Annotated in this window: 43 protein-coding genes and 1 pseudogene (1 of these 44 running past the window's edge); 24 read left to right on the plus strand and 20 right to left on the minus strand. The window is 63.8% G+C overall.

All coding sequences use genetic code 11. The features are described from left to right. Nucleotides 1-265: 265 nt before the first annotated feature. Complete coding sequence (locus tag NVS83_RS22290; RefSeq protein WP_258741417.1) at nt 266-2,137, minus strand: hypothetical protein; 1,872 nt, start codon at nt 2,135-2,137, stop codon at nt 266-268. After that, entirely contained in the window at nt 2,130-4,538 is a 2,409-nt protein-coding gene (locus tag NVS83_RS22295) for an ATP-binding protein (protein ID WP_258741418.1), read from the minus strand. The genes NVS83_RS22290 and NVS83_RS22295 overlap by 8 nt, the downstream gene beginning before the upstream one ends. Before the next feature lie 122 nt (nt 4,539-4,660). Between NVS83_RS22295 and NVS83_RS22300 the strand changes: the two genes are divergently transcribed. Genes NVS83_RS22300 through NVS83_RS22315 form a run of 4 tightly spaced genes read left to right on the plus strand, consistent with a single transcriptional unit; the run spans nt 4,661 to nt 11,349 of the window. Continuing rightward, nucleotides 4,661-6,118: an aminotransferase class V-fold PLP-dependent enzyme gene (locus NVS83_RS22300; protein WP_258741420.1), complete on the plus strand. Its 1,458-nt coding sequence runs from the start codon at nt 4,661-4,663 to the stop codon at nt 6,116-6,118. 10 nt (nt 6,119-6,128) lie between these two features. Next, the gene (locus NVS83_RS22305) at nt 6,129-7,085 is read left to right on the plus strand and encodes a DUF4007 family protein (protein WP_258741421.1); all 957 of its coding nucleotides are present in this window, start codon (nt 6,129-6,131) and stop codon (nt 7,083-7,085) included. Then, nucleotides 7,082-10,528, plus strand: a complete 3,447-nt coding sequence (locus NVS83_RS22310; RefSeq protein ID WP_258741422.1) for a hypothetical protein — start codon at nt 7,082-7,084, stop codon at nt 10,526-10,528. The genes NVS83_RS22305 and NVS83_RS22310 overlap by 4 nt, the downstream gene beginning before the upstream one ends. Then, entirely contained in the window at nt 10,525-11,349 is an 825-nt protein-coding gene (locus tag NVS83_RS22315; RefSeq protein WP_258741424.1) for a phosphoadenosine phosphosulfate reductase domain-containing protein, read from the plus strand. Before NVS83_RS22310 ends, NVS83_RS22315 begins: the two co-directional genes overlap by 4 nt. On the opposite strand, the gene NVS83_RS22320 is transcribed toward NVS83_RS22315, so the two are convergent. Both NVS83_RS22320 and NVS83_RS22325 read right to left on the minus strand, forming a co-directional pair. Continuing rightward, nucleotides 11,332-12,135 (minus strand): hypothetical protein, encoded by an 804-nt coding sequence (locus NVS83_RS22320; RefSeq protein WP_258741425.1) that lies wholly within the window; start codon nt 12,133-12,135, stop codon nt 11,332-11,334. The two genes, NVS83_RS22315 and NVS83_RS22320, sit on opposite strands and share 18 nt — an antisense overlap. Nucleotides 12,136-12,227: 92 nt before the next feature. After that, nucleotides 12,228-14,666: a hypothetical protein gene (locus tag NVS83_RS22325; RefSeq protein ID WP_258741426.1), complete on the minus strand. Its 2,439-nt coding sequence runs from the start codon at nt 14,664-14,666 to the stop codon at nt 12,228-12,230. Between the two features lie 372 nt (nt 14,667-15,038). Here NVS83_RS22325 and NVS83_RS22330 point away from each other — a divergent pair, with 372 nt between their 5' ends. Both NVS83_RS22330 and NVS83_RS22335 read left to right on the plus strand, forming a co-directional pair. Beyond that, a complete protein-coding gene (locus NVS83_RS22330) occupies nt 15,039-20,321 on the plus strand; it encodes a sacsin N-terminal ATP-binding-like domain-containing protein (RefSeq protein ID WP_258741429.1) in 5,283 nt (1,760 codons plus the stop codon). Between the two features lie 302 nt (nt 20,322-20,623). Then, nucleotides 20,624-21,250 carry a tyrosine-type recombinase/integrase gene (locus NVS83_RS22335; RefSeq protein ID WP_258732750.1) on the plus strand — a complete coding sequence of 209 codons (627 nt, stop codon included), beginning with the start codon at nt 20,624-20,626 and terminating at the stop codon, nt 21,248-21,250. Nucleotides 21,251-21,325: 75 nt separating this feature from the next. Here the strand turns inward: NVS83_RS22335 and NVS83_RS22340 are convergent, their stop codons facing one another. Beyond that, complete coding sequence (locus tag NVS83_RS22340; protein ID WP_258741431.1) at nt 21,326-22,447, minus strand: Fic family protein; 1,122 nt, start codon at nt 22,445-22,447, stop codon at nt 21,326-21,328. 171 nt (nt 22,448-22,618) lie between these two features. Here NVS83_RS22340 and NVS83_RS22345 point away from each other — a divergent pair, with 171 nt between their 5' ends. Beyond that, complete coding sequence (locus NVS83_RS22345; protein WP_258741434.1) at nt 22,619-23,518, plus strand: HNH endonuclease; 900 nt, start codon at nt 22,619-22,621, stop codon at nt 23,516-23,518. A 10-nt stretch (nt 23,519-23,528) separates the two neighbouring features. On the opposite strand, the gene NVS83_RS22350 is transcribed toward NVS83_RS22345, so the two are convergent. Then, on the minus strand, nt 23,529-25,841 hold the full coding sequence (locus NVS83_RS22350; RefSeq protein WP_258741437.1) for a hypothetical protein: 2,313 nt from the start codon (nt 25,839-25,841) through the stop codon (nt 23,529-23,531). A gap of 332 nt (nt 25,842-26,173) precedes the next feature. Then, nucleotides 26,174-27,052: a BrxR family transcriptional regulator gene (locus NVS83_RS22355; RefSeq protein WP_258741440.1), complete on the minus strand. Its 879-nt coding sequence runs from the start codon at nt 27,050-27,052 to the stop codon at nt 26,174-26,176. Nucleotides 27,053-27,136: 84 nt separating this feature from the next. Between NVS83_RS22355 and NVS83_RS22360 the strand changes: the two genes are divergently transcribed. The 4 genes from NVS83_RS22360 (at nt 27,137) to NVS83_RS22375 (ending at nt 30,323) form a co-directional block, all read left to right on the plus strand. Continuing rightward, entirely contained in the window at nt 27,137-27,424 is a 288-nt protein-coding gene (locus NVS83_RS22360) for a hypothetical protein (protein WP_258741441.1), read from the plus strand. A 221-nt stretch (nt 27,425-27,645) separates the two neighbouring features. After that, the gene (locus NVS83_RS22365; RefSeq protein ID WP_374115104.1) at nt 27,646-28,662 is read left to right on the plus strand and encodes a CBASS cGAMP-activated phospholipase; all 1,017 of its coding nucleotides are present in this window, start codon (nt 27,646-27,648) and stop codon (nt 28,660-28,662) included. Nucleotides 28,663-28,667: 5 nt separating this feature from the next. Further along, nucleotides 28,668-29,858, plus strand: coding sequence for a nucleotidyltransferase domain-containing protein (locus NVS83_RS22370; protein WP_258741515.1), 1,191 nt, complete (start codon nt 28,668-28,670; stop codon nt 29,856-29,858). After that, complete coding sequence (locus NVS83_RS22375) at nt 29,859-30,323, plus strand: type II CBASS E2 protein (protein ID WP_258741445.1); 465 nt, start codon at nt 29,859-29,861, stop codon at nt 30,321-30,323. Between the two features lie 225 nt (nt 30,324-30,548). Here the strand turns inward: NVS83_RS22375 and NVS83_RS22380 are convergent, their stop codons facing one another. From NVS83_RS22380 to NVS83_RS23580, 6 genes are all read right to left on the minus strand, one after another. After that, entirely contained in the window at nt 30,549-31,388 is an 840-nt protein-coding gene (locus NVS83_RS22380) for a hypothetical protein (RefSeq protein WP_258741446.1), read from the minus strand. Then, nucleotides 31,385-33,106 (minus strand): AAA family ATPase, encoded by a 1,722-nt coding sequence (locus tag NVS83_RS22385; protein ID WP_258741448.1) that lies wholly within the window; start codon nt 33,104-33,106, stop codon nt 31,385-31,387. Before NVS83_RS22385 ends, NVS83_RS22380 begins: the two co-directional genes overlap by 4 nt. 378 nt (nt 33,107-33,484) lie before the next feature. Next, a complete protein-coding gene (locus NVS83_RS22390; protein WP_258741449.1) occupies nt 33,485-34,831 on the minus strand; it encodes an RNA-binding domain-containing protein in 1,347 nt (448 codons plus the stop codon). Nucleotides 34,832-35,419: 588 nt separating this feature from the next. Further along, nucleotides 35,420-35,647, minus strand: coding sequence for a DUF1127 domain-containing protein (locus NVS83_RS22395; RefSeq protein WP_258741450.1), 228 nt, complete (start codon nt 35,645-35,647; stop codon nt 35,420-35,422). Between the two features lie 329 nt (nt 35,648-35,976). Continuing rightward, on the minus strand, nt 35,977-36,483 hold the full coding sequence (locus tag NVS83_RS22400) for a Spy/CpxP family protein refolding chaperone (protein WP_258741455.1): 507 nt from the start codon (nt 36,481-36,483) through the stop codon (nt 35,977-35,979). Between the two features lie 28 nt (nt 36,484-36,511). Further along, nucleotides 36,512-36,844: a GCG_CRPN prefix-to-repeats domain-containing protein gene (locus tag NVS83_RS23580; protein ID WP_374115105.1), complete on the minus strand. Its 333-nt coding sequence runs from the start codon at nt 36,842-36,844 to the stop codon at nt 36,512-36,514. Between the two features lie 32 nt (nt 36,845-36,876). On the opposite strand from NVS83_RS23580, the gene NVS83_RS22410 reads away from it, so the two are divergent. After that, nucleotides 36,877-37,752, plus strand: coding sequence for a response regulator (locus NVS83_RS22410; protein WP_258741457.1), 876 nt, complete (start codon nt 36,877-36,879; stop codon nt 37,750-37,752). Then, nucleotides 37,749-39,089 (plus strand): sensor histidine kinase, encoded by a 1,341-nt coding sequence (locus tag NVS83_RS22415; RefSeq protein ID WP_258741458.1) that lies wholly within the window; start codon nt 37,749-37,751, stop codon nt 39,087-39,089. The genes NVS83_RS22410 and NVS83_RS22415 overlap by 4 nt, the downstream gene beginning before the upstream one ends. Nucleotides 39,090-39,530: 441 nt before the next feature. Here the strand turns inward: NVS83_RS22415 and NVS83_RS22420 are convergent, their stop codons facing one another. The 5 genes from NVS83_RS22420 to NVS83_RS22440 all read right to left on the minus strand — a co-directional run bounded on the left by NVS83_RS22420 (nt 39,531) and on the right by NVS83_RS22440 (nt 44,455). Beyond that, on the minus strand, nt 39,531-40,727 hold the full coding sequence (locus NVS83_RS22420) for an NAD(P)/FAD-dependent oxidoreductase (RefSeq protein WP_258741459.1): 1,197 nt from the start codon (nt 40,725-40,727) through the stop codon (nt 39,531-39,533). Further along, on the minus strand, nt 40,724-42,097 hold the full coding sequence (locus NVS83_RS22425) for an FAD/NAD(P)-dependent oxidoreductase (protein WP_258741460.1): 1,374 nt from the start codon (nt 42,095-42,097) through the stop codon (nt 40,724-40,726). The genes NVS83_RS22420 and NVS83_RS22425 overlap by 4 nt, the downstream gene beginning before the upstream one ends. Next, nucleotides 42,094-42,402 carry a (2Fe-2S)-binding protein gene (locus NVS83_RS22430; RefSeq protein WP_258741462.1) on the minus strand — a complete coding sequence of 103 codons (309 nt, stop codon included), beginning with the start codon at nt 42,400-42,402 and terminating at the stop codon, nt 42,094-42,096. Before NVS83_RS22430 ends, NVS83_RS22425 begins: the two co-directional genes overlap by 4 nt. A 20-nt stretch (nt 42,403-42,422) precedes the next feature. Continuing rightward, nucleotides 42,423-43,505, minus strand: a complete 1,083-nt coding sequence (locus NVS83_RS22435) for a hypothetical protein (protein WP_258741463.1) — start codon at nt 43,503-43,505, stop codon at nt 42,423-42,425. A gap of 134 nt (nt 43,506-43,639) precedes the next feature. Next, nucleotides 43,640-44,455, minus strand: a complete 816-nt coding sequence (locus tag NVS83_RS22440) for an IclR family transcriptional regulator (protein WP_258741466.1) — start codon at nt 44,453-44,455, stop codon at nt 43,640-43,642. On the opposite strand from NVS83_RS22440, the pseudogene NVS83_RS22445 reads away from it, so the two are divergent. The 11 genes and pseudogenes from NVS83_RS22445 to proC all read left to right on the plus strand — a co-directional run. Then, nucleotides 44,345-45,673 (plus strand): annotated as a pseudogene (locus tag NVS83_RS22445) (class I adenylate-forming enzyme family protein); the annotation flags it as partial. The gene NVS83_RS22440 and the pseudogene NVS83_RS22445 overlap by 111 nt on opposite strands. 135 nt (nt 45,674-45,808) lie before the next feature. Beyond that, a complete protein-coding gene (locus NVS83_RS23585; protein ID WP_374115106.1) occupies nt 45,809-46,135 on the plus strand; it encodes an AMP-binding enzyme in 327 nt (108 codons plus the stop codon). 47 nt (nt 46,136-46,182) lie between these two features. Further along, complete coding sequence (locus tag NVS83_RS22450) at nt 46,183-47,256, plus strand: ABC transporter substrate-binding protein (RefSeq protein WP_258741468.1); 1,074 nt, start codon at nt 46,183-46,185, stop codon at nt 47,254-47,256. A 32-nt stretch (nt 47,257-47,288) separates the two neighbouring features. Beyond that, nucleotides 47,289-48,413 carry an ABC transporter ATP-binding protein gene (locus tag NVS83_RS22455; RefSeq protein WP_258741470.1) on the plus strand — a complete coding sequence of 375 codons (1,125 nt, stop codon included), beginning with the start codon at nt 47,289-47,291 and terminating at the stop codon, nt 48,411-48,413. Beyond that, a complete protein-coding gene (locus NVS83_RS22460; RefSeq protein WP_258741472.1) occupies nt 48,410-50,257 on the plus strand; it encodes an ABC transporter permease subunit in 1,848 nt (615 codons plus the stop codon). The genes NVS83_RS22455 and NVS83_RS22460 overlap by 4 nt, the downstream gene beginning before the upstream one ends. Before the next feature lie 12 nt (nt 50,258-50,269). Next, complete coding sequence (locus tag NVS83_RS22465; protein ID WP_258741474.1) at nt 50,270-51,055, plus strand: enoyl-CoA hydratase/isomerase family protein; 786 nt, start codon at nt 50,270-50,272, stop codon at nt 51,053-51,055. A gap of 15 nt (nt 51,056-51,070) precedes the next feature. Further along, complete coding sequence (locus tag NVS83_RS22470; RefSeq protein ID WP_258741475.1) at nt 51,071-51,949, plus strand: enoyl-CoA hydratase/isomerase family protein; 879 nt, start codon at nt 51,071-51,073, stop codon at nt 51,947-51,949. A gap of 6 nt (nt 51,950-51,955) precedes the next feature. Next, a complete protein-coding gene (locus NVS83_RS22475) occupies nt 51,956-53,074 on the plus strand; it encodes an ATP-grasp domain-containing protein (RefSeq protein ID WP_258741479.1) in 1,119 nt (372 codons plus the stop codon). 2 nt (nt 53,075-53,076) lie between these two features. Then, on the plus strand, nt 53,077-53,952 hold the full coding sequence (locus NVS83_RS22480) for a succinate--CoA ligase subunit alpha (protein WP_258741480.1): 876 nt from the start codon (nt 53,077-53,079) through the stop codon (nt 53,950-53,952). An 8-nt stretch (nt 53,953-53,960) separates the two neighbouring features. Then, on the plus strand, nt 53,961-54,782 hold the full coding sequence (locus NVS83_RS22485) for an enoyl-CoA hydratase/isomerase family protein (RefSeq protein ID WP_258741481.1): 822 nt from the start codon (nt 53,961-53,963) through the stop codon (nt 54,780-54,782). A 58-nt stretch (nt 54,783-54,840) separates the two neighbouring features. Continuing rightward, entirely contained in the window at nt 54,841-55,659 is an 819-nt protein-coding gene (proC, locus tag NVS83_RS22490; RefSeq protein ID WP_258741520.1) for a pyrroline-5-carboxylate reductase, read from the plus strand. Nucleotides 55,660-55,689: 30 nt separating this feature from the next. Here the strand turns inward: proC and NVS83_RS22495 are convergent, their stop codons facing one another. Continuing rightward, nucleotides 55,690-57,012, minus strand: coding sequence for an NAD(P)/FAD-dependent oxidoreductase (locus tag NVS83_RS22495; RefSeq protein ID WP_258741483.1), 1,323 nt, complete (start codon nt 57,010-57,012; stop codon nt 55,690-55,692). A 54-nt stretch (nt 57,013-57,066) separates the two neighbouring features. Continuing rightward, a protein-coding gene (locus NVS83_RS22500; RefSeq protein ID WP_258741484.1) for an NAD(P)/FAD-dependent oxidoreductase crosses the window boundary here: on the minus strand, nt 57,067-57,671 show its end. Its footprint extends 688 nt past the window's final position; 605 of the gene's 1,293 nt are visible here — the last part of the coding sequence; its start codon lies beyond the right edge, outside the window — the gene reads right to left on this strand; the stop codon is at nt 57,067-57,069.

Consider the following 57,671-nt stretch of genomic DNA (forward strand, 5'->3'; position numbering starts at 1 on the left):
TAAACTCGTAGAACAGCGCCTCCTGCGCCCCCATTCGCTCGCCCATCATCGGCCTGTCCTCCATCCCTGAGGACAACTGAATCAGGACTTCGAGCCCGCAGCAACATCGACTTTTTCAACGGAATCGACCCATAGGCGACCTTCAGAAGGTCAGCTCTACGGCTCCAAGGAACGGGCGAACGCAATCCATTTTCATTGCAGTTAAGGAAGACGGAGCATCTGACGGACGCTGCCCTACTGTACGTGAGTAAGCCTGTCGGCCAAACTAATCCCATTCGGTTTCCACAATGATGGACCGCATACCGCGGTCAATCTTGCCGTCGACTACCGCGCTCGGTGTCGCGAACACCTGCACGACGTCGAACGGGGTGCCCTCAAGGGGCTTCGTGGAGCGGGCTTCCCGCTTGTAAGAAAGCCCGCGCTTCATCAGGCGATAGAACTCAGGATCGCTACGCACATCAGCGACCTTCGGCGCGCCGGGCGGCAAATCACCAATAGGAATAGCCTTTAGGCTCTCTGCGAAATCATTGCGCACTTGTTCCGAGAGGAGGAGCCAAGCCTTCGCGCCATTTTCGTCACGACCGATCAGGCACACGGCACCCTCTTGATCTGCGCTTGCCTGGGCCAAGAGCTTCGCCGTCTCGTCCTTTTGTCGAAGGTAGATTTTCACGCCGACAGCGTAGCGACCTGGCATCGCCGCCATGGTGCCGACGCGTGTGAGGTTGCCGGCGAAGCGCTGCTGAATTTGCAGGGCGTAGGGTGTTCGGAACCGTCGCACCAGTCGAAATCCGGCCTTGATCTTCTGTGGCACGTCCGCCAACAGCCACGTTTCCGCGCCCAACACATCCCAGTCCACGACGTAGACCTCGGCTTGGTCTCGCATGATGGGTGTGCGGAGACCGGACAGCTTGGAGGCGGGCGCCCGATAGGATTTGGTGCGCCCCTTCAGAAGTAGGATGCGGTCGGTATTACCGTGCTGAAGATCGCATGCCTGTGAGAGGACCATGTACACATCGCGGTCGGCGCCGGCGGCGACCTGCTCCTGTGCGAGCGGCGCCATGAGGACGTCCCCGAGCCGGACTTCGGTCGGAGCTGCTTCGACTTCGACCTCCGTCCGCCGCTGATTGTGGAAGATGGCGGCGTCCATCATAGTCAAGGCTTGGTCGCTTGGCATGAACTGGGCGGGCGGGTAGGTGTCCCACGCAACGTCGTTCAGACGCTTTGCGGCGCGGACGAGGTCCCGGTTGCCTTCCAACACGCCGTGCAGATGCAGATCGAAGAGGTCTAGAACGTAGTCGCCGAGTGGCTCGCCTTCACCCTCGAGCGAAAGGGCGTGGGTATTTGCATAGTCGGAGAGATCCAGCGTCCGTACGCTACGCAGAAAACTGTTCTTAGCTGTATCGATGGCTGCATCCCACGCGTTGATGAAGCCATTCAGCGTGAGGGAGTCGGGCCGTGACGTCACGAGATCATGGATCTGTTCCATCGTGTTGGTAGGGTCTCGCAAGCTTACCTTGCTCATCATCCGGAACTGACAGCCCAGCAACTGGCCGTCGTCGCGCACTAGAGGCCCCAGCTCCGCAAGGCGCGGACTGTGCGACAGCAAAACCACGATTGGCGGATTGTCTCGCCGAGATTCCACCACGCCGCGGAGGCGTGTCATGGCTTCCCGGACGGCTTGATCGTCTTCGACCCGCCCCATGAAGAGATCGAGGAATAGGAGCTGCGCCTGGCTAATGTCTTCCGTGGGGGCGCGGCCAGCAGTTCGGCAGGTGAGGCCCAGTTCCTCTTCGAGAAGTTTCTGGAGGGGCCGTAGCACTTCACGCTTACCCTGCTGATCGAGCTCATACTCTCTGAAGAGTTCAGCCGCGGCGGCGCTCTCTCCACGCAAGTTCCATGCGGCAGCCAAGAACCCGGCGTCCTGCTTCAATTCGCTCGGGTCAGCGTCATCGAAGTTGTCGCGACCGAGCGCCTGCGCAAGCCGAGCTTCATCGTCTTCCGACCAGTCATCGAAGAACTGGTTCCACTCGACGGGTTCCAGATCCTCGACGTGTGGCGTGGGGTCGAACGCATCATCAACGATGACGACGAGTTCCAACCCTTGAGCCTGTAGGAGCGCCTTCACCTGTTCAAGCATCGCCTGCCTCGTCCCGTTCGAGGATGAACGTGTTCAGACGATCGGGCTGAATACGACGCTCGTCGGAAAGATAGATGCGAAGGCCGTTGTTCTTCGCGCAGTCGCGGGCGATGAAGAGGCCTAGGCCCTGCCGACGCGTCTTACCCTTCGTAGAGTAGAAGGCGGTAAAGACGTCCTCGCGGTGGGTCGGTTGCACCCCCGGCCCATTGTCAGTGTACTCCATGAGCGTAGCGCCGCTCCCCAACGTGACATCAATTACAGGTTTGTAGGTATCTTGTTCGTCGCGTTTGAGATCCATCCAGTAGACGGAGTTCTGCACGAGGTTCTCGACGATCTGCACGAACATCCCGCGGATGCCCTTCACGATCACCTGTTTGGCGTCTCCCTGGATCCGAATGCGCATATCCACGCGGTGGCGTCGGAACTGGGCTGAGTGTCCATCGGCAATCTCACGCACCAACTGCGCAAGGTCGAACGATTCTGTCCTCTGTCGACCTGAGACACTCAACGGATCTAGCACACGCAGGCGACGATTCATGGTCTTCATCTCGTCGCGCAACGTGCTGAACAATGCCGCTACGTCATCGGGCAGTTCGTCCTTTTCCGCCTCAGTTAAGAGGTCGAGCGTTGTTTCGGTCGACCGCGCCAGCTCATGCGCCACCATCTCGAGCATCAGGCCGATCCCGGCCAGCTGCAGCATTCGGTCGCGCTCATCCTCGACCTCATTGGCGCGCGTCCGTGCGGCGGCGAAGTACTGCTGCATTTCCTCGAAGAACTTCAGTAGCTCTCGAACGACAGGAGATTCCGAGGCGTGGCGCTTTTCCAGTCCCTTCAAGGCCGATCGGGTACGGGATTGAAGTGTGTTGACGCGTCGCTCTGCCGCCTCAAAGTCAAGCGTTGGAGGCGCATGCCGCCGCTCGACGTCTTCCAGGAACCACTTCAGCCGGTCCTGGATAACGTAGCGGAGGAGTTCGACGAGTACGGTCTTCTCATCGCAGTCCTTGAGACCTTCCCGGCTCGTCTGGTCGACGAGGCGTGGGTTAGCCGTGCGAGAGATGTTGGCCCGGCCGATGAACTGGCTCTTGTTGAGCTTGTAACCGCCGGCCGCCAGGGCACGCCGATCGAGACCGAGCCAATCGTCGGTATCGTCGCCATAGGGGAAGACACGATAGCCGTCCCGGAAGAGCATGATGCCCGCCCACTGCTGCTGCAGCTTCACTAGGCGCCGCCCTTCTGCGCCAATGAGTTCGGTGCGGAGCTGTTGGCGGTTGAACCAGTAGAACTCGAAGGTGAATTGCCCGACCGTCCGCAACGCGGATGCCGCGATGTCCGTCAGCGGATCCTTAAGGAGAGACCGAATATCTGGTCGCTCGAAGATCAGCTGCTTGTCGTCCGGCGGATTTCCCTTCCCGAGATCGCGACAATGGAGATCGACGGTAAGCCGCGGTTTCCCCTGGTTGATCTCATAGCGACCGATGGCGGAGGCGTGCGCTCGACCGAGCACATCTCGGTCGAGGCGGGGAATGTCTATGCGGCCGCCGTTGAAGAGGACCACGACCCGATATCGCCGCAGGCTCCCGCTGAAGGGGTCCGAGAGACGCGCCAGTTCGAAGGTGGCAATCTCCTTGATGCGCTCCGGCGACCAACTGCCGTTCAAGCCATTGATGCGGATTGTCGTGCCGCTCCATTCCCCCTCGCTTTTGGGTTTGGGAGGGCCTTTCGCGGGGACGATCTTCACGTCCTCGATCATCTTTTCCAGATCTTCGAAGTCTCGCCAATTCACCTCGACAATGTTCAAGCGCTTGTCGCTTGCCGTCGCTGTTGCCACGTGAAGTTGGCTTCCGAGCCGCATCGCCGAAAGGCGTCCTACGCCTTTCTCGCCTAAGTATTCGACGTTGCCACCCTCCCTGAGCTTTTTCTCTAGACCACGTCGTCGCGAGGGCGTTCCGATGACGAGATAGGATTCCGTGAGGTCGTCTTCCGACATCCCTCGACCGTGATCACGAAACTCGATCCAGTTGTGAGCCACATAGGCTTTCTCTAGCGCGGCCCGGAGCGAACTCGCCGTCTTTGCTCCCTTCACGGCGGCGCTGATGGCTTGGCGCTCTGCCCGCGGCGCATCCATGAGCAGGGCGTTAAGGACTGTCGATTTGATGTCCGACAGCTCCTGCGCTGCCGACGTCTTGCTGGCCTCCGCGGCGGACTCATCGAGCTGGTCCAGTTGCTCGAGGGCATCGACATAGTCGGCGTGGCGCAAAGTGACGCAGAATTCGATCGTAACGCCGTCCTTCGAGCGCGCATCGATGGCGTTCTTGACAAGCTCGTAGATCGCCACAGCATCCGAGCTGATGAGTTCGGCGCCCAGCTCAAGCACCGTCCGCGCTGCGACCCTGAATGCCAAACTTGGTTCCCTTCCCCCGAAGGCCGCATGCTGCCTAACCCGGAAGGAGGTGGCAAGCGGCGACCGAGGGTTGTTCTATGGGTAAAATTCCATAACATGCGAAGCATGAGCTGGGGTATGATATGAGTCGGAGTACGATAAGGGCCATTGCAGAGCGATCGGAGGCATCTTCAAATGCGTCGGTCGGAGCATGCCGCGGGTTTCGAGAGCGGACCGACTATCTTCGTCTTGAACTAGCCGAGGCGTTGCGTGAGGCTTTGGCAGAGAGCGGCCTCAATCAGACTCAGGGCGCGCGCGCATGTGGGACTGATCAGCCATCGCTGTCGCGTGTCCTTCGAGGCCAGCTCAGCGGAGTTTCATCCGAACAGCTGGTCCGATGGCTCGGGGCGTTGGGCAAGGATGTTCGGATCGAGGTCGGGTCGCGCAACGCAGTCAAGTCGCCGCTCGCAGGTAGTCGCGAAATCTACCTCGATGCTCATGCGACGACGCGAGTCGATCCGCGCGTTGCGGACCGAGTGCAGCAAGTTCTCCTGCACGAATTCGGGAATCCTAACAGTAGTGACCATAGGTACGGAGAAATTGCTGCGCAGATTCTGCACCGAGCCGGCGACGATGTAGCTCAGCTTGTCGGAGCCTCACCGGAGGATGTGCGATTTACTGGAAGTGCGACCGAAGCGCTGCGGTTAGTAATTGGCCTAGAGATGGCAGCCACGCGTGAAAGTTTCTCCGTCGCAGCATCGCGGATCGAGCATCCCGCTGTCATTGATCTGCTGAACGCCGCGGAGCGCGCCGGTTATCTGTCTGTCGATTGGGTGGACTGTGATGCCGATGGAGTGGTGGCGATCTCGTCAATCGCCGACGCCCTGAAACGCCGCCCCGCTCTGCTCTTCTTGATGGCGGCGAACAACGAAGTTGGCACGATCCAACCTATCAAGGAGGCAGCGATCCTCGCGAGGTCCGCGAATGTCGGATTGGTCGTGGATGCAAGCCAGGCGGCCGGTCGGATACCTTTAGACGTCGAAGCCACCGGAATCGACTATCTCATCCTGAGCAGCCACAAACTTTACGGGCCCAAGGGTGCAGGCGCGTTGATCGGCGCAAGCGTACGCGACGTTGCCTCCCCATTTCCATTAGAGGCGCACGGGCCCACTCCCAACACGGGGAGTATTGCGGGTTTTGGTGAAGCCTGCCGGATCCGCGGTGAGGAGATGGCTGTCGACGAGCCTCGCATCGCTGGTCTTCGCGATCGGCTGATGGCGAAGTTGTTGGTCTCCGTGCCAGACCTTGCCATCAATGGACACTTGGGTTCTCGCCTTGCCGGCAACCTGCACGTCTCCGCGGTAGGCGCACCCAACGACCAAGTCGTCGCCGCCCTCCGCGGCAAGGTGTCGATTTCAACGGGCGCAGCCTGCGCCAGCGGCGTGGACGCCCCGTCTCACGTCTTGCGCGCCATGGGCCTGCCGGCTTGGCGGCAGGAAAGCGCCCTGCGCATCGGCGTGGGCAAGTTCAACACCCTCGAAGACATTGAGCTGGCGGGAGACGCGATCGCCCAAGCGATCTCCAGCGTCCGCCAAGGCTAGGACCTAAACTGTGACAGACATCCATTCCTTCGAGGCGGCAGACGCCAAGGGCTTCAAATTCTCGGGCCACGAGACCTTCGCCTGCCGCTATGCTTGGCTGCCGAAAGCCTACCGAGCCCTGAAGGCGGATTCGCGCACCTTTGTGGACGACGACAAGGCGATGGTTGTGCTGGGCCTTGGCAAGAACATGGTGCGCGCGCTCAAGTTCTGGGTGGAGGTCACCGGCGTCGCGTGCCCGGTCGGTCGCGACCGCACCCTTGAGATCACCGACTTTGGAGAAGCGATCTTCAACGAAGAGGAGGGCCACGATCCCTACCTCGAGGATGTGCGTACCCTCTGGCTCCTCCATTGGAACGTGGCTTCACGCGACCAGGGGCCATTGTTTGCCTGGCGCTTCCTACTCGGCCACTGGCCCTATCCGGAGTTCACCCACGGCGAGGCATTCCGGGCCTTCAAAGCGCAGAGCGTGCGCATGGGATTCGATCATTCGGACATCACGCTGAAGCAGCATTTGGATGTCTTCCTTCACATGTACCATCCGACGCGGGGCAGTAGTGCTGCTGTCGAAGACTCGCTAGACGGTCCGCTCGTCGACTTGCAACTGCTCCTGAACTTGGGCGCCCGCCAGAGTGATGGTGGCCGCTGGGAGACCGTCTACGGCTTCCGTCGCGAGGAGAAGCCGGAGATCGGCCAGGCACTGTTCGACTACTGTCTACACGACTATTGGCGTCGCTTCGCCGGATCAGATCCAGCGTTGAACCTTCGCACGGTGGCGATGGCTCCGGCCTCCCCAGGGCAACTTTTCAAGCTTCCCGAGCACGACGTGCGCGCCCGCATCGAAGCCCGCCCTGTCTCCGGCGTTCGCAGAGGCTTCACCTTTCAACCTTCGGCCATCGAGGGGCAGCTGTTCCGCGAAGGTATGGGTCCGAACCTCGATGATGTCTACGCCGAAGAGGTGACCGCGTGACCTCTACCCCGAAGCTGATCCGCGACCTCTTCCACACGCCCGACCGTTTCCTGCGCTCGGCGCAGCTCGAGCGCGACTTCTACGATCCAAAGGCCTTGGCAGGCTACATCATAACTCCGGCGACCGCGCAGCATTTCCAACGGATTGCCGAGTGCCTGAAGCCACGGTCGGGGTTGCGGGCCTGGCGCGTCACTGGGGACTACGGCGTAGGCAAGTCCTCCTTTGCGCTGGCGCTCGCGCACCTCCTTACGGATCCGCAATCCGGCCCCACCGAGCGGATCGCTCAGGAGGTCGGCTGGCCGGAGACGCCGCGCCTTTGGCCTGTCCTTGTGACAGGCTCCCGCGAGCCCTTGGTAGCATCGGTCGCCCGCGGTATCGTCAAGTCGCTGGAGCGCCGGGTGGGGCGGAAGAGCAAGGAGTTGCTCACACTCTGCGCCCGCGCAAACGAGCTCGCCCAGTCTGGTGGAAGCGGACTCGACATCGAAGCCCTTGTCGAAGACGTGCGCGCTGCTGCGAAGAGGGACGGCGCGGGCCTCCTCCTGATCATCGACGAGTTCGGGAAACTCCTTGAATTTGCAGCGCAGAATCCGCAGGCCGAGGACGTCTTCGTGTTCCAGAGGATCGCCGAGCAGGCCATGGCCAGCGCGGACCGCCCCTTCCTCTTCTTGAACCTGCTGCACCAAGGCTTCCAAGCCTACGCTGAGACCCTGCCGCATGCGACGCGCCAGGAGTGGGACAAGGTCGGGGGCCGGTTCGGAGACATTACCTTCGACCAGCCCCTAGCACACACGGCGGCCCTGGTGGCCGGCGCGCTTGGTGTGCAGCCTTCGCGGGTCGACGAGAAAGTGGCCAACGCGGCACGTTCAGCGGTCAAGGCGACCGCAACGATGGGATGGCTCGCCGGCGGCGCGACGGCCGTTCTCGGCCTAGACGCGGTCCCGCTCTACCCGATGCACCCGACCCTCCTGCCGGCGTTGGTGCGTTTCTTCGCGCGCTACGGCCAGCATGAACGATCGCTGTTCGGTTTCCTGCTATCCGACGAACCGTTCGCTCTGAAGGCGTTTGCGGACCGACCCATCTCTGCGGAGGCTTGGTACGGCCTTCCCGAATTCTATGACTATATCCGGAGCGCGTTCGGTCATCGCCTTTCCGGCCGAAGCTACGAAACCCACTGGCTGCGCATATCCGCCACCGTCGATATTGCGGAAGATCTCTCCGACGCCGAGCGAAGGGTGCTGAAGGCCGTGGCGGTCCTGAACCTGCTCGACGCAGAAGATCTCTTGCCGACGGATCGTGCGCTTGCAGCCTGCTTGGCCCCACAGGCAGAGAAGGAGACTGGCGCTGCCCTGGAAGTCCTCGTGGACCGTGGTCTTCTGCATCGCCGGGGCGGCCAGGCGGGCTACCGCTTGTGGCCGAACACCAGCGTAAACCTCAAAGCTGCGCTGGAGACGGCCGTCCGCGAAACACCATCCCTGACCGCGGTGACTTCGCATCTGATCCCCTACCTCGATCAGTCGCCGCTTCTGGCGCGTGGGCATTACATCCGCTGGGGGACGATGCGGTGGTTTGAAGTCCGTTACATCGCGGCTGGTGACCTGGAGTCCGCCTTGGACAAGCCGACGGCGGCGGACGGCGTCGTCGTTGTCGCCCTGTCGGATACCGATGACGAGCGCGTAAAGGCGCTGGACGCGCTCAAGGCCGGACTGTTCAAGGATCGCAATGACATAGTCGTGGGCCTAGGCCAGCCCTTGGGTGACCTGGGACCCGAGCTCGTGGACATCCTGCACTGGCAGTGGGTTAGAGACCATGTGCCGGAGTTGGCGCATGATGCCTACGCAGCCTCCGAGGTGGCGCGTCAACTGTCGATCGCGCGGCGCGTCCTGACCACCAAGCTTGCGGCTCGCTCCGGCCTGCGCTCGCGTAGCGGCGCGATGGGTTGGTTCGTTGGCGGAGAGCCGATGGCGTTCGAACGCGGCCTACTTCGCGGTCTATCCGACCTCTGCGACAATCGGTTTGTGGACGCGCCGCGCATCGCCAACGAACTCCTGAACCGCAATAGCTTGAGCAGCGCTGCGGCCGCGGCGCGCCAACGGCTCGTCGAAGGGATTTTCGAGGCAGCGGATAAGGAGGCGCTCGGCCTCGATTCGAACAAGGCCCCGCCGGAACGGTCGATGTACCTTTCTGTCATGTTCGAGGGCGGCCTTCACGTGAAGACCGAAACCGGATGGACACTGGCGGAGCCGACCGCTGATCCGCTCCATCTGAGGCCGGCGCTGGCGGCTTTGCGGGCCGCCATCGCCAACGGCAGCGGCGACCCCGTTCCCGCTATGGATATCTTGGCCTGTCTTCGAGCCGGCAGGATTGGCGCCCGGGATGGCGTCACCCCTCTGTTGTTGGCCTTAGTGCTCAAGCTCGGTGCGCATGAGTACGCGATCTATGAGGACGGTACGTTCATCCCCACCTTCGGTCCGGACGACTTCATGCGGATGCTCAAGCAGCCTCGCGACTTCGCAATCCAGCATTGTCGCGTCGCCGGCGTGCGGGCGGACGTGTTTGCGCGTCTGGTCGTGGCGTTCTCCCGAAGTGTGGACGCTCGGCCCGCCGAACTTCTCGACGTGGTCGTACCCCTCTGTGAATTCGCGGCCGAACTCCCGGACTACGTGCGCCGCGCAGGCGCACTTACGCCCATGGCAGCGGCCGTGCGAGACACGCTCGTCAAGGCCCGCGAGCCAGCCACACTGATCTTCCGTGACCTGCCCGTCGCCTGTGGGCTCCGTGAGTTCCCCGTGGATCGCCCGGCGGAGGGCGACGAAGCGCGCAAGTTTGTTAACGAACTGCGTCTTGCCATCGAGGAGCTCCGCGTCGCGTACCAGCGGCTTATTGGCCGCCTCTCGACGCGAATCGCCACGGCGCTCGGACAGGCTGAGGGACACTTGGACCGCGGTGTCATCGCCCAGCGTGCGGCGCGGGTCTCGCTTGCAGCGAAGGAGCCCAGATTACGGGCCTTCGCGCTGCGTCTGCGGGATCCCCAGCTCAGTGATGAGCTTTGGATCGAGTCCCTGGCAGCCTATGTCGTATCGCGACCACCCCAGAAGTGGGGACCGGGAGACGAGGCTCGCTTCGTGGAAGAGGTCGGCACGTTGGCGGAGATCTTCTATCGCGTCGAGCATGCCGCCTTCGCGAACAGTAAGACGCGGCCGGATGTCGACGCGTTTCGCCTGAGCTTGACGCCGGCCGACGGCACGGAACGCGTGCATGTGCTTCATCGATCTCCATTGAGCGACGAGCTCGAGGAGCGTGTCAAAATGATCGACACATTGTTGGGGAAGGACGAAGCCTTGCGGCTGCAACTCGCGGCAGAAGTCCTTTGGCGGGTGATGCCGAAGAAGAAGGATGGGCAGGCCGACGATGTCGGCGATCAAAGCTCTGGAGGCGCGACGTGACCGCAGCGGATTCCGAAGTTCGCCATATCCTCAGCCTTTCCGGCGGCAAAGACAGTGCCGCGCTGGCGATTTATCTTCGCGACCGGGTTCCAGACGTGGAGTATATCTTCCACGACACCGACAAGGAACTGCCCGAGACGATGGACTATATCGCCCGGCTGCAGGCAATCTTAGGAAAGCCCATCATCCGGACCACACCGGACAAGCCCTTCGAACACTGGTTGAAGATCTACCGGGGCATGCTGCCGTCGAACCATCGGCGCTGGTGCACAAAGATGATGAAGCTCAAGCCTTTCGAGGACTACGTCGGAGACGGCCCTGTCATCAACTATGTGGGCCTGCGGGCGGACGAGAACCGACTCGGCTACATCAGCACCAAGCCAAACATCAAGGCCGTCTATCCTTTCCAAGACGATGGTCTCGTTCGCGCGGACATCATCCGCATCCTCGAGGACTCGGGCCTTGGGCTTCCCCCGTACATGGACTGGGGTCGCTCCCGCTCGGGATGCTACTTCTGCTTCTATCAGCAGAAGATCGAGTGGGTCCGCCTCCTCGAAACACACCCAGAATACTTCAAGCTCGCGCAGGAGTACGAGGAGAAAACGGTCGAATTCGGCGAGCAGTTCTATTGGAGTCAGAACGAGACACTGCGCGAATTGTCGCGTCCTGAGCGCGTCGCCGAGATTAAGGCCCACCACGAGGCCGTCGAGGCGAAGCGCAAGGCGAGGCGGCGCAATCTGCCGCTGGTGCAGGTGCTGGCCGGACTTGAGCCGGAGGACGCGCCGCACCTGCGCGACGGGTGTCTAGTTTGCTCGATCTAGGCTGGCGAATTCATCACTCACAACGGCGGTGGCTAGTTCGAGCGAACAGCGAAAGAACTCACCGCCCAGTGACCACCCAGCTGCGTGGCAAGCCATCAACGCGGCGCGTTCAACCGCCCAGGCCGCGGCACCACTCGGACTGACCCAGCTTCGCACCAGGTGCCACGCCAGGCCCAGTGACTCGGGGAAGCCGGCGTTTAGTTCACGAATTCGACGGTCCACGTCGTTGCTTAGGCCTAGCTTCAGGACGGGGCGATCCCCAGTTATAAGGCGATCCACTGGGCCCTCGAGCCGCAGCAGATAAACAACCGTCGGGCCATCGATCCGGGTGGCGACGATCTCGCCGAACGAGGGCGCGGGTCCACGGCTGGGCGACTGAGGTGCCTCATGAGCCACCGGTGACGTCTGCCAAGCAGCTAAGATGCGAGCCTCCTCGGCGGCGAGACCGACCGGATCTTCGGCGAAGCGCGCCCAGACGACCTTGTCGATACGAGGACCGTCTGGAAGGCCCTTGAGCCCACGCGCTAGATGGGCGGGGTCGATAGAGGCGACGTTGCTGAGCCGCATCGCCACGCCGGTGGCGTTGCGATAGGTACCCGAGGCGTCTACGCCGCGAAGGGCGGCCGTCACGGCTAGCAGCCCAGACAGCTGCTCGACTGCCGGATGTCTGCGTCCGGCGCGGGGCGCCCGCCGATAGAGGGCGTGTAGAAGAACCGCTTCCTCGTAGGTCCAGTCCGGGTTGCGCGGCATGACCTTCCTTTCTCTAACCGTCGACTTGGCGTTCATTCTCGTCGCAGCCATTGGGAGCAAGGGCCATGTCCAAGGAAATCAAACCCATCGCTGCCGATGTATCGATGTGTCGACGCAATACTCGGACATCAGCCGATCGCGTCGATCAAGTCGCCGGTGTCAAAGCTTAGTAGGAACTGTGCGTAGGAAATGCTGAAAAGGTCCGAGATGTACTCGGCAACGTCGACATCCATGGATTTCTCACCGTCGCCACGCTGCAGGGCGTACTTGCGTGATTTTGTCGTCGCGAAGAGGAAGAGCGCGTGAAAGTAGATGGTGCTCACGTAGCGTCGCTCTGTGAGTTCGATCGCTTCGGTCGACTTGGCTGTCCGGTTGAAATCCTTCAACACGGAGCTATCGACGTTGATGTAGATGTGAGACAGCTTCTCGTCGTCGACGAAGGGCTGCACCACGATGTTGTGGTCCATATCGATGCCGGCGTCCTGAAGATCGCTCCAAGACTTACGGCCGTCGCCGCCCTCGCGAGCACACAGCACAAGCTCCGGAATGCCGGGCGGCGGTTCCTCGTCGGGCGCCCTCGTGGGGGACTTTCGTTCCGGATCAGTGATTTTCACCATCACCGTCTCGACCAGATCGCCGCCCGGGCTTGAGAGGGACGCCCGCAGCTCGAAGGCGTCGCCTACCTTAACTTCGCCGGAGGCTCGCACGCCGACCTTGATCGCACCCTCGGTTGGACTGGAGCGCGTCACGGCAAGCACATCGCCGACGCCGGAGGGAACGCCGGCTTCCCCGCCGCCTGTCGCATTCGGCTGTGGACGAAGGATTGCGAGGCTCAGGTCTCCTGGATCATTGGTGCGATCAAAGTAGTCGTTCTCGACGTCCGTCGCGAACGAGATCAGCCGGCTACCGCCGAGTGGGAGTTTGAACAGTTTGAGGCCGCTCTCCTCTCCGTCCCCGCCACGGACGCGGAATATCGACGGAAAGCGCTGCGGATCGAACGGTGGCACGTCCCGCGGTTTGCGTTTCGAAACTCTCTCATCGCGGTGTCGTTCTGCAGCGCTCGATGCGCCGACCGTCCGATCCGGAATGTGGAACGTCTGACGAAGGATCTTCGTAAGCGTTTCGTTGATCGTCAGATTGCGGGTCAGGTCGCGAAGCATCTTACCCGCGTCCTGATCGTCGATGTTCAGACTCGACTTCCGGCGTTTGGCGATATTGCCCAGCTCGCTGTCGGTAAGCGTGTCGCGTAGGTGCTTACGCAGCGCGTCTGCCGTGTCGCCACCTTTTAGCCGGTCGCGAGACGCCATGAAGAGTTCATTGCGCACGCCGAGGTGCAACTTTGAGCAATCAACGTGGATCAGAAGGTAATTCTTCAAGAGCGGCATTTTCAGAGCGCGCGTGACGAACTCCGATGAGTAGCTACCGTGGACTTGACCGTTTAGAGAGAACAGGACGGTCATATCGTTCTTGAAATATTCACGCTGGATGTACTGCTTGGTCTCCTTGACGCCTTGCCCACGTGATCGCGGCTTGAAGACATACACACTGATGTCGAGTTCCCCAAACTCGGGGGTTTGAGACACTAGAGAAAACCGTGTCTCGACCGTTTGGGTGTCAGCCTCAAGGCGGCGCTTCAAGCCATAGACCGGTGTAACTGGCGCTCGGTTATCGGGATAGCGCTCGTTGTTGTCGACGGTCAGGAACGGAAGGGCCGGCTCGAACAGGAACTCGTTCAGGCTGAGATTCAAGTCCCGTGAGATGATCGACCGCGTACCCTCGGGAAGCCGGTAGGAGTAGAGCTTCAGAAGGGAGCCAGTGGTGAACTTGCGGCCCTCCAGGCCGACATCTAGCTCGTCGATTTCGACAGCTGCGACCTTTCCGTCGAACACAAGGTATTCGTACCAGGTGTTTTTTCGGCCGGCCGCGGCGGCTAGCTCTGGGGGATGGCGGCGCAGTAACGTGAAGCCGAGCGGCTGCGAGCCGTCGTATCGTTTGCTTGCGACTAGCTGGAAGCGGCGGTCGCCACAGAACGCAATCGCGCCGGCGCCGCCCATGTTGTACTTTCCCTGCACAAAGTGGATGTCGTTCTTGTTGCCGCGTAGGAGCGATAGGAACGTCCCCGGAAAGTCGGCCGGGGCCTGCCCAACACCGTTGTCATAGACCAGCAGCGAGGTGTCGCGGCGGGGACCGCTGGCCACGATTTGGAGTTCTCGAGCCTGTCGACGTCTCGCGTCGCTCAAATCCCAGTTCCGGTGATTGGGGAAATAGCGATCAAGCGCGTCTTGCACACTGGCGGGTGCCTCCGTCGATTTGATGTCGATGCCGTCTTCGCGCACCTTCTTCTCGAGTATGGCGTCGATTCCATTGGTGAGCTTTTCAACGAGCGCGGGTACGGGATGGGCCTGCTGGTTCTCCACGACACCGTAAAACGATTCATTGTCCCCATAAGGGGTCCATTTCGTCTCGTCGTTCAGGAGGCCGGCGCCATCAAGGATGGCGTGGACCTCATCCTCCGTTCCGGCGCTGAGCAGGCTGAGGAATAGCCCACGTAGCTCTTGTTCGCTCATTCGCTTCCCCGAAAGCGCGCAGTCTTGTGTGACGCTGCGGACCCACCAGCACTTCAGCAACCAACCAGACACGGCGAAGCCCGCTGTACAACCCAAAATCTCGTTGAGCGGAGAAGTAACGTCATAGGCAGCGGTCGAAGGCCTGTTTTCGGCATCAGCCTCGATGTCCGCAACTGGCGCCAAGTCGAGTCCATGCGAACCTACTGCCTAACGCTTGGCGGGTCCTCGCGACCAAGCCGCCGCAGGTCACTAACCTGCTTAACTCGCGCAGGCTGGCCGCGCTTGGCGGCGCGTAGGTAATCGCCAACCAGCTGTTGCGGTGCTACGCATGCCCTTGAAGTTGGACCATCTTCGCTTCGGGGGAAAGCGCAATTGGACGGTGTTGAGCATCCCATAACCCAGAGCATGGCGGTGGCGGAGACGCCGCCCGATGGACTCGAGGCGCTTACGGTTTCGCAGCTGGAGAACGCGCTTGACGCGGCGAAACGGGGGCTCGGCGTCTACCAGTCTCTGAGCAACCTGAATGACGTGATCGGCGCGGAGTACGGCGACCGCGTTATCTACGAGTTGCTCCAGAACGCTCATGACGCTCACGATCGGAACCGAACCGACGGCGAGGTGGTCATCCGGCTAATTGTCCGCGGCGCGGAGGAGGGCGATCTCTTCGTCGCAAACCGAGGGCGGGGGTTCCGCAGCGCGGATCTCAACGCCATCCGGAACATCGCCACGAGCTCGAAGGAGATCGGCGAGGGCATCGGTAACAAGGGCCTCGGCTTCCGGAGCGTGGAGGCCCTCACGGAGGACGTCCACATCTGGTCACGGGCCACGGACGGCGCTGGTCCCGTGTTCGACGGCTACTGCTTCCGTTTCGCACGGCGGCCCGAGATCGAGGCGATGCTTGAAGCGCTCGGCGCGGGCTCCGAGATGGCGTCACAGGTCGCAGCCAACATCCCGCGCTATCTGCTTCCCGTTCCTCCGGAAGCGCAGCCGCCGGAAATCACGGCTTTCGCGGAGCAAGGCTTCGCCACGGTGGTGCGGCTGCCCCTGACCACGGCCGACGCGGTGAACCTTGCGCGCGACCAGGTGCAGAAGCTGGACAGCCAGCAGGCGCCGCTCCTTCTCTTCCTCCGGCGTCTGGGCAGCGTGACGATCGATATCTCGCAGCCGCGGGGGAGTGGTCGCAGTACCACCCGGACGCTACGTCGCAACAGCAGCGGCTCGACGCCCGTTCCGGACATCCTAGGCGCCGAAATCGAGACAGTCGATCTTGACCGGGCCGGCCGCTTCATTGTGATCCGACGCGCCATCGCGAAGGATGCACTGCTAAACGCGGTCAGGGCCAGTATCGGCCAGGCGCCCCAGCTCAAGCGATGGCTGGATTGGCGCGGCGAGCCAGGGGTGAGCGTGGCGGTGGCCCTGACGGGTGAGCCCGTCGGCCAGCCAAGGCTCTACAACTTCCTTCCCATGGACGAGAAGGCTGTGGCGCCCCTCGCGGGCTTCGCCGACGCGCCCTTCTTTACCGACATCGATCGCCGCGACCTCAAGCTCGACCTGCCGCTCAACGCTCATCTGATGGGCGAGCTGGGGGAAAGCTGCGTGGCGGTCGCGCTCGCCGCCGTGGCGAAGAAGATCGACGCGCCGTCGACAGCCATAACCGACCTTTTGGCCTGGCAACCCGCGTCGCGGACGCCGCTTTCGAATGCCCTGCAACGGCGCAACAGCTCGATCCGCACGGTGGTCGCATGGCCGACTGAGACGGGTGCGCAGAACGCCTGGACGAGCCTGTTCCGCGGCGTCGACTGGAGCGAGCAGAAGCTTCGCTTGATCAATCCCGCTAACCTCGCCGCTGCCGGCGCGCCTATCCTCGACAGCCGGCTTGGGGCGGCGCGGCTGCGTCGGGTACGGGCGCTTGCGGACGCCGTCGGCGACAACCTCAAGCCCGGCGGAGCGGACCTCGCGGGCTGGCTCGAGACGCTCGCCGCCACGCGGCGAGCCGAGGGTCCGCGTAAGGTAAAGGATTGGCCCGCCTTCTACGACGAGATCGTCGGCCTTCACCAACGCCTCGGGCTGCCCCTGACGGCTCTGCGGGGTCGGCTGATACTCTTGGGAACACAGGGCGATCTGCTCGAGGCCATCGGCTCCGCCAAGGGTGGCAAGTGCCCAACCTATATTCGCAGCCAGAGCACCAAGCGCGGTCGGCTCGCTCCGCCGCTGCCTCCGAGCTCGCTTTCCCGCAAGCTCCGGTTCATGGCGGAGCATGCGACGCCTTCTGACGCGACTTTACACGCTTTCCAGACCGCCGACCTGGTTCGCCGATACGATCCCGTCGAGGTGCTCGCCGAGCTTCCAACGACCCTGGGCTCCACGCCAACGGCGGCGCAACGTCGCGATGCGCTGATCTGGGCGTTTCGGGTCGCACGGCGTGGGGCGCACGGCCTCGACGAAGCCTTGAAGGCAGCGCGCCTTTATGTGCCCGCCCGCACGGGATGGCGTCCGGCCGCCGAATGCGCCTTTTCGGAGGCTTGGACGAGTCGCGGCCAGGCGCTCGAAAGGTATCTGACAGAGGCGGCGGCTGTGTCGCGTGACGCCGAGAGGGCCCTCGATTTCCTTCTCGCACCTTGGGCGGAGTGGCCCAAAGCCGAGCCGGACCAAACCTTGACCGATTGGCGACGCTTCCTCGACAAACTCGAGGTGCGCGATGGTCTACGCCCTATCGCTGCGGCGATACCGGAAAGTGGGACACCGAACTGGGTCTGGTCGAGTATCGTCAAGAACGGCGCGCCCACCGAGGGGCTGGGCAAAGCTTGGCTGGCGGCGACCAATGGAACCTACTTTCTTTTCCCCCAGACGAATTACGTGCGGCGAGGCGAGGCCTGGCGGATTCCCGGTCAGCTCGAACATGCCCAGCTCTCCGACGCCGCCCGCGAGCGCTTGTCGGATCTCATCGTGGCCTATCTGCGGGATGTGGGTGATCGCGACTTCGCCTTCCACGTGGGCGCCTACCACAAGGATCGCGACCAGGATGTGACCTCCATTCCGACGCCGCTGCAGGCCTTTCTGAAGACTGAGCCGTGGATTGCCGTCACCCGCGACGATGAACTTGTGTTCCGTCGCCCGGATCGCTGTTGGGCGGCGCGGACTGGGCGGCAGCCGTCACGCTTCGTCGACCGCTACGTAGCGGACACCACCTCCGGCGTTCCCGCCATCATGTTCGACGACCGGGTCGGGCTGTGCGATTGGAGTGATCCGGAGAAGATCACTAGGCGGCTAGCCGACATAGCGGTTGCCGTTGAAGGGATCTCGTCGTCGGATCGACGGGACTTCCGGGAAATCTACCGACGCCTGTGGTCGGAATTCCTCGAGACTGGTTTGCCGCTGGGAGACTCCCCGATCATCGTCGAGCGCTCGGGTGTGCTGCAGCGCCTGGCCGATGATCGCACCGCTCCGCCAACGGTCTACGTTGCGTCCGAGGGCGGTGCCTTCGCGGCGAGGATGCTCGCCGACCACGGTGAGGCCGTACTTGACCTGGGCGCTGGCACCGACGAGGCCGCGGCGATCAAACGCCTGAACGACACGGGACGTTTCGCTGCCAAGCCCACATCGTCGGGCGTTGTGCTGCACGTCGATGGCGCGCCTTTCACGCCGGTCGCGAGCGCGCCGCTGCTAATCGGTCAGCCCGGCCTCGAGTGGCTGCCGGACGTCGCCGCACTCGCCTATCAGGCGCTGGGCGATCCGCTAGAGATCCGCAACGTCTCCAGCCAGAACATCGAACGGCGGGCCCGCGCGATCCGCCTCAGACAGTGCGAGAGCATCTCATTAGTGGTGGGTGACACGGGAACCCCGCTGGGGCGCCATGACGGTGCCCAGGCGGTGCCTCATGCCAGCTGGCCCACGCTGCTGGTCAAGGGAGATCGGACGATCGACTGGGGTTGGCTGCTTCAGACGGCGCCGGCGATTTCAAAGTTGCTGGGGTCCGGCGTGAAGTCGCTGGAGATCGTCCTCCACCGTCTGGCGCGACCAGGCGAGCTGCCGGCGGCACCGTCGGTTGAGCGCCTTGCGGCCGCACTGGAGCGCGGCGTCGACTTCGTGCGCGAACACTTTGATGCGGCAGAGGGGGGACTGACGCGACGCGTGAGCGCGGTCCTCCCGGTCGTTCAATACGTCGGAGGCGAGGCCCTAGTGGAAGACCTTCGAATTGAGGCCGAGAGACGGGGATCTCGGTTCGACCTCGTCGGGTGGCTCGATGCGCACCTCGATGGCTTGGAGGGCGCGGCCGTCCTCACAGCCTGTAGGAACCTGCACAATCTCCTCGACGTGCAAGTGCGGCTTGGCCTGGACTTCGGCCGCTTCAATCGCGCCCTACGAGCCCTCGGACGTCCGGGCCTGAACGACCGTTCTGATATGGAGCGGATGTTCGAGGTCTATCTCAACGAGCTCAGGCCACGCCTCGTGGAGCAGCTGCGCTGCCGATGGCGATCGGCCTGGCTCGCCCATGAGCCGCTCAATAGCTACCTGGCACAGAAGAGCCTCGCGTTCATCGCCTTTGATCCGGTGTGGGTCGATCAATTTCCGGTCTTGGAGCGCGACCATGTGGTCGGCCATGCCGCCGCTCGTCTTCGCGAAGAGGTCGGCGAAATCCCGGCGGAGATCGTCCCCGCCCTCGACGACGTGTTGTTTGCGAACCGGAAACTGCTGGCCAAGCGTTTGCCTGAACTCGGCGCCATGATCGGGGCCTGGCGCGCGCTGAACGGCGCGAAGGCTGATGATGATTGGAGTCAGGGAGACCCCGCGCAGGCGGCGCGGCGGCTTGAACAAGCCGGGGTGCTCGACTTCGAGATCATCGCGTCCGGTGACATCCCGGCGATCCTGAACCGGCACGGCCTGTGGCCGTCAGACATGCAGGTGGCGGACGATTTGCAGGTTTTGGGCCTCACCTCGGAGCAACTCACGGCTCACAAAGCCAAGGCCGAAGAGGCCCGCCGCAAACAAGAGATCGACAAGCGATCCATACGTTTCGGCGCTCACACGGTGGATCCCGAGTCCGCTGAATTCCACCGGAGTCTCGCCGACGCAGTCCTCGTCGGCCTCAGGAACAGCCCGGATTGGTACGCGCGGTCCGGCGCGGTCCGGCTCAAGCAGCAGGTGCAGCCGGAGCCGCGGACGCCGGGGACGGGTGGTCCGGGCGGCAAACGGCGCGAAAAGGCGCCTCCGGAAAGCCTCCGGAATGCCATGGGTCTCGCGAGCGAACTGCTGGTCCGGGAATATCTGCGGCTGCGGTTTCCGAACGAAATGAGCGATGAGTGCTGGGTGTCCTCCAGCCGCGAAGCCTACTGCCCGGACAAGGAAGGCAATGATCGGTTAGGCTTCGACTTCCGGGTCGTCACCTCCCGCCACGAGTGGCTTTTTGAAGTTAAATCGGCTCTTGACGATGGCGGGGAGTTCGAGTTCACGGCGAACGAACTGGCCGTGGCCGGGAGTGCCGCGCTCGACCGCAAGCGGCGGTACCGCATCCTGTACGTCACGAACGTCTTCAATCCCGCTCTCTGGCGGATATTGGAACTTGGCAATCCCGCAAACGAGACCTGGCGCGACCGCTACCGAATCGTACGGCGCGGCGCCACACGATATGCCTTCGACGTCCGCGCGCAACGATAGCCTGCCGGAGGACCTGTGACACTAAGTGCTGGGCGGTAGTGGCTTCAGAGTCAGAACGCTGCAATCATCAGCGCTAGGGACATCAAGACTCCGGGCCCGTCCCTCAATCCTGCCCCTGCGGTCGCACACCATAGCAGAGTCTCGCAACCCAAGGGGCCCAGGCGAACAGCGGCCACCCGCCAAAGTCCTCTTTCGTCGTTCATTTCAATGTCAGCTTCTGGCGCTGGCATCCCGCCGACCTCTTCGCGGCCGGGTCTTATGGCATTAGCCTAATTGGGGCTGCTCCTCGGAAGGAGGATGCCATGCACGTCAATCAAGAGATCCACTCACAGCACGAGCCTTGGAACGCCGGCCGGATCGTCGGAGCCAAACCTCCCCTGAAGCCCAAGCACATATGGGCCCTGCGCACGCGGCTGCAAATTGCCAACCGGGTGCGCGATCTCGCTATGTTCAACCTTGCCATCGACAGCAAGCTGCGTGGCTGCGATCTGGTCACACTGAAAGTCGGCGACGTATTCTCCGGCAGCGGCATTCGCGCGAGATCAGTGGTCGTCCAGCACAAGACCGGCCAGCCGGTCCCCTTCGAGATCACCGAACCGACGAAGGACGCTCTCGCTGCGTGGCTCGCAATCCGGCGCGCAAAGGGAAGCGATTGGCTTTGGCCAAGCCGCAGCCATAGTGGAGGACACGTCACAACTCGGCAGTATGGGCGACTCGTCGACCAATGGGTCAGCCTGATCGGCCTCAACCCGGCGGATTACGGGACGCACAGCCTACGGCGAACAAAAGTCTCCATCCTTTACAAGCGGACCGGAAATCTGCGTGCCTGCCAGCTCCTGCTCGGTCACACGAAGCTCGAAAGCACCGTGCGGTATCTCGGGATCGAAGTTGACGACGCCTTGAGCCTATCGGAGCAAACGGAGATTTGAGGTTCGGCACATCAGCGATGCTTGCCGTGGTACCCAAGCCAGTCCTCGGAGTATTGGGCCGCATTGCTCCCGGAATCATGGTTTGCAGGCTGCTCCCGGCAGATTCAGATGGTAGCGCGTATATCGGCGCTCGCCGGTTCGCGTCAGGGCGCCTTTCTCGACCAGATCGTGCAGGTCACGCGTGGCGGTCGGACGAGAAGTGCCGGTGATCGCGATGTAGTTCTCCGCGCTCAGGCCACCCGTGAATCCGCCGGGGCCTTCACGGAATAGCCGGGCGATCACCTTCTCCTGGCGGTCGTTCATTTTGTCGCGGAAGCGATCGTAGAAGTGCGTCTTGGCGATGTGGAAGGCGACGCGGCCCAGTGTCGTCCGCTGGGCTGTGACGATCGTCTCGGCGAAATAGATCAGCCAACCGGTGATATCGAGCGTCCGCTGGTGGACTTCGAGCTGGTCATAATAGGCCTTGCGGTGCTGCTCGATGGTATGGGCGAGTGCGATCAGCGTCGGTTGACCGATGTTCTGCGCGAGGGACTTTTCCGCGACGGCGCGACCAATCCGGCCGTTGCCATCCTCGAAGGGGTGGATGCTCTCGAAATAAAGATGTCCAATCCCGGCCCGGGTTAGCGCAGGCAGCGGCGCGCCACCGTTCGGTGCCGAGCCGTTGAACCAAGCGAGATAGGCGGTCATCTCCCCGGGAACCCGAAAGGATGGCGGGGCCTCGAAATGCACCGTGGGCCGATGGTAACGGCCGGACACGATCTGCATCGCGTCTTCATGACGGCGATAGCCGCCGACCGTCTCCAGATGCCGGCTGTCCGTCATCAACATGTAGTGCCAGCGGAACAGAGTGCCGTCGTCCAGCGGATCCGCCCAACTCCGGTACAGATCAGCCATCATCTGCGCGATGCCGCGCTCCTTCGGCTTCACGGTGCGATCGTCGGTGTCGAGGCCGAATTGCCGGCGCAGGGAGGATTGCACACTCATGCGATCCAGGGTCTCACCCTCGATCGCGCTGGTCTTGACCGCCTCCTCGCTGAGGAACTCGATCCGCAGCAGGTCGCGATCATCGTCACCCACATGCCGGACCGCGCCGATCACCTCACCGGAGAGCAGCAGGAAGTGCTGCTCCAGCGGCTCAAGGGCGGCCGGATCGTAGGTAAAATGCGGCCAATGGAGCTGCGTCCAATTCCATGCCATGAGCGATAGAGCCTCCTCTATAGCTCATATAATAGCGAATATGTGATTTATAGAAAGCCGTCCTATCGCTCACATGGCCCACGGGCCGAAGTGCGTAGTGAAACGGAGGGTGCGACTTTCTCCTCCCTGGCGCCGAAAACTCAATATGATGACGCGGATCAAGGATGGGACATGGGATTCGGCGTCTTCATTCACCGCTCGGACTCGATCTACGACGACAGCCCGGCCGAGCGATATCAGTTTCCACCACAGTATCTCGGGCGGGTCGAGGCCTGTGTCGGCGGCTGGATCATCTATTACGAACCACGCAAGGTGGCGGAAACCCGCGGCTATTTCGCGATCGCCAGGGTTGAACGTGTGGTGCCCGATCCGACGGCGCCCGGCATGTATCTGGCGCTGATCGAGCCCGGCTCCTATCTCGATTTCGTCCATCCGGTGCCGTTCAGCGATGCGGATGGCGTCGTCGAGCGTGGCGTGCTGAATGAAGAGGGACGGATTTCAGGTCGCGCACAGGCCGCCGTGCGCGCGCTCTCGCCGGACGATTTCGATCGCATCATCCGGCTCGGGCTGGATGACAGCGAACCGTTGCTTCCGCGCGTCGACGATGGTGCACCGCTCGCCGGATTCCATGAAGAGCAGGCACCGTTCGTATTCGAGCAGCCCCGGGAACGCATCAGCACTCTGTCATCGCGGATCGTGCGGGATCGGGTTTTCCGGCGGGTGGTGCTGCGCGCCTATGACGAGCGTTGCGCGATCAGCGGGCTCAAGCTCATCAATGGCGGCGGGCGGGCCGAGGTGGCCGCAGCACATATCCGGCCGGTGGAAGCCAACGGCCCCGACATCGTCAGCAACGGCCTGGCATTGTCGGGCACCGCGCACTGGATGTTCGATCGCGGTCTGATCAGCCTCTCGGATAATCTGGAGATCCTCATCTCCCGGCAGGTCAACGACCCCGATGGTGTGCGGGCCTTCATCAACCGGAGCGGCCGCGCCATCGCGCCGAAAAAGACGTTCGAGCGGCCGCATCCGCATTTCCTGCAATGGCACCGGGAACACTGTTTCAAGCAGTGAAGCGATACTGCTACGCCGCCTCCCAGACGCGGTTCAGGATCTGTGCGGCGAGCGCCGCCTTGTCCTGCGGCAGGAAGCGCCCATAGTGCTTGGCCACCATGTCGGGCGTGTCCTGAATGGCGTAGCTTGCCTGCTCGTAGGAGCCGGTCTGCTTCAGGATATGGGTGGCGAGCACGTCGCGGACATTGTGTGGGCCGTGCGGCAGCAGCCCCCTGATGGCGCCGCGACCCGTATAGGGGTTGTGGATGCCGTAGCGCTGGATCGCGAGCCGCCACGCCTCATAGAAGGTGTTCTGGTCGTACGCGGCGTCCTTGCTGGTGAGTTTCACCGTCTTTACGAACAGCGTGCCGGGATCGGCGGCATTCTTCAGCAGTGCTCTCCGGTGCCGGTCGATATAGGCGTCGAGATAGTGGTAGAGCCCGCCGAGGTCCGGCAGGATCAACCGGAACGGCTTGCTGCCAAAAAAGGACGAATTCGCGTTCTTGAACGCGACGGAGGGGATGAACACTTCCCAGCCTCGATCGCGCTCGCTCCAGCGCAGTTCGCCGCGCTTCAGTTCCGTGAGGCGACGTTCCGAGCTTGGAATATGTCCGCGCGGGCAGACGAGGAGCTGGCGCAGGTTCTTCTGGCGTAGCCCGAGATGGAGGCCAAGCCGGAGCATCAGGAAAGCCCTCACGGCTTCAGCGGCGGCGCGCGGGTAGCGCTTCTCGTCCGGCATCAGCCGCAGGATCTCCTCGGTGATCTTGCGGTATTCGCCCACAGGACTGTCGGCTTCCAGCACGACCATGATCGGCTCGAAGGGATCGCGATGGATGCGCGCGACACGTTGGACTTCCCTGGCGCGGGCAAGTCCGTGCTTGTGCATCTGCTCGCAGGCGCCGGCCCAGTCGGCGCGGACCGTGGCGATGTCGCGCTCGGTGATGAGATTGGGAATGGGCTTGATCCGATCAGCGAGCTGCGGGCTCTGACGCAGCCACCCGGTGTCGACCCGCGTCAATGCAATGGCAATGCGCAGCATGTCGACTTCCCATGCGGTATAGAAGCCACGCCGACGTTCGCGCCATTGGATGTACCAGTCCCAGACGATTGGAAAGACGAGAAGACCGAAGGTGAGGCTCTCCAGCGGCACGCCGAAACCGTGCACGGCCCCGCTCGGCGCCGCCGCCAGAGCGCCAAACATCAGGCCGAGATGCTCGACCTTCTGCGAGGCGGTCTCCTCGCCCCAGACGCCATTGCGCTGATAGCCGAAGGCTGTCAGCGTCGCCGTCTTGAAACGGACGAGGTCCGCCATCTCCTCGGAAAGCTGGACTGGTGCATCGACAGCGGTGACCGCAAGCTCGGGATCGGGCAGGCTACCATCCTCTTCCCGGCAAAAGCGATAGAGCCCGCGCGGGCGCGTGGATTCGCCGAGCAGACCGGGAAAACGCACCGCGTAGCGCTGTCTCATCGCGGCCGCCTGGAACCGACGATATTCCGTTGATCCGGAAATCACCACGCGCTGCACCCATTCGAGGATTTCCTCCCGTTCCTTCAGCGGACGGCGATCGAAGTCGAAGGGCAGGTGCCAGGCGAGGCGTCGCCGCTCGGCGCGACTGATGCCGGCAATGGCGCCAGCCGAGGTGCAGCGGTCGGTCATCGGTAATTTGTGCCTGAAATAGCCGGACGGCAGGCGATAGCGCCGCTCGATGAACTCCAGCGCCGCAAGGCTACGGGCTGCGCGCGGCACCTTCACGCCGCGCCGCCACATGTTGAGGGTCGTCTCGTCGACCTGACTGGCGCCGTTCGCCAGGACGTGCGCGAGATGCTTCGAACTGTCGCCGTGCCGGCGCATGTGAAGGTCAAGAGCATCGGCGAAGGTTGCGGGATCGTCCCATGGCTTGCCGTCGCTCTCCGGAAACTCCACGATTGGTCTTGCACGCACGCCGGGCTTGCGGCGCGGCGGAGCGGGCGTCTCCGGTGGTCGATTGGAATCTGCTGACTCTGCAGGGTTACGGTGCGCAGTCACACGAGGTGCCCGGCGAGATGCGACGCGGCTCACCTTCCTTGGGTGGAGTCCTCCATTCTGGCGAACGTCCCGCGTCAGGGCATCGAGGCCGGGCGAGAGGACACGCGTGGCGCGTTTGAGGTCGGCATGACCGACGCTGCAGGCATCCGATATGGCGAGCCAGTCGTAGTCGTGCCCGGCCTTTGGCGGAGACGTCCGGGCGGCGAACAGCCCGAGAAGCCAGTTCTGGAACAACGCTGCATCGCGCGGGGATAGGATGGTGGTGGCGCGCTGCTGGCAGAATTTCTCCAGCATGCGCGCAAAGGTCAGTCGGGGCATGTTTGATCAGAAGGACGCAATGGTGAGGAGGCGAATCGCCTCGGGGCGGGCAGCATTTCTCGGCAATGGAGATCGCTCGCGAAAGCCCTTCAAGCCGTTGATCCACTGATCGATTAAGCGAATTGCGATGTCGGCCCGCTGCGTGATCGGAGCGTTGACGAACGCGCGGTCACGCTCAACTACATCTGCCTACAACGTCCGGTTTCGGACATCTCATCAACGTCAGCTCCTGGCGCCGGAGCATCGCAGGGCGATCTATTTTAGGATCGCGTGAGTGGCATTAGCCCAATTGGGGCCAGTCTTCGTCCAGCTTCAGCGGCGACGAGTGCGTGTTATCGTGACATGGATGCGGGATCTATCTGCGGAAACCGCTTCGCAATCAGAAGCTTCGTGTGAATTTTGGCCTGATTGATCTGCTCATGAATCTCGTCAAGGTTTTCGAGTTCGATCTGAAGTCGCTCAGGAGTCAACTGTATGGTGGTCGGTAAATCTAGGTTGAGTCGCCTAATAAGATAGTAGGCTAGGCAGGCTGGCACCTCCACGTTTCGTCGGCCCTCGGTCATCCCGAAGTCTTTTTCAATGGCATTTCGCTGCTGAGCAGAGAGACCGCGATGCGGCCGCAGGCGCAACACCACCCTAGTATGCCAAGCTGCATCGTCAGCCGAATCGTACTCTACGCTCGACGTGCTTCCGAATTCATCCATCCTGGAAAGAACGAAATCCCGGAATTCTAAATTCTCGCAACACCAGGCGCGAACATGCCATCGAAAGCCATCATGGGCCAGCGCATGGGGAGCGATCATGCGCCTGCGCGAGCTAGTCAGAGATTGATAGCGAATTTCGATGGCTTCTCGATCGCGCATGACCTGCAGAATGAGGCGCATGCAATCGGCGGGGATGTCGCGTGCGATATCAGGCGCGATGGCGACATTCGGGATGTCTTTGAACCAGATATCCTTGCGTGGAATGACGCCTGACAGAAAGGCGCGCAACTGCAGGAGCAGGCGGTCGGCCGAAGGCTTGAGAAAGTGCGGCATGAACTTCGCCGCTGGACGATACCCTCGGGCGGTTTGCTCCATATTGTTTGGCGCAATCTCTCGATAACGTCGCAGGTCAACAGACGCTTGCGGGGTCGAGATATCGAAAGCGCTTTCGAGGTCGCTTCGGATGACGCGGCCCTCCCAGAACATCTTCCATTCCAGGAATTCCATGCGCCGTTGGTGCGTCCATGAGGGACGGTCAGTTGGTTCGCTCATCTCACCCCTATTAACTCTTGACCCGTATCAAAAATATAGATGTATAATACCGATGCGGGTCGGATTCACGATCCGCCGTTTTGCCGACATGAGCAAGGCAAAGCGTCAGTCTGGATCGAGAAAGTGGAGGACGGCCCCGTGGCCACGAACTCAGGAAAAGGCTTTCGGCGCGGCTCGGTAACGGGTCGCACCCAATTCGAGCGGCCTGATGGGCTCTTCCAGAAGCGCAACGAGCGCACTGGTGAGTTCATGGAGGTCAAACAATCCTCAGGCAAGTTCAAGGGGGTGGCGCGCGAGCCTGATGGCCGTGACACCGAGAATTCCTGATCGCTGGCGATGAGCGATGCGAGTCGCGGCAGCGGTAGTCGGCGATCGGGACTTGGCTGTCGCGGTCGCCGACGAACGTTTCATCTCTGCCGTTCCACAGCAAAGGCGCGGACGGGAAACCGTGGATTTTCGGCGGTCGTTGCTATCTGGAGTTGTGACAGCGCAGTCAAGCTCGGCTCGGTATCGTGCCACGGTTCGTATCCAGCGAAGGGATGAGAAAAGTGACGCTGCCCGGCCCAGTTTCTGACGCTCCGCCGATCCGCCGGCTGCTCTGCATCGACGGCGGCGGAATCATGGGGACGTTGCCGGCGTCGTTTCTCGCCTCGCTGGAAGAAGACCTTGACCGGCCCATAGGGGACTACTTCGATCTCATCGCGGGAACCTCGACCGGCGGAATCCTGGCGATCGGCCTGGCGATGGGCATTCCCGCGCGTGAGCTCCTTGACCTGTATGTTCACCGTGGCCCACACATTTTCGGGCAATCGGGCGGAGCGCTGGCGACGCTTACTGGCGACATGTGGCGTCGCCTCAAGCATGTGTTCGCGCCCAAGCACGATGCCGATCTGCTCCGGAGCGAACTGATCTCCGTTCTCGGCGGCCGACGCATCGGCGAGGCTACAGCCCGGCTCGTGATCCCAGCATGGGATGCTGATCATCGCGGTGTCTATATCTTCAAGACGGCGCATCACCCTCGCCTCAAGACCGACTACAAGCGCCTCGCCGTCGATGCCGCGATGGCGACCGCGGCTGCGCCCACCTACTACAAGCGCCACCGCACCGCTGAGGATGTGGGGCTGCTGGATGGTGGGGTCTGGGCGAACAACCCGATCGCGTTGGCGGTGGTCGAGGCCATCACCTTGCTCGGCTGGCCCGCCAGTAGCCTGCGCGTGCTGAGCCTCGGCTGTGTCAACGAGGTCTACATGATCGGCGAGGCCGCCGGCTTGGGCGGGCTCGCGAAAGACGTGACGAGGCTGTTCATGGACGGACAGTCGCACGGCGCGCTCGGCATGGCGAAATTGCTCACCGGCCATGAATACGAGCGCAATGCCATCTTCCGGTGCTGTCCGGATGTGCCGAAGGACTTCTTCAAGCTCGACGATACGCGCAGGGTCAAGCAGCTCAAGGGCATGGGCGCCTCGTCTGCGCGTAAGGAGAGGCCCCGCCTCGAGCCGGTGTTCCTAACCGGTCCGGCCGAGGTGTTTCATCCCTTCTATCCGCTGAAAGGAGCCGAGTTGTGAACAAGATGTTCAGGGCGGCAGTGCAACCCCATGTGCTCATGCGCAAGATCGAGATTTACTCGCTCCTCGATGATATCTGCCGGGCGCTGGAGCTAACCGCCGCTCAGCTCGAGGTTGCGCGGACCAGCTACGAGGCGGTGGCAGAGTGGCTCTCGGCTTCTGACAATCCCCTTCTGAAGTGGATCGAGATTTACGCGCACGGCTCGACCGGCCTCGGCACGACGGTCAGGCCCCTCCTGCGCGAGGACTTCGACGTTGACCTCATCTGCAAAGTGCTGCGTTTCGCAGCCGACCGGCCTCCGGCGGAACTGAAGCGTATCGTCGGCGAGCGCCTGAAGGAGAATGCGCGCTACGCCGGCATGCTTGAGGAAAAGAAGCGCTGCTGGCGCCTGAACTACGCGCGCGAATACCATCTCGACATTTCGCCGACGATCATCAATGCCCAATGCAGCAATGGCGGCGAACTGGTTCCGGACAAGAAGCTTCGGGAATTCAAGCCGACGAATCCGAAGGGGTACAAGGCACTCTTCGAGCGCCGGGCGGCATTGATTCCGTCGCTGCGGGTCGGCAAGACGGTGGTGGCCCAGGATCGGGCCAACGTCGAGCCCTTCCCTGTGCACGGGGTCGTCAAGGGCATCCTTCGGCGGACCGTACAGATCCTGAAGCGTCACCGGGACGTGCACTTTCAGGAGGTCATCGAGGATATCGCGCCGATTTCCATCATCATCACCACCTTGGCAGCTCAGGCCTACGAGTACTGCGTCAAGACCTTCACCTTCGATTCCGAACTCGACGTCCTGGTGGCAACCATCCGGCTGATGCCGCACTTCATCGATCAGCCGGTGGTGAATGGTCGGCGGATGTACGTGGTGGCCAACGAGACCACCGTCGGCGAGAACTTCGCCGAGCGCTGGAACACCGAGCCGGCCCGCGCCGCGGCGTTCTATTCGTGGCACGCGAAGGCACTTGCCGACTTCGAGGCCCTGCCGGATCTGGAGGGCATCGATGTGATCGCGCGCAGCCTTGGAAGGAGCCTCGGAAGTGCCATTGTCGGCAAGGTGGTCGACGCCCGTGCGGGTGCGGTCTCGCGAGCGCGCGTGGACAAGAAGCTTTATGTTGCTCCTGCGGTCGGGCTTACGCTTTCGAGCGGCGCCAATGCGACGCCGGTGCGGCCCAACACGTTCTTCGGGGATTAGATGTTCTCCCGCGCCCGCCCTGACCTGACGCCGGCGCAGCAATATGCGTTTCTGCGCGCCAATCCAATCTGTCCGGGGATGGGTCGACTTCACGCAACGGGCTTGGTCTGGGAGTACCGCGACAAACCGACCGCTCTCAGCCGCGAATATGTCATGCGCATCACGTTCCAGCGGGGCGGCACACCGGACGTGTTCGTCAAGAGCCCCGACCTGTTGGAACTGGCGGCTAGCAGACCATTGCCGCATGTGTACCATGATCCCTTGCGTCTTTGCCTCACCCTGCCGGGGACACACGAGTGGACGGGTACGATGCGCATCGATCAGACCTTTGTACCCTGGGCCACGACATGGCTTTACTATTTCGAGGAGTGGCTGGTCTCGGATGAGTGGAAGGGTGGCGGCGAGCATCCCGATCCTGACAGTGGCGAGCGCTACAACCGAAGGGTACGGCGTGCCACGCGGTAACCGTACAAATTATCGTACGTCTTCTTCTAAGGATCGACGAGGTCTGATGCGCTTGGCGGCTTGTGGCACGAGGCTGATGTCTGCTTATCGGCAATCATCCGGTGTCAGCTTCTGGCGCTCACCGGCGTGCTATTCCCGGTAGCGCTATCGACGTTGGGATTGGCCTTTGTACTGGCGAGTGCGCGACCCCCGCGGGGTCGACCCCGCCGCCAGCGTCGATCTTACTCAGAGGTATGCAGGAAGGTCGCTGGTGGTTAGGTAGGCCATGAGGAGCGCGTTGCTCAGAACTGCATCATAGAACACGTGGTCCCAGCAGTTCGGCCCTGCCAATCGTGCGGCATCACGAAACGACCCTAGCGTTGCCGCTACGTCAGACCCAGCGGTGCGCAGGTTCGAGGCGTTGCGGAGAAGGCGCGTGTACTGGGTCGTGAACCAACCGCCGAAGCGTTGAGGGATACCGAGCTCCCGTAGGTGAGTTTCCACGACAGGCGCGATCGCTGCGTCCAGACCAGCACGCACGGCCAGTATATGGGTCGGCGCATTGAACGGCGGCTCGATAGTGAGAGTGACGAGCTGCTCGTCGGCGGCCGTGTCGAAGTAGGGGTGTAGGAAGAAGCGCGGTGATTGCCCGTCGCCCGTTTTTGAGCACTTAGCCCGCTGGCACGTCCCGCACATTGGCGCGAGGTTGTGCGGGAGCACCACGAAGTGGGGGTAGTGCTCTTGCGGCAGATAGTGGTCGAGGGTGTCGGGGACGCCGCGATCGCCGCAGGCCGGACATTCCAACAGGCCGTGGTTCTTCCGCATTGCGCGAATGATGGGTTCTTGGACCTGCCCGGGCCGCGGATGGCTGTACAGACTGTAGAATTTCGCGCGGTCCGCTTGGATAGCCTGCCATCGCGGGTTGAAAGACGGCGCGCCTTGGGTCTCCATGTAGGTCTGGACCCGCTGCTTCCACTCGTCGGCGTGCTGGGTAAAGAAGGCAGCGTTCTGGCCGGCCTGCCGCTCCGCCACGAGCTGGTCGACCATGGCCACGCTATTGAAGGCTGGCGGCTGAAGGCGCTTCATGCCCGCCCCGCGGCCACGGCGCGGATACGGATCACGAGCTCCTCGTTCACGTCGGTACCGAGTGCCGCCAGGAGGGCGTCTGCCGAGGGGTACTGGCTGAGCTGCTCCCTGATCCACGCCTCATAGGGCTTCGCCGCGGTCCGGTCGCCGAACACGTAAGAACTGATCCTTTGGATATCGCCGGCGAACGTCTGGAAGGGCGGGGTGTCGATCCGGATTCCGTCGTCCGTACGCTGGAAGACGTGGACGCAGTCGCGGGGCGTCTCTCGGACCACAACCTCCGAATGCGTCGCCATCAGAGCCTTCGAGGTGAGGCTCGCAAGAATCCCCTTGAGCATGTCGATGAACTGGATCTCGAGCGTCGGATGCAGAAAAAGCTCCGGCTCGTCCACCACGATCAAGCTGTTGCGTCGGATCGCGCCAAGCACATTGATGACGACGTACGAGAAAAGGGACTGCCCGGAGCTCAGCCGAAGCTTCACGCCGTTCTTGATGAATGAGACGCCCTCGTCAGCCAGAAGCGCGGCCCGGATGGCGCCCACATCGGCGTTCGCCACGTCGGCGTGGCGGATGGGAAGGTAAAGAATGTCCCCGATCCGGATCGTAGTCAGACCAGCAGGTGCTAAAGATCCGTCGCCGGTGCCATCCGACCTGACCGCCACGGCCAAATAGTCGAAGTCAAGCGCTGTGAGCAGCACCTCGTACATCGTGCGCAGCTTGCCTGGCCAATCCGAGATGCTTCCGTAGCGCTGATCGTCACCGAGCGCGTCGACAAGCGAACCCGCTGCCTGGATACGTGGGAATCTAGTGTCGAAGATCGGCGGCGGCGGGGGCTTGTCGAACGAAAACTCGTCGTAATCCTCGTCTTCCGGAGGCGCGGCGGAGCGCCCGCGAAAACCGAAGTAGCGGTAGACGTCCCGGTCGGCGATAACGGCCTCCATCGTGTCGACCGGAAAGGCCTCCAAGGGACTGTAGGAGACGACCACGAGCTGACTGATGTTCGGAGGTTCCTCGAAGGCGGGCGCCGGCTCTGGCCCCCGCGTCCCAAGCCACGCGCGCACCATCTGCCGGAGCAGCTGCGACTTGCCAACGCCGTTAGGTCCTATCAGGACGTTGATGTCGTGTGGCAGCGGACCTTCTGATTGGAAGTTTAGCGCCAGTATTGATTCCTCGCCCATGGCGTCGGTGAAACGGAAGCGCGTGCTGGCGACCGTGACCTTACCATTCGCGAACAGCTGCCAGCCGTCGAGATAGGCCTTCACTGCTCCTCGCTCTCGCTGCAGTGAGACCCTGAAGTCCTCCGAGGCGGCGAGGGCGGCGGCGGCCTGGTCGCGATCGATCCGGACGAGGAAGCTCGCGTCGCGTAGGGCCCGCGCTACGTTGGTCGCACGTTCCTCGCCGAGGAGCGAGATGATTTGGGCGTAGAACTCGATTTCGGCTGGCACCGAGATATAGTTGACTCCGGGTATCGGAAACACGCCATCCCAGCCGCCTTTCCGCAGCTCGGACAGCCGCGTCATGGTGGTACCGACGCCCTCGATCAGCAGCTTGATGGACCCAAGGTCGACTTCCCGTCCGTCGATGCGTGCCGTTGTCTCGAAGAGCGTCTTGCGGCCGTAGTCATCCCAATTGTTGTCTAGAAGCTCAATGACGTTGCCTTCCCGTAAGGGAGAGGGCTTCTGACGCCGACCGGACCGGCCGAGGTAGACGACTTCCATTGTGCACGACCTCTCTTATGGTCACGTGGCGTGGCCTGATGCGCCATCGGCCGCGAGTTGCTCGCCAGCCCGCCGCGGCGCCACGTCACCATCTCCGAACCGTCTCAACCGCCTTCGTGCCTTGCATAGGCGAGGTTGCTTTGGCTGTGTAGTTCAGTTGCAGGCGAACGCCTCAGCGAAGGTCAGCTTCTCGCGCCCATCTAGGTGTCCGCTTCTGGCGCAGGACTGCATTGAGCCATTGACGGCACTGCCGGCCAATTTGATAGGGAGTCGCCTATTGGGCCAGATGCCGACCTCCGGCGGACAATCGCGGGCTATCTCAGGTAGCGGAGAAAATGCCCGCATTCCGGTACTGAGCTGAGCGACGTACGCCAAGCCTCAAAACCGACGCTCTCTCAAACGCATGATTTCTTCGGCGACCCCGCGTTGCGACAACGGGAAAAAGTCAAACATTTCATAGAGCCGCCCGAGGACGGGGAAAAGCACCTCAGCTAGATTATCATCGATCTGCTGGACTGTTGCGGATCCCTCTACCCGGACTTCGCTCACCCCGCGGCATGTCCGGTCACCGCCAAGCATGCGGCGACCATCGATCGACACGAGGCGTCTGTTCAATAAACCATGCCAACGGAACATGAACCGGAGCCGGGTCGCATTCCCGAGCTCCGCTCCCAGCCTCCTTGCAAAGAGAAGCGCCTCACCCGTGCGCCAGATTGGAAGACCATAGTCAAAGACCGTCCCAGGTGCGTGGCGGTCAAGACCATCCTCCTGAAAGCCGCGCTTCATGTAGAGAAGACCCTCCGGAGCAATCCACCAGAAATCTTGGTGACCTGGATCGTCGAAGCGCCGACCTTCGGGCGCGTCAAAGCCCAACCAAGTCTCAATCGCGCCCTCGACCGGATGAGGATCAAGCGGCTGACGGTTGAGTACTAGAAAGGCAGGCCAACCTGTAAGCTTGACGTTGTGAGCCACATCGATCTTCCGAAGCAATTCTGGCAGCCCCGGGCGTTCCAAATCGCCCTCGATCGCGATGGCGATATCGTATCCGCCCCGAGGAAAACGTGTCGCTGCATCAGCGGGCTGATTCGCGACCAGCGCTGCCCAGCGATCCTCGGCTCGAGCGATAAAGGTAATGAGTGGATCATCGGCAAGACCAGGCTGAGCGGCATCTCCAGCCGATCCCGCCATGATGACCCTGAACGCATCAAGCATGTCATCGCGGCGGGCCCGCAAGCATCCATCCAAGACCTGCGACCATTCCTCCGGCGTTCGAGCATCCTCGCTTTTGGGGCCGGGCTTGCGGACGTAAACCTTGTTTTGACTAACAACTCGATCACAGTCCCGAATCGTCATGATCGGCGTCCGATGGTCGCCGGGCACGATGACGACGGTATGTTCATTGCCGGTAACCGGATGCGTAGCGTGGTGGACGTCGCAGTGGAATGGCGGCTTAGCATACCGCGCGATTGCAGCGTTCACAGCATCGGCCCCGTAGCGCTGGATCTCAGCAGGTCTTGCCTCGCTGAGAAGTGCGCGCCCCGCTTGGTTATCCTCTCGGAAGCCGATGACGATTGCTCCGCCCCCGGAATTTGCGAGAGCCATCGCAGCTTTGGCGAGCTTCGCCTTGCCCGTATCGTCGGTAAGGTCTAGCCAACCCTTATGCTCGACCGTCATGGTCTCGTTAGGTTCCGCGACATAGCCCTCGATCTCTTGCCGCGTTGCCATTGGACCCGTCCCCAGCGTTCGATATTTATGTGCGCATCTGGGCGTGCACGACAAGTCTCGATCAACTATGGGGCGTAACGTCCTTGGGTAAATGTGCGGTGTCCGAGCGCTTCTGGGGACTGGCGCAAGCTAACGGCTCGCGCTGGCCCGGCGAACGTCAGCTTCCGGGTAGATCGTCAACGTCAACTTCTGGCGCCTCCATGACCTGTGATGCGGTAAGCCGCAACGTCTGCTTTCAGGAAACCGCAAGTCCGATCGCTACGGCCGAGATCGCGGCGCAAAACGGACGTCGCTGAAAGGGCCGTCGAGAGGCAGATATGGGTCAACGTACATCATAAGGCTATAGCGTACACATAGTCCTATTCTTGGTTGCTCGCAGCCCGCCAACCTCACCGATTTCCCTTTATGACCCGATATTGCCGCACGCCGGGCACCGATGAGGGTACTTCTGCTTGGTCCGGAGGCCGCCCGAAGGTGTGCGAGTGACCTATCCTCGTAAAAGTCGGTGCTGATGTTCGGCGCCAGGATGACACGCAGATCGCTGCATCCCAGATTCGTTCCCGGTGAGCGTCGACGGCGCAGGCAACCTCACGCGACGTGAACAAGATCAAGGCGAGGATTGGATCCCTCAACGTGGATGGCTCTGGTGGCACTACTAGCGGCGTGCTGCGCGAAATCCGGAATATCGCCGCGGCTGAGGCCGATATCGGCCAGCTGACGATCAGTTCGGGCCGACAACTCGTCGATGATCTCGTTATAGACACGACGCCGTGCAAAGGCCGCTCCGACGGCGAGGCGGATCTGTTCGATGCCCATGGCACTTCTCCTCGATGGTTCGTTGCTGCATTGCAGCGGAGACGGTGAGAATAGTGTGCAATGCAGCATGGAACAGCGACAATATTCGCAGTGGAGCTATGCATTCTCGGCGGGCGAACTGAGAGACGTTCGCACGTTGGGTCGAGGCCGTCAGAGGATCCGATGCCGCAGACCTGGATGCCACCGCTTGACCGGATCGATCCAGGAAAGCAGCTCGGATCGGTCGAGCTGAGGTCGAGCGCCGAGCCGGAACCGAAATGATTGCAGCGACATAGCATGCGCGCGGGCGGAGCGACCAAAAATCATCTCTCGCGCCAGAGTTGTTCTGGCTATCGTTCCTCTTCCTCGAAAAGCCAGAGCGATCTCGATGCTAGCGGCGCCTGAGGGTCGACCGTCATGCCGAGGAACGCTGGCATCCGATTCTTCTGTTCCTCGGTGAGCGCCGCGACGAATGGGCGGGCCGCCGTGACGAAGCTCCTCAGATCCTGACCGCGTGTGACCTCGGCGTCACCAATTCGGTCGAGCACATCAAGGAAATCCGCAGGCGGCTTGGCCTCCGCGCGCTGCTTTCCGCGCGCCATCGAATCCGCGGCCACCTTGCGGATCGACGCCTCCATCGGAGGCCATAGCTTCTCCTGCTCGGGCGTCAGTTCGAGTACTGTCTTGAGCGCCGCGAGGCGGGCGTTGAGGACCGCTTTCGCATCAGCATCGGAGTAGATTTCAATGACCTGGCCGTGCTGAGGAGCGGTCAGCGCATTCTGGGCGTGGGCAGCCGCTCCTGCGAGAAGTAGACAGCCGGAAATTGCCCCGCCGATGGCGATCGTAAGATGATTCATATCCATTCTCCGCAATGAAATCGGGCGTTTACTGCCAGGTGCCGTCCGGCAGTCGGCCGTGAAAGGGCGTGTCTCGGCAATGGCCCCACGGACCCCGCCAATAACCGGGAGGGCAACCATTCCCGGCGGCGTCGCCGCCATAGGGGCCGTAATAGCCGCCTGGATAGGGCCCCAAGCCAAATCTGTGACAGGCCCCGCCCGGCCCGCGATACCAGCCTGGTCCGCAGCCATTGGCAACGGGAACGATCTGCACCGTCGGCGCGGCGGGCAAGGAAGCCGGCAGCGGCAAGGCGACCGCCGACAACGCCGAGGCCATCAGAAATCCGAGTGCCGCTACGCATTTCAACAGAGGAGCCTTCATTCGAGTATCCTTCGTTTCATCGGGGATCGGTTATGCCGGCAGACCGCACGGCGGCGCCCGAAGACAGGTTTCAAAATGAACCTCCCCAGTGTGATCTGCCGGATCATGTCGCCACGCTTCGCCATTCCCACGACGCTAGCGGGCTCGCGCGTGCGCGTCTGTCAGGCGCCGACCTACAGCCTGTGCCCGACCGGTGTGATAGTCTTCCTGCCGATCTGGAAATGGTCATGAGCGGAGGAGATCGGGTGTCTGCTCCGGTCGGGCGCATTCTCATCATCGATGACCATCCGGTGGTGCTGTATGGGCTGCGCTTCCTGTTCGAGCGCGACGACCGTTTTGTCATCTGCGGGGAAGCCACCGGCAGCGCCGCCGCGCGCGCGCAGATGGCCGCGTTGAGACCGGACTATGTGATCCTCGACCTGGTGCTGGGTGGGCGTGATGGCGTCGAAATGCTGCGCGATCTTCTCGCTATCCAGCCGGATGCTCGCATCCTCGTCTATTCCAGCCAGAACGAGTGGACCTTCGCGCGGCGCGTCATCCGTGCCGGCGCGCGGGGCTACATCGCCAAGTCCGAGGGGCTCCCGGTCGTCGCCCAAGCGCTCGGCATCGTCGCCTCCGGCGGCATCTTCATCGGCGAGGCGGTGCGCCAACGCATGACGGAAACCTTCGATCCCGAGGCGGAGGCCGGCTTTACGTTACAGCTCGATCAGCTTTCCGACCGGGAATTGCAGGTGTTGCGTATGATCGGCGACGGCGAGACCAGCCGCGCGATCGCCAGGGCGCTCGGCCTCTCGATCAAGACGGTCGGCACCTATTGCGAGCGGATCAAGATCAAGCTGCAGCTCGAAAGCCTGAAGGATCTTGAGGCCCTCGCGCGCGACCATGTGCAGGGGCGCCTTACTCCGTGAGCGCCTCCCATCGCCTGCGCGACCTCCTCGACCCACGTGGCGGCGATGACGTGATGCGTCCGGACCGTCGGCTGCGGCTCAACCTGCGTCGCGTCGAACTCGCCTCCATCGCGCTGATCTTCGACGCCGCGGTCGAGGGCGTATTCGGCTATTTCCGCTCAAGCCTTGCCATGATGGTCCTGAGCGGGCTGGCCATTCTCGGTGCATTTGTCTTTCTGGGAGCCGCACAGCGTGGCCAGCAGGAAGAACGGCTGCGCCTCATCTGGCTGCCGGAGATATTCGTGGTGGTCGCCCTGCTGCTCTCGCAGGCTGTGGGCTATTTAATCTCACTCGGCGGACGCATCCCCAGCGGCTATGCGATGGTCTATCTCGCCGGGGCGGTCTTTTTCCTGATCCCACCGCGGCGCTTCGCGTGGATCGGTCTCGGGACCTTTCTGATCTTCGTGCTGTGGGTCTCGCTGCTCGCCGCCAGCCCGTTCGACAAGACGGTGGCGATCTTCAACACCGGGCTTGCCGTCGTCGCCGGCATATTCGGGCGGCGCGGCCTGCATCGCATGCAGGAGACCGAACAGAACCAGCAGATTCACATCGCGGCGCAGAACGAGGCACTGATCGCCGCCAATGAACGGCTCGGCCGTGCCAATGCTGAACTCGCCAGCCTCATGGCCATCGCCGCGCATGACCTGCGCAGTCCCTTGTTCGGGCTGCGCAACCTGCTCGACCTGGCAGCATCCCGGCTGGACGCCTCTTCGCACGCCCTGCACGATCTGTTGCGCGAGGCCAGCGAAAGCATCACCGTCATGCTGGCGCTGGTCGGCCGGCTGCTCGAGGCGCATGAGACGGAAGGACGCGCGGCCCGCCTCCGTGAGGGGGTGGATCTCGGCAAATCGCTGGAGCGGGCCCGTCAGCGCAGCGCCGCCACGGCGGCGGGTAGCGGAATTCGGATGAAGCTCGAAGTGCCGCCTCACCCCGTGCAGATCACAGCGGATGTGGAAGCACTCGACCAGATCTTCGACAATCTCGTCTCCAACGCCATCCGCTTCTCTCCGTCCGGCTCGACCATCCGCCTGCTCGTCGGGATCGAGGAGATGCCTTTCGCTGAAGTTATCGACGAAGGCGTCGGCATTCCAGCCGAGGAGCGCGAACAGCTTTTCGGCAAGTTTCGTCGGGGCGCGACACGGCCGGTCCACGGGCCCCGCGGATCGGGCCTCGGCCTCTATATTGTGCACACGCTCTCGCAGGCGATGGGAGCGGAGGTGAACTATCGCCCTGCGGCGACCGGCGGATCGATCTTCAGAGTGCGTTTTTCCGGCGCCATCACGCCCGCCTCAATCTGATTGTTCGGGAGGTACCTTTTTGCGCGTGACGCGCTTCCGGCTGGCGGTCACGAATGCGGCGCTCACGATCGAGATAGAAGCGAACGGTGAACCACGCCGGGTTTGCCGGAGGCCCCAACTCCTGAGAGGCAGGGGCCATTATGAGCAACAAGACGACAAGTTTTCGCTTGAGGCGCGCGAGCGCGCGGCGCGGATGGTGCTGGACCACGAGATGCGTCTCGGTGGGCGGCGATGGTGTCGATCGCCGAGAAGATCGGCTACACCGCTCGTACCCTCAACGAGTGGGTCAAAAGACCGAGGTCGAGGACGTCTTCGCGACCTTCCGCGACATGCAGCTCACCTGTGGGCCGGTTGCCGACGATATCCGCTCGTCGGCGCGGACGGCAGCGACACGCGTACTGGCAACGTCCGCTGGCGAGCAGCACTGGTTGTCGGCAGCGATCAGGAAGCGGCGGCGCCGGAGCGTGGACGGACGACATTGTCCTCGAATTCGTCTCTCAGCTTCTGTTCGTCCGGCCGTGCCGCGCCGGTGAAGCGGGCGATGGCGAAGGGTGAGAGATCGATCGGGCTTGCGCCGCCGACAATCAGCTGAGTAAGCGACTCGGCGGCGGCGGGCGCGCATTGCAGGCCGTGTCCGCTCCATCCAAAGGCATGGAAGAGCCCGGGGGTGGTGGCGCTCGGGCCGAGCACCGGAAGCATGTCGGGCAGATAGCCCTCGATGCCGGTCCAGATGCGGATGATGCTCTGCGGCAGCAGGCCCGGCGCGGCATTGAGCAGGCGCCGCATGTTGCGCAGCGTCTTGTCGGGCGGCACGCGCGAGCGCCGCGCGACGTCGTCGACCGGCACACGCGGATGTCCGGCGACGACGATGTTGCCGGCACGGGTCTGGCGGAAGATGATGTGACCATCCACCGAATGCACGACCGGGTCGAGGAACTGCGGAACGGGCTCCGTGACCATCTGGATAGGGCCGGCGGAGAACATCGGCGCGTCTTCGCCGAAGCTGTTCGCGAACGGGCGAGCCCACATGCCGGCTGCGTTCACCACGATCGGCGATTCGATGCGGCGGTCGCGGTCGGTGCAGGTGAAGAAGGTGTCTCCCTTCCGCTCGACCAGGCGCACCTCTTCCTGCTCGAACAGAAGCGCGCCTGCGCGCGATGCCGCCCGAGCGACGGCCGGCGCGACCATGCGCGAATTCACCACGGCCGAGCGCGGATTGAACATGCCGCCGAGGTTCTCCGGCGTCAGGCACGGCCAACGCCGAAGGACCTCGTCCCGGGAAAGCTTCTCGCAGAAATTCCCGTGCGCCGCCTCGATCGGCATCAGGGCGTCGATCTTGTCGAGGTGCGCCGGTGTCAGGGCCAGGAACAGATGACCCTTCTGCTCGAACTCGACACTCTCGCCGATATCGTCCTCGAAGGCCTCCCACATCTCCTGCGCGCGCATGGAGAGCGGCATCTCGGTCGGGTTACGGCCCTGGAGCCGCAGGCTGCCTGGGCTCACGCCGGTCGACTGGCCACCGGCGAAGCCGCGATCGAGCAGCACCACTGAAAGACCCCGACGGACAAGATACAGGGCGGTCAGAGTGCCGATCGACCCGGCGCCGATGATGACGACATCCGTATGCATCTGGCTCATGCGAGTGGCTCCCCGGCCACCGCGCTGATCGGCAGCGGCTTGATCGGAGGCTGGGCGCGAAGGCGGTCGAGCGGGCGAGCGACCCCGTCCGCACCGGTCTCGGCGGCGACGAGTTCGGCCAGTGCCGGGCCGCAGAATCGGCCCTGGCAGCGCCCCATGCCGCAGCGGGTCGCCGCCTTGGCGCGGTTCGCCTCCTGCGGCCCTCCGGCGCTGCGCAGCCCGCGACGCACCTCACCGACGCTTACGCCCTCGCAACGGCACAGCATCACCTCGCCCGCCAGCCCGGCGACATGGGCGGCAGGCCAGGCGAAGGCATGGCCAAGTCCGTCCTGGAAGGTGAGTTGACGTGCCAGCGCGGCCCGGTCCGGCTCGGGGGAGGCCGGCGCTTCGAGGCCGAGATCGGCGAGGATCGACAGCGCAGCGAGGCGTCCCGAGTGGACGGCCGCCTCGGCGCCGCCCATCTGCGCGACGTCGCCGGCGACATAGACGCCATGGCCGCAGCGACCGTCTCCGTCATGGTCTGGATACCATTGACGGCGGAACGAGTCGTAGCGCAGCGCGCAGTCCGCCAGCTCCGCGAGCTGCATTTCGGGCCGCAGCCCGAAGCCATAGGCAACTGCGTCGCAGGCGACGGCATGCGCCCGTCCGCCGGCGCGGTAGCGGACCTCGGCGGCACGCCCGTCGCCGACAAACGCGTCGAGCGTCACGCCGACGACGATGGGTACGCCGGCAAGGCGGAGCGCCGCCATATAGGAAAGGCCGTCCTTGAGGACGCCCGGCAGGGCGAGCAGGCGGGGGATCGCCTTCACCTTGGCTGCGATCGGCGTGGTGTCGAGCACCGCAGCGACCGCCCCGCCGGCCCGGTGATATTGCAGCGCCGCCAGATAGAGCAATGGCGAGGCGCCGCAGAAAACGACCTGCCGCCCGATCAGGCATCCCTGCTCCTTCAGCAGGATCTGCGCACCCCCAAGGGTATAGACGCCCGGCATCGTCCAGCCCTTGACCGGCAGGACACGATCTGTCGCGCCCGTGGCGATCAGCAGCGCGTCATAGGAAAGGCTGTCGACCCCCCTCTCGCCGAGCGTCATCAGTTCACCGCCGAAGACGTTCCACACCAGCGTGCGCGGCCGGTAATCGAGCTGTGGCAGCACATTGCTGCAGAGCGCCCGGAAGCGCTCGAGCCGCTTATGGCCGGCACCGAGCAGCCGCTTCATGTCGCTAGCGAGACCTGGATGCGGCTGACGAAAGATCTGCCCGCCCGGCTGCTGTCCTTCGTCGATCAGGGTCACGCTTATGCCGGCGCGGCCGACCAGCAGGTCGGCGGCCGCGATGCCCGCAGGGCCGGCGCCGACGATCGCCACGCGCTTCACGGCAGGACCTCGGCCTCGGGAGAGCGGGTGAAGCATCGCATTCCCGGTTCGACCGGAGTGGTGCAGGCCCGTCCGCGTTGGGTGGGGCTGAGCCAGACCCAGCAGTCCTGGCACGCCCCCATCAGGCAGAAGCCGGCGCGGGGTTCGCCGGTGCGTTCATGCGTGCGGACCCGGCCGCCATGCTCCAGCAGGAGACTGAGCAGGCTCTGCCCGCGGCGCGCCTTGAGGCGACGTCCGTCGACCCACACGTCGCAGTCGGCGCCGGTGAGCGGAAAGACCCGGTGAAACTGCGCCCCTTCGTTCATGGCGGTCATCCTGTCCAGGCTCACGCCGCCTGCGCCTCGAGGCGATGCCGCAGCGCGGTCATCTCCTTGTGGACGTCGTACAGGGCGCTCACCGGAAAGCCCTCGGCAAGCGCGGGGCTCACGCTGGCGAGGCAGTCGCGCACGGTGCCGGCGTAGCGCAGCCAGTTGCCCTCGTCGATGAACGCGCCGCTGCGGCGCTCGAAGGCCGCGTTCCAGGAAATGGCCGCCTCCGCGTCGATTCCCGAGGGGGGATCAAGGGCCAGCACGCCGCCCCGCATTGCCGCGGGATAGCCCCCCGGCAGTCCGTTGGGCCCGGGAACATGGCCGCGCCAGTCATGACCATGGGCCATGGCGAGCATCATGGGCACGCCGGCGGCACCCGACACGTCGATCACCGGTTCGCGGGTGAGCTGCACGTCGCGGAAGGTCGCGAAGACGTCCTCGACCTCGACGTCGTCGATCCACACGCGCGGCGCGGGCCCGCGCCGTTCCGGGGGCGGCTGGCGCCACGGCGTTATCGTCTGGTAGTGGGCCAGCACCTTGACCTCTCGCCCGGTCGCGGCGGGGCTGGTCGCGAACAGAGAGGACAGGATCGACACATTGCCGACCCCCGACGTCACGGGCAGGCCCAGCGCCTTGAGCACGCTGTTCGCGACGTCCGGATAGCAGCAATTGATGAAGTGGGAGGCCGGGGATGCCTCTGCCGTTGCCGAGGCCACTTTTGCGGAAAGGAAGGCCTGGAAGACCGTCGTCAGGCTAAGCCCGGCCTGTGCGATCAGCGAGGCCCAGCGATTGCCGGTGGCGGCGATGACGCTCGATGCCTGCGGCGACGCGGCCTGAACGATGACCTTCGGACGGTGGCGGGCGATGACCGTCGCGCCGGCATCTCCCTCCAGCAGGTCGACGCGCTCTGCCAGAACGGTGGCGGGTGTCCCGAAGATGCCTGCGCGGGCATTTGCGGCAGCGGTGAGCCAGGCGAGGCGATCGGCGTTGCGGCCGGCGATCACGATGCGGGTCGGCTCGGTGGCGACGGCGACAAGGTCGAAAAGAATCCGGGCCGCGAAGGAGCCGGTGCCGAATATCAGTATTTCCGCTTCGCCCATCGATCCCTGTTCCCTGCCGTCCGTCTCGGCTGCTCTTCGGCCGTGGAGGCACTATCGGATGCAGTTCGGATCAGTTCAAGATATAATTCCCATATTTTAATATGAGATATTGCATTGTAATAATGATTTACCGATCAGCGCAATTGCGGCACTGGGCCGGCCCGTGACACGGATTGCGCCGTCGCGACTACCAGCGGCGCGAATTTGTCGACGGCCTCGTCCTTGTCATAGCGGATGCGGGAAACGCCGATGCTGACCGCCCCGGCGACGCGGCCGGTGCCCGACAGGATCGCCGCGGCGAGCGAGATGTCGCCGATGTGGATCTCCTCATTGGCGAGGGAGAATGCCCGCTCGCGAGTGTGCCGGAGCTTCTCCTTGAGTGCCTCCATCTCCCACACCGTATTGGGCGTGTAGGGGCGCCGGTCCGAACGCTCCAGGATGTCGATCGCTTCCTCGGGCGGGAGGGCCGCGAGCATGGCGATGCCCGGGGCGGTGCAGTAGGCCGGGCGACGGCTGCCGACGATGACGCCGGTATTGAGCATGTGCGGGCTGAGGAAACGGGCGATGAAGACGACATCGCAACCGTCGAGCACCGTGAGACTCACCGTCTCGGCGGTCACCTGGCTCAGATGGATCAGGTAGGGCAGCGAGCGCTCCACCAGGGCGCTTGAGCGTGTGTAGTGATAGCCGAGGTCGAGCGTCTTCGGCGTCAACTCGTATTGCTTGGTGACGGGATCCTTCGAGAGGTAGCCGAGCGTCAGCAGCGTGTGGGTGAACCGCTGCGCGGCGCTCTTGTCGAGCCCGGTCGCTCCTGCGATCTGCGACAGGCTGAGCGCGCCATGGCCGGAATCGAAGGCGGAGAGAACGCGGAAAGCCTTCTCGACGGATCGGACCAACAACGGATCTTCGATGTCGCTCGCCTTCCCTTCGTCGCGCTTCTTCGTCGCCATGCACATCCCCTTATTGACTTGTCACGATTGACTAGTAACAATATACGACATGATGTATTGTATTGCAATACTCTGAGTTCACATAAAGCAGGAAAGTGGCCCGTGCACGTCGAGTTAGCCGCAGCGCCAGACCCAGCCGGTACCGATCTGCCCGGCGACGTCGACGGCTTTCTTGGCGACTTCCTGCGCCTCGCCGAGGCCGATCCGGACCGGCGTTTTGCCGTCTTCGAGGGGCGCGAGACGCGTTTCGGGGACCTCGAGCGGCAATCCGCCGCCTTCGTCGCCTGGTGTCGCCGACATGGATTTGGCGAGGGCAGCCGCATCGCCGCGATGATGGACACCCATCCGCGCTACTTCGCCTTGCTGCTCGGCATCGCGCGGATCGGTGCCGTGTGGGTGCCGGTGAACACGCGCCAGCGGGGCGAGGGGCTGCGCTTCGTGCTCGAAAGCGCGCACGTCGACCTTATGGTGCTCGATCCTTCGCTGGTCACCTGCGTCGACGAGGTCGCGCCGCCTGACCTCGCGCGCCTCGTCTCCACTGCGGAGATGGGGGAAAGCCTCGACACCGTATTGGCGGGGCCGATCGACGGCCCGATCGAGAATGCCGATGTCGCGCCCTCGGACCTTTTCGCGATCTGCTACACCTCCGGCACGACCGGGCGCCCGAAAGGCGTGCCGGTGACGCATGCCATGCTGCGCTTCGCCGCCGAGGGTGCGCTGCGGGTCGCCGATCTCGCCGATGACGACGTGCTGCTGATGTGGGAGCCGCTGCACCACATCGGCGGCGCTCAGCTCCTCGTCGTCCCGCTGCTGCGCCGGGTCCATCTCGCCATGCTGCCGCGGTTCAGCGCGCGAGGTTTCTGGGAGGCGGCGCGCACGGCCGGCGCGACCCATATCCACTATCTGGGCGGCGTTCTGCAGATCCTGCTCAAGCAGCCGCCCTCGGCGAAGGATCGCGAGCACGGCGTGCGCATCGCCTGGGGCGGAGGGTGTCCGGCGGACATTTGGCGCGCTTTCGAGGAGCGCTACGGCGTCGTGATCCGCGAATGCTACGGCATGACCGAGACCTCGAGCATCGCTACCGTGAATACCGAACGGGTGGTCGGCTCGATCGGCCGGGCGCTTCCATGGTTCGAGGTCGAACTGCAGGATCCCCAGACGGGTGCGCCGGCCGAACGCGGGGAGATCGTCATCCGGCCAAAGCGGCGCGAAGCGATCTTTGCCGGCTACATAGACGAGCCGGAAGCGACCGCCCGGACGCTGCGCGACGGCGCACTCCATACCGGCGATGCCGGCCAGTGGCTGCCGGGCGGCCATCTGCGTTTCCTCGGCCGGCAGACCGACAGCGTGCGGGTGAAGGGCGAGAACGTCTCGGCCTGGGAGGTCGAGCGTGTCGTCAGCGCCCATCCCGAAGTCGAGGACTGCGCCGTGATCGGCGTGGCCTCCGATGTCGGCGAGGCCGACATCAAGCTGTTCGTCCAGCTCCGCCAGCCGGGGGCACTCGAGCCCTCCGCGCTCTGGCAGTGGCTCGCGCCGCGGCTCGCGAGCTTTCAGATGCCCCGCTACATCGCCTTCCTGAACGCGTTTCCGCGTACCGCCAGCGAGCGGATCATGAAGCACCAGCTCGACCGCTCGGTGGACGACTGCTGGTCGGTTCCCGACCGGCATATTCACCCATGAAAAACAAGGCCTTCCAGCAACAGCAAGACAGGACAAGGGGAACCGGCATGACTTCCAAATTCGATGTGAAGACGCTTGAGCGCAGGAGCTTCGTCAAGCTTCTCGGTGGTGCCGCGCTCGCCGTACCGGCCGTCTGGTCGAGTGCGCGGGCGCAGGACCGGCAGATCGTCGTGCGCGACCCCGGCAACCCCTATTCGAAGGCCTTTTCCGAGACCCTGTACAAGCCGTTCGAGCAGGCCACCGGCATCAAGGTCGTCGGCGTGGTCGCCAGCATCGACCCGATGGCTCAGGTCAAGAGCATCGTCGATACAAAGAACTACATCTGGGACGGTATGATCCTCGGTGAGGCCGCAGCCGCGACGCTCGGGGAAAAGGGTTACCTCGAGGAGCACGGGCTGGAGGGGAAGGGCAATGTCGGCAAGCTGCCGGCCGAGTTCGTGACCCCCTACACGGTCGGCTCAAACGTCTCGGCCACCTCGGTCGTCTACCGGACCGATGTGCTTGGCGACAAGGGTCCCAAGAGCTGGGCCGATTTCTGGAATCCCGAGCAGTTCCCGGGGCGCCGCTCGCTGTTCAAATACGCACGCTACACGCTCGAGCAGGCGCTGCTGGCCGACGGTGTCGACCCGAAGAGGCTCTATCCGCTCGATCTCGACCGCGCGTTCAAGAGCCTCGACAAGATCAAGTCGAAGATCGACGTGTGGTGGACCGGAGGCGCGCAGGTCGTGCAGTTTCTCAGCAGCGGCGAGGTGGACATGATGGGCGCCTTCGTCGCCCGCGCGCTCGCCGCCGCCGATGCCGGAACGCCGATTACCGTGGTGTGGGACAACTTCCTCTGGCAGGTCGACGCCTGGGCCATCCCCAAGGGGGCTCCCAAGGCCGACCTGATGCGCGAGTTCATGCAGTTCAGCTGCACCGTGAAGCCGCAGGCGGAGATGACCAAGTTCATCCCGGCCGGCCCGGTGAATCTCGACGCCTACAAGTTCATCTCGACCGAGCGCGCGGCCCTGCTCACGACCTCGCCTGCAAACTTCCCGCGCGGCATACATCAGAACGTCAAGTACTGGTCGGAGTTCGGCCCCGAGGCGCAGAAGCGCTTCAACGCCTGGTTCATCCAGTGAACCCGATCCAGGAGACGGCGGGACGTCAGACGGTGGACGCGGCACGGAACCTGACCGGACGGGCTGTCAAGCTTCAGGTAGAGAAGCTGGCCAAGCACTACGGCGAGTTCACGGCGCTTTCCCCGTCGAGTCTCGACGTGCATCAAGGAGAGTTCCTGACGCTGCTCGGCCCCTCGGGGTCGGGCAAGACGACGCTGCTCATGATGGTGGCGGGGCTGGTCGTGCCCTCGGGCGGCGAAATCCGCATCGACGGGCGCGTAGCCACCTCCATGCCGCCCTCGAAGCGCGACATCGGCATGGTGTTCCAGAACTATGCCCTTTTCCCCCATCTGACCGTCTTCGAGAATATCGCCTTCCCCCTGCGCATGCGTCGCGTGCCGGAAGCACAGATCCGCAAGGACGTGATGCGGGTGCTCGAGATGGTCGAGCTCCCGCATGTCGCCGAGCGGGTCCCGCGCGCGCTTTCTGGCGGTCAGCAACAGCGGATCGCCCTCGCCCGCTGCATCGTCTATGCGCCGAGCATCATTCTGATGGACGAGCCGCTGGGCGCGCTCGACAAGCGGCTGCGCGACCAGCTGCAGATCGAGATCAAGAACCTGCACAAGTCGCTCGGCACCACGATTCTCTACGTGACGCATGACCAGCAGGAAACGCTGACCATGTCGGATCGCATCTGCCTGATGAATCATGGACGCATCGAGCAGGTGGGCACGCCGACCGACCTCTATTTCACGCCGAAGACGGAGTTCGGCGCCGCCTTTCTCGGCGAGAGTAACATTCTTCCGATTGCCGATGTGACGGCGTCGGACGGCGGCATTTCCTTCACGCTGCCCCTTGACGGCCATGTGCGGATGTCGGCGCCCCACAGCACCGTCGCGCCGGCCGACGCCGCCAAGATCATGCTTCGGCCGGAATGGCTGAGCGTGACGGTGGCCCCCCCGCAGGAAGCATTCAACAGCGTGCGGGGAAAGGTTGCCGACATCATCTTCACCGGCGAGGTGACGCGCTACTTCGTCTCGACCGGCAGCGGCACGCCTCTCGCGGCCTCCCAGCTCACCCGCCCGGGAGACCGCGCGATCAATGTGGGCGACGAGGTCTATATTTCATGGCCGCGCGAGCGCACCTATGTGCTCGCGCGGGAGGGAGCCGCGGCATGAGCGTCGTGGCCCCGCCCGATCATCCGTCCTCCGACGGCGGCTGGGCCCGGGCCCTGGCGGCGTTTGCGCGAAGGGCACCGCTTCTGCCGGTGCTCATCTTCCTGGCGCTGCTCATGGTCTGGCCGGTCGCGCAGCTGCTCGGCCTCAGCTTCTTCAACGACCAGGGCCAGCTCACCTGGGGGCATTACAGCCAGCTCTTCTCCAGCCGCATCTATGTCGAGGTGCTCTGGATTACGGTGAGGCTCGCCTTCTTCACCACCGTCGTAGCGGTAATCGTCGCTTATCCGGTCGCCTTCGTCATCGCCAACAGCGAGAACAAGGTGCGGGCCTGGCTTTATTTCCTGGTGCTGATCCCGTTCTGGACGAGCTTCCTCGTGCGCGCCCTGGCCTGGATGGTTCTGCTCGGGCGCAATGGCACGATCAACAGCTGGGCACAGGCGCTCGGGCTCACCGACGCGCCGATGTCGCTGATCTACAATTTCGCCGGCGCCCTCATCGGCACCACCCACGCCCTGCTGCCGATGGCAATCATCATCATCGTCTCGGTGATGGAGAACATCGACCAGAATCTGTCCAAGGCGGCGATGACCATGGGCGGGGGACGCGGCACCGCATTCTGGCGGGTGTTCTTCCCGCTCTCCCTGCCGGGCGTCACCTCGGCGGCCCTTCTCGTCTTCCTCAGCGCGCTCGGCTTCTTCATCACGCCGACGCTGCTCGGCGGCCGACGGGAGGTGGTGATCAGCCAACTGATCATCACCGAGATCCAGGAGATGCTGAACTGGCCGTTCGGCGGCGCGGTTTCCGTGCTGCTGCTCGGCTGCGCGCTGGTGATCTTCTGGCTCTATGACCGTCTCGCTGGCTTCTCGGCGCTGGGGGCGGCAGCGCAGGCGCGGGTGGCGGCGGAGCCGTCCCGTCTGTCACGCGTGTTCGCCCGGTTGAGCATAGCCCTGCTGGGTGTGCTGGGGCGCATCACGGACCGCCTGCTCGCGCTGGCGGGCGCCGACAGCCGTCCGCTGGAGGACAGCCGAACCGGAGGACGCAGCGCCTCGCTCGCGTGGAAGGTCGCCGCAGGCAGCGTGCTGTTCTTCGCCTGTGCGCCGATCTTCATCATGATTCCGGTCTCCTTCACCCAGAAGGCGGTGATGGAATGGCCGCCGTCCGGCTTCACCTTCGAATGGTACAGAATGTACCTACAGTCGCCGCAGTGGATCTCGGCGACGGTAACGTCCTTCACCGTGGCCTTCGCCGCTTCTCTGCTGACCATGGCGCTGGCGGTGCCGGCGGCTTTCGTGCTCATCCGCCAGACCGTGGTCGGCCGCAGCGCCATCATGGCACTGCTGCTGTCGCCGATGGTCGTGCCGCGCATCATCATCGCCATCGCACTGTTCTATGTTTATTCCGGTATCGGCCTCGTCGGCACCACCGTCGGGCTCGTGCTCGGGCACGCCGTGCTGTCGATTCCTTATGCCCTGATGGGCGTGATGACGGTGCTGCGCAATTATGACGAGCGGCTTGACCAGGCGGCGCAGATCCTCGGCGCCGGAAAGACGCAGACCTTCGTGCGGATCACCCTGCCGCTGATCCGTTTCGGCGTGCTGTCGGCTTTCCTGCTCGCCTTCATCACCTCCTTCGACGACCTCACGGTCTCGCTCTTCATCACCGGCGGCCTCAGTACCACCCTGCCCAAGCAGATGTGGGAGGACGCGACGCTGCAGGTCAGCCCGGTCCTCGCGGCGGTCTCCACCCTGATCATCGTTTTCATGCTGGTGGTCCTGGCCCTGCTCGAATGGCTGCGGCGGCGAGGCGAGGCCTCGCTCAAGGCCCAGGCCGGCCAATCTCAATAACGGAGTTTCCCGATGGAAACCGAAGATGTCGCTGCCAGCGTGGTAGCTGAACGCAAGGGCGCGGTGCTGGTCATCCGGCTCGACAAGCCGGCGCGCCTGAATGCGTGGAACGCGCCGATGCGTGCCCGGCTGCTGTCGCTGATCCTCTCGGCCGGCACCGACGAGACGACCAGCGCCATCGTGCTCACCGGCACGGGCGAGCGCGCCTTCTGCGCCGGGCAGGACCTCAATGAAGGCAAGACCTTCGACGGCGCCCGCTCGGAAATGTGGATCGAGGAATGGCGCCACCTCTACAACGCCGTCCGCCGGTTCGAAAAACCCTTCGTCATCGCGCTCAACGGACTGGCCGCCGGTTCCGCGTTCCAGCTCGCGCTGCTCGGCGACATCCGCATCGGCCATGACGCGGTGAAGATGGGTCAGCCGGAGATCAATTCCGGGCTCGTCAGCGCCACGGGCTTCTGGATCATCCGCGAGATGCTCGGCCTGTCTCGCGCCACCGAGCTCGTTCTCACCGGGCGGATGATGGAAGCACGCGAATGCGCCGATATCGGCCTCATCCACCAGCTCGTGCCGCGCGAAGAGGTGCTGCCCCGCGCGCTTGCCGTCGCCGAGGAACTGGCGGCCAAGCCGCGCACCGCCTTCCGGCTCAACAAGCAGCGCATCTGCGCCGCCACGCAGGTCGTGTTCGACGAGACCTTCGAGGCAGCGCGCCAGCTTCATCGACAGGCCTTCGAGGCGGGCGAGCCGCAGAAGGTCATGGAACGCTTTCTCAGCAAGGCCGGGCGTACCGGCGCGTAAAGGACGTGAACGAGAATGACATCGACCGAGGCGATCAAGGGAAATTCGGGGGCGAATGTCGATGCACCGCTCACCGACGAACGTTTTCTCTATTCGACTGAAGGCGGGATCGCGACGATCACGATCAATCGTCCGGGCAAGCTGAACGCGCTTCTGCCGGACATGATCCTGGAGTTCAGCGATCTTCTGGAGCGGGCGCGGCGCGACAACGCGGTGCGCTGCGTGGTGCTGCGCGGGGAGGGGCGGGCCTTCTGCGCCGGCGATGACCTGAACCCGGAGGACCGCTTCAAATACGGCCCGCCGGACATGCACACCCGGCTCAAGATGGGCTATCCGCGCCTCGTCAACGACATACTGCAGATGCGCAAGCCGGTGATCGCGATGCTGCGCGGCTACGCCGTCGGCGCGGGCTTCGACATCGCGCTGGCCTGCGACTTCCGCATCGCGGCGCCCGACCTGAAGATGGCGGCGATCTTCGTGAAGCGCGGGCTCGGCGGGGGCTGCTCCTACCTGCTGCCGCGCTATGTCGGCTTCGGCAAGGCGACCGAGCTTCTGCTGCTCGGTGAGATGATCGACGCACCGCAGGCCGACCGGCTCGGTCTCCTGACGAAGATCGTGCCGGATGACCAGCTGGAGGCGGAGACCTACGCGCTTGCCGGCCGGCTTGCCAAGGCGGCGACGCAGGCCATCGGCGCCATCAAGAACGCCCGCAACCAGGGCCTGGGATGCGATCCCGTCAAGGGTCTCGAATGGCAGATCCTCTGCAATGTCGACCTGATGTTCCACCTCGACGCCCGCGAGGGGCCGCGCGCCTATGTCGAGCGCCGCGAGCCGAACTTCACCGGCGAGTGGATCGACCTGCAGTACGACGCCTTCGACCCGAACTACAAGTGAAGCCCGATGATCCGTCTGCTCGAGTTTGAAGGCAAGGAACTGCTGAAGAAGAACGGCTTCGCCGTCCCGCCCGGCGCGCTCCATGGCGCCGGTGCGCCGGTGGGCGCCGGGCCGTGGGTGGTCAAGGCGCAGGTGCTTACCGGCGGACGCGGCAAGGCCGGCGGCATCCGCTTCGCCGATACGCCGGACGAGATCGAGGCCCTTGCAGCGGCGATCGCCGGGCTCACCATCAATGGTCTTCGCGTGCAGGAGATCTATGTCGAGCAGCGCGTCGAGGTGCGGCGGGAGTTCTATCTCGCGGCGATGGTCGACCGCGATCGCGGCAGGCCGGTGATCCTCGCCTGTGCCGAGGGAGGCATGGACATCGAATCCGTGCCTCGCGACAAGATCGTCGAATGCACCGTCGATCCGCTGGTGGGCCTGCGCGACTACACGGTGAACGCGGTCGTGCGTGGACTGGGCGCGGACGCATCCCTCGCTCCCGCGCTCGCGGCCGCCGTGCGCCGGCTCTATGCGACGCTGGTGGCCGAAGATGCCGAGCTCGTCGAGATAAACCCGCTGATCGTCGACGGTGCGGGCAATGTGGTCGCGGCGGACGCGAAGGTGATCCTCGACGAGGACGCGGCCTTCCGCCATCGGGATCGCAAGGCGGTGCCGGACGGCACGCCGTTCGAGATGCAGGCGCGCGAGTTGGAGGTCATCGGCATCGAGCTCGACGGCGACATCGCCGCGATGATGAACGGCGCCGGCATGACCATGGCGACGCTCGACCAGATCACCGCCATGGGCGGCTCGGTGCGCGGCCTTGTCGAGCTGCACGGCGTGATGTGGCGCGGTGCGGAGCACATCGCCAAGGTCATCGACCTCATGCGAACGCTGAAGCCCAGGGTTCTGCTGTTCAACGTCTATTTCCAGTTCCGCAGCCTCGACACGATCGCCGAGGGCATCGCGCTCGCGATCGGGCAGGCCGGCGGCGACATGCCGCCCGTGGTGGTGCGCATGCGCGGCGTGCGCGAACCCGAAGCCCGCGCGATCCTCGAAAAGGTGGACTGCTTCGTCACCGATGATTTCGCGACCGCCTGCGAGAAGGCGATCGCGCTCAGCAAGGCCGCGAAGGAAAACTGAGCATGTCCATCCTGCTCTCCGAGAAGTCCCGCATCCTCATCCAGGGCATCACCGGGGCCACCGGCCGCGCCTATGCCGAGCGGATGATCGCCAACGGCACACCGCTCGTCGGCGGCATCACACCCGGAAAGGCCGGCCAGACGGTGGCCGGCGTGCCGGTGTTCGATACCGCCGCCGCCGCCGTCGCGGCGACCGGCGCGGACTGCGTGCTCAGTTCGGTGCGCAATTCCGCCGCCCTCGACGCCGTCTGTGAAGTCGTCGAGGCGGGGGCAAGGCTCATCGTGCTCTATACCGAGAACGTGCCGGTGCACGACGCGATGAAGATGGTGGCCTATGCCCGTGCGAAGGGCTGCTTCCTGATGGGCCCGAATTCGGCGGGCATCATCTCGCCCGGCAAGGCCAACCTTGCCGACATCACCGACAGCCGCACCCGGCCTGGCCGCATCGGCATCGTCTCGAAGAGCGGCACGCTCACCTATGAGGTGATGGACAGCCTGCACGCCTTCGGATTCGGCGAGAGCAGCGTCGCCTGCCTCGGCGGCGACCCGGTGGTCGGCACCACCTATGCCGACATCCTGCCGCTCTACGACGCCGATCCGGACACGGACGCCATCGTACTGGTCGGCGAGCCGGGCGGCAGCATGGAGTATCGCGCCGCCGAGATCGTTCGCACGCTGGGCAAGCCGGTCTTCGCCTACATCACCGGCCAGTACGCACCGGCCGAGAAGCGCATGGGCCATGCCGGCGCCGTGAGCGGTGCCGGAGACACCACGGCGAGGGCCAAGATGAAGGCGCTCGCCGATGCCGGCGCCATCGTCGTGCCGGTGGTCACGGCCGTCGGCGAGACGGTTGCCCGGCATCTCGCAGAAGCCGCGTGAGGGCGAAGATGGACGATCGTTTTCTCTACTCGACTGAAGGCGGGATCGCGACGATCACGATCAACCGTCCGGGCAAGCTGAACGCGCTTCTGCCGGACATGATCCTGGAGTTCAGCGACCTTCTGGAGCGGGCGCGGCGCGACAACGCGGTGCGCTGCGTGGTGCTGCGCGGGGAGGGGCGGGCCTTCTGCGCCGGCGATGACCTGAACCCGGAGGACCGCTTCAAATACGGCCCGCCGGACATGCATACCCGGCTCAAGATGGGCTATCCGCGCCTCGTCAACGACATTCTTCAGATGCGCAAGCCGGTGATCGCGATGCTGCGCGGCTACGCCGTCGGCGCGGGCTTCGACATCGCGCTGGCCTGCGACTTCCGCATCGCGGCGCCCGACCTGAAGATGGCGGCGATCTTCGTGAAACGCGGGCTCGGCGGGGGCTGCTCCTACCTGCTGCCGCGCTATGTCGGCTTCGGCAAGGCGACCGAGCTTCTGCTGCTCGGTGAGATGATCGACGCACCGCAGGCCGATCGGCTCGGCCTTCTGACGAAGATCGTGCCGGATGACCAGCTGGAGGCGGAGACCTACGCGCTTGCCGGCCGGCTTGCCAAGGCGGCGACGCAGGCCATCGGCGCCATCAAGAACGCCCGCAACCAGGGCCTGGGATGCGACCCCGTCAAGGGTCTCGAATGGCTCGTCATCGGCGAGGCGGAAAACATGTTCTTCCGCGACGCCCGCGAGGGGCCGCGCGCCTATATCGAGCGCCGCGAGCCGAACTTCACCGGCGAGTGGATCGACCTGCAATACGACGCCTTCGACCCGGATTACCGGTAGGTCGATGCCGGCCGACATCCATCCCGTATCGTTTTCCGCGCCTGAGAGATTCGAAACCATGGGAGAGCCCCTTCTGCTCGTCGGCTGCGGCAATATGGGCTTCTCGTTGTTGCAGGGCTGGCTCGCGGCAGGTGCGGCCGCACCGGAAGACGTCTACGTCGTGGAGCCCTCGGAGATGCTTCGCGACCGCGCCTGCCAGCTTGGCGTTGCCGCCTGCTCGACGGTCGATGAACTCGCTCCCGGGCTCCAGCCCCGGCTGATCGTCCTCGCGGTGAAGCCGCAGTCCATTGCCGAGATCGCGCCGGCCTATGCAAGGTTCGCCGGCACGGCAGCCTATGTGAGCATCGCCGCCGGGGTCACCACCGCCAGGCTTGAGAGCATGCTGGGGGATGTCGCCATCCTGCGGGCGATGCCGAACACGCCGACCTCGCTTGGAAAGGGTTCGACCGTCGTGTTCGCCAACAGCCGGACCGACGGCGGGACGAGGGAGCGCGTGGTGGCCCTTCTTCGCGCCGGCGGAAGCGTGCATTTCGTCGATCGCGAGGAACTCATCGACGCGGCAACCGCCATCTCCGGATCCGGTCCGGCCTATGTGTTCCTCTTCATCGAGTGTCTCGCCCGGCGCGCGGCGACCCTCGGTCTGGGTGAAAAGCTCGCCCTGGATCTGGCGCGCGAAACCGTTGCGGGCGCGGCGGCGCTCGCCATGAGCGATACTTCGCAGCATCCGGCCCATCTGCGCGAGAAGGTGACGAGCCCGAACGGAACGACTGCGGCGGCTCTCGAGATTCTCCTCGCGGATGACGCGCTCGACCACCTGCTCGGTCACGCGGTCGACGCCGCGCGCCGCAGGTCGGCGAGCCTCTCCGGGGAAGTCTAGCCGAAGCAGGCGCACTGTCGGGCGGCTCTCTCAGGGCCGCCTGTCGCTCCAGCGATCGAGGCCGTCGAGCAGGTTATAGGCGGCGGTCAGCGGCGGGACGAACCACGGGTGCCCGCGGTACCAGGCCTTCTGTGGGAAATGCTCGGTCTCGAAAGCCGATTTTCGCGGCTGGGTGCCCATGGCGCGGCGCGCGATCTCGCGGCCGAGATAGCTCATCATGGCGACGCCGCTGGCGTTGCAGCCGAGGGCGTAGAAGATCCCGTCCTCCTCCCCCAGATGCGGCTTGCGGTCGAAGGTCATCGCCACGGTGCCGCGCCAGCAATGGCTGACACGCACGTCGCCCAAGGAGGGGAAGACATCGCACATTGCCCGGTGGATCAGGCTGGCCGCCCGGGTCTCGTCGCGATCGAAGGCGGCCGGGCGGGCGCCGAAGATGAGGCGGCGCCCGTCCGTCGATGGGCGCACGGCCGTGAGGTTGCGCTGGGAATCCGACACCATGTGCCCGCGCGGCAGCAGCGCGGCGACGCGCTCGGGCGGCAATTCCTCGGTGGCGATGTGATAGCTCGCCACCGGGATCAGGCGTCGGCGGAACGCATCGAAGCGCTCGGTGAGATAGCCATTGGTCGCGAGGACAACCTGGCGCGCCTTTATCGTTCCTCGGACGGTGACAACGCTATGTCCGTCTGTGCCTGGCGTGACCTGCTCGACCTCGGCATGGGAGAACAGGCGGGCGCCGCGCTTCCGCGCCCTCTGCCGCAGGGCGCGGTGGTAGCGGGCGGGATGGACGCTGGCATAGTCTTCGATGAGGATTCCGCCGCGATAGAAATCGGTGGCGATGATCTCGCCAAGCCGGTCGGCGGGTATGTCGGTGACGCGGACGCCGGTGTGCTCGCGGAGCAGTTTCCCCAGATGCAGCAGCCGCGCATAGTGCTTGTCCGTGTAGGCGGTGAGGAAGCGTCCGCAGCGCTGGAAGCCGGCGTCGAGCCCCTCTTCCTCGATCAGTCCAGCCACATAGGCGAAGGAGGCGAGTGAATCCTGCAGCATCAGCGCCAGCTGCTGGGCGGTGACGTTCCGGGTCGGGCCCGCGAGCAGCAGCTTCTGCCCCCCGGTCACGCCGCCGGTATTGCGGGTGCTGGCGCCGATGCCGAGCGGACCGGCATCGACGAGAACGACGTCGCGGCCGGCGGAGGCGAACTCCGCCGCGGCGTTCATGCCACAATAGCCGGATCCCACGATCACGACGTCCGCCCTGGCCGGAAGCGCCTCGTCCCGCGCCGTCTCCGGTGGAGCGTCGTCCCACCAGTAGGGCAGGGGCCGGAAGTCCGGGTGTAGGAGGTCGGCGGCGGAACTCATGGGCTCGCTCGGTATTCGCTCGGCCATAGGCCGGTCTTCCGGCCGGGACATCAGTCAGGACAGCGTGCGGTCGATCCCGTCGCGCAGATGGTACCAGGCGCTGACGATCGGCACGAACCACGGACGTTTGCTGTAGTAGGGCTCGGTGGGGAAGTCGGTCCGATCGAAGGCGCAGGGCCGGTTCGCCGTGCCCAGCAGCTTCAGCGCCGTCTGGTGCCCCAGATAGGTCATGAGAGCGACACCGTTCCCGTTGCAACCCACGGCAAAATGGATGCCCTGTTCCTCGCCCATATGGGCGACCTTGTCGAAGGTCATCGCCACCTTGCCGCGCCAGGAATGGGTGATGCGGAACTTCGAGAGCTGCGGCCACACCTGCTCCAGCTTGGCCGCTAGATTGCGGCCGGCAGCCCGCTCGTTCATGTCGTAGAAGCTCGGACGGCTGCCGAACAGGACGCGGGTCCCGTCGGGCGAGGGGCGCGTGTAATAAAGCTCGCGCTGGCTGTCGGAAATCATCCGCCGACCGGGATTGATCCGCGCCATCAGTTCCGGCGGCAGCGGCTCTGTGGCGATCTGGTAGCTGTAGACCGGGATCACCCGCTTGCGCAGCTCCGGCATGGCGGCGCCGGTATAGCCATTGGTGGCCACGATCACCTCGCGGG

The organism is Ancylobacter mangrovi (genome assembly GCF_024752335.1).
In the GTDB taxonomy this organism is placed as follows: Bacteria; Pseudomonadota; Alphaproteobacteria; order Rhizobiales; family Xanthobacteraceae; genus Ancylobacter; species Ancylobacter mangrovi.

What these genes read in the sequence shown, in the direction of transcription:
- NVS83_RS22485 (WP_258741481.1), top strand. Translation starts at nt 53,961, where the DNA reads ATGGACGATCGTTTTCTCTACTCGACTGAAGGCGGGATCGCGACGATC.
- proC (WP_258741520.1), top strand. Translation starts at nt 54,841, where the DNA reads ATGGGAGAGCCCCTTCTGCTCGTCGGCTGCGGCAATATGGGCTTCTCG.
- NVS83_RS22435 (WP_258741463.1), bottom strand. Translation starts at nt 43,505, where the DNA reads ATGGGCGAAGCGGAAATACTGATATTCGGCACCGGCTCCTTCGCGGCC.
- NVS83_RS22350 (WP_258741437.1), bottom strand. Translation starts at nt 25,841, where the DNA reads ATGCCCCGACTGACCTTTGCGCGCATGCTGGAGAAATTCTGCCAGCAG.
- NVS83_RS22325 (WP_258741426.1), bottom strand. Translation starts at nt 14,666, where the DNA reads ATGAGCGAACAAGAGCTACGTGGGCTATTCCTCAGCCTGCTCAGCGCC.
- NVS83_RS22375 (WP_258741445.1), top strand. Translation starts at nt 29,859, where the DNA reads ATGTTCTCCCGCGCCCGCCCTGACCTGACGCCGGCGCAGCAATATGCG.
- NVS83_RS22410 (WP_258741457.1), top strand. Translation starts at nt 36,877, where the DNA reads ATGCCGGCAGACCGCACGGCGGCGCCCGAAGACAGGTTTCAAAATGAA.
- NVS83_RS22475 (WP_258741479.1), top strand. Translation starts at nt 51,956, where the DNA reads ATGATCCGTCTGCTCGAGTTTGAAGGCAAGGAACTGCTGAAGAAGAAC.
- NVS83_RS22495 (WP_258741483.1), bottom strand. Translation starts at nt 57,012, where the DNA reads ATGAGTTCCGCCGCCGACCTCCTACACCCGGACTTCCGGCCCCTGCCC.
- NVS83_RS22385 (WP_258741448.1), bottom strand. Translation starts at nt 33,106, where the DNA reads ATGGAAGTCGTCTACCTCGGCCGGTCCGGTCGGCGTCAGAAGCCCTCT.
- NVS83_RS22430 (WP_258741462.1), bottom strand. Translation starts at nt 42,402, where the DNA reads ATGAACGAAGGGGCGCAGTTTCACCGGGTCTTTCCGCTCACCGGCGCC.
- NVS83_RS22360 (WP_258741441.1), top strand. Translation starts at nt 27,137, where the DNA reads ATGTATAATACCGATGCGGGTCGGATTCACGATCCGCCGTTTTGCCGA.
- NVS83_RS22345 (WP_258741434.1), top strand. Translation starts at nt 22,619, where the DNA reads ATGGGATTCGGCGTCTTCATTCACCGCTCGGACTCGATCTACGACGAC.
- NVS83_RS22370 (WP_258741515.1), top strand. Translation starts at nt 28,668, where the DNA reads ATGTTCAGGGCGGCAGTGCAACCCCATGTGCTCATGCGCAAGATCGAG.
- NVS83_RS23580 (WP_374115105.1), bottom strand. Translation starts at nt 36,844, where the DNA reads ATGAAGGCTCCTCTGTTGAAATGCGTAGCGGCACTCGGATTTCTGATG.
- NVS83_RS22320 (WP_258741425.1), bottom strand. Translation starts at nt 12,135, where the DNA reads ATGAACGCCAAGTCGACGGTTAGAGAAAGGAAGGTCATGCCGCGCAAC.
- NVS83_RS22465 (WP_258741474.1), top strand. Translation starts at nt 50,270, where the DNA reads ATGGAAACCGAAGATGTCGCTGCCAGCGTGGTAGCTGAACGCAAGGGC.
- NVS83_RS22400 (WP_258741455.1), bottom strand. Translation starts at nt 36,483, where the DNA reads ATGAATCATCTTACGATCGCCATCGGCGGGGCAATTTCCGGCTGTCTA.
- NVS83_RS22340 (WP_258741431.1), bottom strand. Translation starts at nt 22,447, where the DNA reads ATGGCATGGAATTGGACGCAGCTCCATTGGCCGCATTTTACCTACGAT.
- NVS83_RS22440 (WP_258741466.1), bottom strand. Translation starts at nt 44,455, where the DNA reads ATGGCGACGAAGAAGCGCGACGAAGGGAAGGCGAGCGACATCGAAGAT.
- NVS83_RS22420 (WP_258741459.1), bottom strand. Translation starts at nt 40,727, where the DNA reads ATGAGCCAGATGCATACGGATGTCGTCATCATCGGCGCCGGGTCGATC.
- NVS83_RS22300 (WP_258741420.1), top strand. Translation starts at nt 4,661, where the DNA reads ATGAGTCGGAGTACGATAAGGGCCATTGCAGAGCGATCGGAGGCATCT.
- NVS83_RS22480 (WP_258741480.1), top strand. Translation starts at nt 53,077, where the DNA reads ATGTCCATCCTGCTCTCCGAGAAGTCCCGCATCCTCATCCAGGGCATC.
- NVS83_RS22470 (WP_258741475.1), top strand. Translation starts at nt 51,071, where the DNA reads ATGACATCGACCGAGGCGATCAAGGGAAATTCGGGGGCGAATGTCGAT.
- NVS83_RS22335 (WP_258732750.1), top strand. Translation starts at nt 20,624, where the DNA reads ATGCACGTCAATCAAGAGATCCACTCACAGCACGAGCCTTGGAACGCC.
- NVS83_RS22395 (WP_258741450.1), bottom strand. Translation starts at nt 35,647, where the DNA reads ATGGGCATCGAACAGATCCGCCTCGCCGTCGGAGCGGCCTTTGCACGG.
- NVS83_RS22460 (WP_258741472.1), top strand. Translation starts at nt 48,410, where the DNA reads ATGAGCGTCGTGGCCCCGCCCGATCATCCGTCCTCCGACGGCGGCTGG.
- NVS83_RS22355 (WP_258741440.1), bottom strand. Translation starts at nt 27,052, where the DNA reads ATGGAATTCCTGGAATGGAAGATGTTCTGGGAGGGCCGCGTCATCCGA.
- NVS83_RS22290 (WP_258741417.1), bottom strand. Translation starts at nt 2,137, where the DNA reads ATGCTTGAACAGGTGAAGGCGCTCCTACAGGCTCAAGGGTTGGAACTC.
- NVS83_RS22380 (WP_258741446.1), bottom strand. Translation starts at nt 31,388, where the DNA reads ATGAAGCGCCTTCAGCCGCCAGCCTTCAATAGCGTGGCCATGGTCGAC.
- NVS83_RS22450 (WP_258741468.1), top strand. Translation starts at nt 46,183, where the DNA reads ATGACTTCCAAATTCGATGTGAAGACGCTTGAGCGCAGGAGCTTCGTC.
- NVS83_RS22390 (WP_258741449.1), bottom strand. Translation starts at nt 34,831, where the DNA reads ATGGCAACGCGGCAAGAGATCGAGGGCTATGTCGCGGAACCTAACGAG.